Raw genomic sequence first — 57,671 nt, 5'->3', positions numbered from 1 at the left:
GGTAACCGCCATCCAGTTAGCCCACAGACATTCTCACTAGAGCTTGCATCATATGGAAACTTATTCATTGCCTCTACCCAGTTTCCTGCATATAAAGAACCATTTTTATGCCAGATCAAGCCAGTTTGGGTATCGAGCAAGCAATCTGTATCTTTGTACTGCACAAATCGATCTGTTGCCTCACTAGATATAGATAGACCACCTTCTGTCGCTGCATATGCGACATCTGACAGTATTGAGATATCGTTAACCTTAGAACTTGCCAGACCATTATCAGCATTGTGATATTTCCAATTATTTCCTAGATTATTCGATAATGCAACACCTGCATCCGTTGCCACGATAACCTGACCATTACTAGCAAATACACTAGTAATATTATTGCTTGGTAAGTTATTGCTAGTATCCTTTAGCACCCACTTAATATCATCTTTTTCATCTGCTTCTAACTTGCGATATTCAAATACGTAAAGCCCACTAGTGCTTGCCCCATATATGACACTCGTATCTGCACTAAAACTGTTGATTAAAGAATTTGGCTGCTTAAGCATTTTTCTACAGTTCAGTCCCTCATTGCAAGCCCATACATTCCCAGTTATTTCAGAGGAGGCAAACTCCAGACCATTTACCTTATCAGGATAGTACTCAATAATACCTGTATCCTTTAATCCTTGACGTGACCCTACCACTTTCCAGCTTTGCCCAGCATCATTAGACAATTTAGCTACACCAGAGCTTGTCACAACATAAAAATCAATGGCTGAAGTAACATGTATGCGTGAAATGCCCTCATTTCCAAGTTGAGAAAACATCTTCCAACTATCTCCCAAATTACTTGATACAAATAATCCCGCATTCGTTGCCACATAAATATTCTGCTGATAACTTGCTATATGATTTATCTTGGTAACACTACTTGATATATCAAAGAATGTTTTGTCAGACCAACTTACCCCTTTGTCTTGCGAGATAGAAATACCTGTTGGCGTTGTTACATAGAGTGCATTGAGCTCAGCATTAACATGACTTGTCTGCCCTTCTTTAATCGTATCCCATTTCGTAGCAGCAGATGATGGCACCCCCCCTGAGATCCCTAACGTGACACACATAAATGCAGTCAACTTCTTTATCTTATTCATTATTTACCTCATTTTTAGCTTCTGTTAATTGAATCATTGAAAGTTGCAACACCAAAATTCCGGTTTGATTTGGATTGTTTGCAGAGCAAATAATACCCAAAATTGCTCACTTTAAAACCCTGTGTGTGTTAATGGTTATTTACATATGATAGTAACCCCCTCACCCGCGCAGCTTATGCTGCACGACCTCTCCCACAAGGGGAGAGGTGAGAAATAGAGCGCCACAGTCATCACTAGTTGGGGACGCTACACTAGTGACGCGCTTAAATCCTGTTAGCAGCCACATGCTGTTGTCACTTGTGACGCTATTCTACAACCATATAGCCCAACTTATTTCTTTATTATTACATATTAAAGTCTATTGAAATTAAAACTCTGCCTTTGCCATGATCGTGACTGTGCTTATATAGTCTCCTGAGACATTTTTAGCTAATCCTGGTGCCAACATATTTAGCTCAAAAAAAGATGCATCAAGATGATTTAATCGTACCGTTTTGTGCGGGGATAGCCATTGACCTTGATTATCAACACAAACACCTAAAGAGTCACACTCATTCACTTCCAGAAGTAGTTTATTATAAGTATCTTTTTCTTTATTGTATAAGCCACACAACAACGCTTCATCATCTTGTATTTCTATATCACACTCAACCAAGATATTGACACCGATAATTGATTGGTTGGTTTTAAAATGTAACAACCGATTCCCAGATAAGCTCGCTGTATAGTCTCCCTCATTATTTAGCGAATTGGTTAACTCTATCTGTGGTTTACTTTCACCTGATAATGTTTGCAAAGTAGCAAAATATGGAATATTAAGCGTTAAACTATTCGGTGGAAAGTGAAAACTAAATTGCATACTCTTATCATCTGCTAACTTAGCGCTTAGTTCCTTGTTATGTTTACTTATAATATTTTTTACTGCCAATGATATCCTTGGTGATACAGTTGCGCTGACTAAGCGCCATTGCCCACCCTTTAGCTGCTTTACCCCCTCAGTGTTAATACCAAAATAGATTCCTTTTAATGCTTTTTTCCAGCCTTTATCACCACGTATCATCGCACTTTCAGATGCGCACCCTGCTTTAAATGCAATTTGTATTTTTCCTTGCTGACTCTGCTTCCATAGCACACAGCTGCGCTCTTCAATATCCACCATAATCGATGAATGATCTGTACTGGAAAATTCCATAATATAACCCAATAATAAAATATCCAGATCTTTAATCTGGGCACCATACCCAAAACGCGCGTTTAATTTTACTTTCTGTAATGCTTTGGTTTTTAGTGCTTGCCTTATCTCATCTTTGCCAAAAAAATCTGGTACTGACTTTAATAGTGGATAAGCACTAACGTATTCCTTTTTCCACACGACATAACGACCATTTTCTGTTAATGCTTGCTCACTTTTGCTTAGCATACTCAGACTTTGACCTGAGACATTGACAATTTCATCCATTGATTCAGAAAAATAAATAGTGGCAGGATGCTGCATATCAACAATCTCTGGTGTAACAACTCGCACAGCCAAATAGCTCTTTTCAATGTTAAACACCAAAAAGATAAAAACAATCATAAAATAAATATAGTTCACATGCTCTTCTTTATTTAACATCCTACTTCTCCAATCCACTGACCATTAACAATAGCATCACCATTGAGCTTATCTTTAATGGAGACTTCACAACTAAAGCCATCTCCAGATATGTTTAATACTGGATTTTCTTTATCTATACTTAGTAAAAAATAGCCATTCTCATCACTGTATGTCTTTAATCTGTCATCGCTTTGTAACTTTCCAAAAGCATATGGCTGATGATTTCTGATTAACTGCCCACTAACCTGCGTGACACGACGAATCTTTTTAACCACTGAATAGATATTCCCAGGATAAAGTGCAAATGATTCTTTAGCATTATCCCAGTCATAGTTTGAACCATTTATCGTAGCTTGCAATACATAGGTTTCGTAGCTTTGATATGGCGCAAGTGGAATAAAGTTCGCACCAGAGGATACATTATACGTTGTATCATTCACCATCAGTCGCATATTAACCTCTTCGGGACTATCTAAATAAAACAAAAGCCCAGCCTCGCCTGCCGACTCACTCAACGCCACACCAGCATTTTGTGCATATACCATACTACCATTTAAAGTAGCGGATAAACTTTGACCAGCACCCTCTAAATGATCACTCGCTGTTGCATTAATGCTTCCTGAGATAATTTGAGTACTAAAGTTTGCACCTAAATTTATCATTCCTAAATCAGGGCTTTCCATATAGCCGATATTTATTGAATCAAAGATAAACTCATTATTTGTATCGTTGTGTGTGTAGTTAATATTACTGGCAAACGTTTCGCTTTTAGGCGTATATTGAGAACCAAGTCCAATGATACCGACTTGATCTATTGTATATGATAAATTTAGACCAAATGAGTAATTGAATTCATCGATGACCATACTTCCAAAATGTTGAGTATTTTGCCAATCCAGATTGACATAGCCACTGATATTTAAACCATATCGATTAAATAATGACAAATTATAACCCATCGTATAATAGAAAACATCACTCATGAAATCATAATTGATTGAGCCTGAAAGATCACCAAAACGTCCAAACGCCACATTCGCTGAGATACCGATAGAACCCGATTCGTAGCCTACGGCAAAAGGAGACTCTTGTAGTTCACTTTGATATTGACTATATGAAATACCAATATTAGAACCATTGATGAAAGATGTATTTAAACTAGCCTGCAAACCATAGCCTAAGCTATTATCAACACCCAAACTTAAATTACCAACGAGTGACCAAGGGAGTTTAAACTGGTTATTTAGTTCAAGCACTGTCAAACTACCTGCTTGATAGGTTGCTATATTTGAAAGCATATAACGATTGATCACTTTACTCATGCTCCCTCCCAAATAAGGTCGGTCAAAATATGCCCCTCCTGTTGCCGAAGATGCAACACCTCCCCATACCGCATAGGCAAAGCCTAGTGCTGGATCTAGTCCCGATATAACGAATGGTTTTTCAATGAGCTTATTTACTGTTGAAATATGCGTACTTCCTTGATAGACCTCTATCTTCACATTATAAACACCAACAGGAAAATCTTGTGTACTTAAGTCATACATCCCTGCATTAAAGTTTTGCACACTAATGAGCTTATTATCTTTGTAAACACGCACCGTAGATTGCGCTGGAAAGAACAGTGTAATCGGATGCAGTGTGGCACTTTCATTTGAGGTTGATAATCGACTATTAGAGTATAAAGAGACAGCAATCACACTGCCTGAGTAGCCAAAGTTTATCCCAGATAAGGCACCCGCACCTAATAATCCACCACCATAACCAAGTGACAGTGAATTACTTTTAAGATCATGAGCTATTTGAATTTGATTCAAGATTGCATCAAAACCATTGCCATCATCATACGAGAAACCAAAAGAACTGGTGATATTGGTTTGCTCAAAACTCACTGTATTGCCCACGCCGAAATATAGTGATGAGTTATTATTGGTGTGGGATGAGAAGTCCTGTGCAACATCAAGGTTATAATTAAAAATCGATGAAAACCTATTAACACTCGATTTTATAAACCCATCATCAAAATAAGTACTCTCATTCACTCGACTTTTTATCAGTGCATCTGGGTTAATATCAATCGTTAAAGTTAATGCTTCAATATCTAGCACCGAACGAATTAACCAACTACTGCCATCTGGAAGCAAGATGACCTCATTAAGTGTGAGCCCCTCTTTCTCAAGCTTAGTTATAAGATAAGTTTTTAACGTGGGCTTTACCTTCCATTGATTAAGCAAACCTTCTAAATCTACTGTATATTTATCAGCAGTGATAAATTGAATAGTATATTCATCAATGCTTTCGCCTTGATAAATAAGATTGACAACCAATCCGCTAGTATAGAGCATGCTCTCAAACCCAGATGGAACAAACTCAATGAGTGATGCATTAGCCTTATTGCTTCCCTTTGCATAAACCGCCAATGATATGCTAAATCCAATAGCACATGTTATAAACTTTCTTTTTAATTTCAGAGAATCATTCACGTTTATTTACACTCACTCATATAGACAGCAATAAAAAATAGTAACAAACAACCCAAAAATAATTTATCACCCTGAATATATACCGCTCAAAAACCCAAGAAAAAACCGCATAAAATATTTTTCACTATCCGGCAGCTAAGCGAGATGGATTATCATGAATCAACAATAAGTTAAACTGTATCCCCCACTCATACAGCTTAAATGATATGACCTCTCTTACCAGAGGAGAGATCCTACTAATGCAACTTAACTTATTTATACATTATCACACTATACAAATACCACCTCTTCTAATCCAATCTAAGAAAAGGTTGCTTTTATTTGTACATTAATACCATTAAAATTATAAGCATTTGCACTCCCAAAAGTATTTATATACTCAATAACTGAATGAATATCTTTACTGCCCACAACAAATGCGAATGGAATATATGCCACCTGATCACTAGCTATGGTATCAGTAATCATCAACAAATCAGATTCTGTTGCTGGATTCCAGGCGAGCAATTCTTTTGCCTTACTAATAGCTGTAGCAGTAACATTATCTGTACCTAAGGTGACGGCCGATTTATCTTCAATGCTAACAGCTGAACCATCAAGCGGGTAAACCACAGTAGCATATAAATCTTTTCCATTAACCTCCATTTTATTAGAATCTGCCCCAAAAAAATTTATATCTAGTGCTGATATACTTTTCGTATTTTGCTCTTCATATACAGCAAGCCACCTTACTGCCTCTACATCAAAGTAATCTATTGACATAGAATCGGTATCTGATACAGGCTTGCTCAAACCAGTCCAAACACCTTTAAAGACGTCTTGTGCATCTGTAGATATATTGACGCTTGCATTAGCACCTAGTGACAACGTAATTGATGTAGGATTTACCTGTGGATTTTTCCCTAAACCATCATATAAAACAAAAGCCACATTTGAGGTAAATGTAACTGGAACAGATGCTGAAACAGTTGCTGTTATACTAGCAGTTGGATTTTCAACAGCATTTATCTGTCCTGTTAAAATGATTGCCATCATTGATGAATACAAGGATAGTTTAATTGATTTTTTCATATTTAGACCTTATTTAGTTTGGATTAAACGCTGTTATCAAAGATAAAATGTTTTCTTTATGGATGAGTTTCCTGTTTTTATAAAAAGAAAAACCTCCCCTTGATAACCCAAGAGACGGATGTCTCTAAGCTGGTTTGGATATACTCTGATATCCTGACTACCGCCCACAGCACACGGTATAACTGCATTATCTTCCGCATCTTGCGCTTCAGGTCGAAAATTACATTTTCCACTAATATCCAAAATAATGAGCGCATTACCTTGGTTTTGTAATGTAACTTTCTCACCCTCAATCACCTGTAAATCATAGGTGTAATCAGGATTCTTTGGCTCAACGACAATTGCCGTAGAGACCCCTAAGTTAAGGGTTGCCTCTGCTGCAACTTTTTCATCGACGTCAAAACCATATTTCTTCTCCGGCAAAACCGGTGTGAATTTTAGCCGATAGAACGATAGTTTATCTGCATTGTTTATCTCTCTATTTATAATGAAATTAACATCATCTTTACGCTTCGGACCTAAGATCATTTTTTGTGGTGAAACCAACAGCCCTGATAGTGCCATATCTTTAATTGTCATTTCTTCTTCAGTTGGCATGTTGTTTTTGTCTGCCTTATCATTACCTTGAGCAAACGGTTGATTAACCTTTTCTAGATTGATTAAATAATAACTGGTTTTACATGAGCTATTCGTAATACGCTTTACAAGCCCTAATTCATTTTTCTCATTCTTATAAACATAATCAAACATACCACTAACTGTCACACCACCATTGCAATCTTTAAATGGCACCGCATAGGCCATGCTACCCATGACTAATGACAACGTGCTTAATATATGTTTTGCGAAAAATCTCATACCACTTTACCTATCATTTGTTATGCATCAAGCACTCCCCGAAACGCTTGAGCACATAATACCCAGTTAACGCATCTTTTAAACCCCTTGCTCGTTAACAGCCGTTAACATAGCCTGCGCTTTGATTGCTAACTATTCTCGTCAAAATACCGATATAATCATGCTTCACGAATCAAATAAAAGTGGCTAAACTTGGGTAACAAGCCATGGATATAAATGGGGCAAAAAAAAGAAATGAATATTAATAAAGTACTGATCATCGATGATGACAAAGGGATCGCTGATGCAGTAGCGCATTTTTTCGAGCAAAAACTCCTCTTTAGCTCACATGCTAGTTGCGGGCAAGATGCTTTGGAGATGCTACAAAAAGAGCGCTTCTCGGCAGTTATACTAGACCTTAATTTACCTGATATTTATGGGATTGAGTTATGCAAAAGCATTCGCAAAGAATTACCAGATATCCCTATTTTGATCCTTTCAGCCAATACCGGTGAGGTTAATCGTATTATCGGTCTTGAAGCCGAGGCTAATGATTATATGGAAAAGCCATTTAATATTCATGAGCTATATGCGCGCGTTAATAATCTGATTAAATTCAGTATGAACAATACATCAAATCAAACAAAAGCCATAATCTTTAATTCATTAAGCTATCACTTACATGATAAAACACTGTCAAGTCTAAGTAACAAAATTAATCTCACACAAACCGAGCAGCGTCTACTTGAGCTCTTTCTAACACGCCCAGGGCAGGTGATATCCAAACATGAGATTGCCGATAAATTTGGCATGGCAGATCAATCTGACAGTCGCTCACTTGATGTTATTATCAGCCGTCTACGTACCAAGATTGATGACAAACAAGCCAATCTTTTACAAACCATTCGCGGTCATGGCTATGTTTTTGTCGGGCGTTTGCAGTATAGATAAATGCGTTGTGTCTTAATATGCCACTCGTAAATCAACTGACTCATCATAATGTATTTGTTATTTTTTGCACTTTTTAACAAGGTCACTGCAATTCAATACGACAAGCTTATTGACATACCATTCAAATCGGTTCAAAATACGCTGCGATTTTAAATTAGCAGTTGATCCTATTTCAGAAAAGCGTGTCCGTTTCTTGATTGTGGTGATCTGTCACTTGATACCTAAATATAGATAAATAATCGGAGAAGAACATTGGCTAATAGTAAACAAGCTAAAAAACGTGTAAGACAAGCAGAAAAAAACCGTCAACATAACATGTCTCGTCGCTCAATGATGAGAACTTTTATGAAGAAAACCATTAAAGCAATCGAAGCAAGCGATGTATCTTTAGCAAAAGATTGTTTTGCTAAACTTCAGCCAGTATTAGATCGTTACGCTACTAAAGGCTTAATCCACAAGAACAAAGCAGCGCGTCATAAGAGCCGCCTTGTTGCTAAGATCAAAGCATTGGAAGTTGCTGCTGCGTAATCGCGCACCAGCCAGTTGATCAAAAAGCTCCTTAATGGGGCTTTTTTTTTATACGAATAAGGATATATAAACATGTACTCACTTAAAACACTTGCTGAAGATCTTGGTGGTTATGTCCATGGTGATGAATCTATCGTCGTTGATCGCTTAGCGACACTCAAAGGTGCTAAATCAGGGCAGCTTTCATTCCTAGCCAATAGCAAATATATCAATGACCTTAAGGAGACTAAGGCTTCAGCCGTTTTATTAACCAAAGAGGCGCTTGAGCTTTGCCCTACAAACGCGGTGGTTCTTGATAACCCTTATCTTGCCTTTGCCAAGGTGGCAGCTTTGTTTGATTGCGCGCCTAAAGCACGTTCTGGCATTCACCCAAGTGCAACAATCGCAAGCTCTGCTAAAATTGCCGCCAATGCATCCATTGCTGCCAATGTTGTCATTGGTGAGCATGTCATCATAGCTGAAAATGCAATTATTGGTGCTAATTGCGTGATCCTAGATAACTCAAGCATTGGCACAAAGACTGAAATAAAACCTAATGTCACGATCTATCATGGTGTGCACATTGGTGATTATTGTATTATTCATGCCAACACCGTGATTGGTTCAGATGGCTTTGGTAATGCCAAAGATGAAAAAGGCAACTGGGTTAAAATTCCGCAAATCGGCGGGGTGACTATTGGCAATCATGTTGAGATAGGTGCCTCTACCTCTATTGATCGAGGTGCGATTGATGACACTATTATCGCCGATGGGGTTAAGATCGATAACCAAGTGCAAATCGCACACAATGTCATTATTGGTGAAAACACTGCAATTGCAGGTTCAACAGGCATTGCCGGATCGGTCACTATTGGCAAAAACTGCTTACTTGGCGGTCAAGTAGGCGTCAGTGGTCATTTGGAAATCTGCGACGGGGTTCTGTTGGCAGCTGCCTCAAATGTTAGCAAAAGCATTACCGAGCCTGGCTTTTATACTGCAGCATTTAATGCTCGCCCGCATATGGAGTGGAAACGCACCAGCGCGCGCATATTTAGGTTAGATAAACTGGAAACTCGTGTTAAAATGCTCGAGCAAAAATGCAAAGATTCTGAATAAACCAACGTAAGGCACATTACACATGCAGCTTAACATTCAACAAATTAAAGAAATTTTACCGCATCGTTACCCTTTTTTATTGATTGATAAAATCCTTGAAATTAACGTCGAGGAAGGCACGGCTATTGCTCAGAAAAATGTCACTGCCAATGAAGAGTTTTTCAACGGACATTTCCCAAATCAACCGATTATGCCAGGGGTTTTAATCGTTGAAGCCATGGCACAAGCTATTGGTGTTTTGGGCGTTAAGATGATGGGAAGTGAACAAGATCAATTAGATCATAAGAAGCTTTTTGTACTTGCAGGGATTGATCACGTGCGTATTAAGCGCCCTGTTGTCCCAGGTGATGTCTTAAAATTCCATGCTAAAATGGGCAAAATCAAGCGCGGTATGTGCAAAAGTGAAGCTCAGGCTTACGTTGATGGCGAGCTTGTTGCGAGCGCTGAGTTTTTTGCAGCTTATAGGGAAATGTAAACGTGATCGATGAAAGAGCAGTTATTCATGAAACAGCAGAAATTGCTGACAATGTCACGATAGGCCCCTATGCCATTATTGGTGAAAATACCAAAATTGGCGAAGGCTGTAATATTTCTGCTCATGCGGTTATTGGTAAAAATGCCATTATCGGCAAGAATAACCGTATATTCCAATTCGCCTCTGTCGGTGAAGAACCAATTGATCGCACCTTCCATGGTGAGTTTTCACAGCTTATTTTGGGTGATAACAATATCATTCGTGAATGCGTGACAATTCACGGAGGCACTGCCAAAGAAGATGGTATTACGCGTGTTGGCAATAACAATCTGATTATGAATTATGTGCATATTGGGCATGATTGCCGTGTTGGCAACAATGTCACTCTTGTTAATAACGCAGCCCTTGCCGGACATGTGCATGTCGATGATTTTGCCACCATTGGCATCAACTCAGGGATTCACCAGTTTTGTCGCATTGGTTCTTACGCTTTTATTGCGCATATGGCGCTAATTACGCAGGATGTCCCGCCTTATTTGATGGTGACGGCATCACCTACTACCTCGCCTTGCGGCATTAATGTCGAAGGCTTAAAAAGAGCAGGCTTTTCCTCGCAAGATATTCGCCAGATCCGAGAAGCTTATAAAATCATTTATCGTCAAGGTTTACGTTTAGTTGAAGCCATTGAAAAACTTAAAATCATGCAACAAGAAACACCAGCCATCGAGCGATTTATTACATTGCTAGAAAGCTCAAAACGCGGGATCATTCGCTAATGCGTATTATGCTTGTTGCTGGCGAGCTCTCTGGTGATCAACTGGGTGCAGGCGTTGTGCGTTTACTAAAACAGCATTACCCTCACGCCATTCTAGAAGGTATTGGCGGTCAGCAAATGATTGATGCCGGACTTAAAAGCCTTTATCCCATTGAAACACTATCCGTCATGGGACTTTTTGAGGTGTTAAAGCACCTTCCGGCTATCTTAAAGGTGCGCAAAGGCATCATCAAACATTGCCAAGATAATCCACCGGATATCTATATTGGTATTGACGCGCCTGACTTTAACCTACCGATTGAAGCTAAGCTTAAAGCGCGTGGCATCAAAACTGCGCACTATGTCAGCCCTTCTGTTTGGGCATGGCGCGAAGGCCGCATGAAAAAGATCAAACGTGCTACGGATGTCGTTTTTGCCATTTTGCCTTTTGAAGAGGCTTTCTATCAAAAACATAAGCACAAAGCGATCTTTGTCGGGCACCCTTTAGCCAATAAAGTGCCGATGAATGAGGATACAGTTGGCGCACGCAAACAGCTTGATATTAATACAAACCCCAATAGAAAAGTCATTGCACTTTTACCTGGAAGCCGCACACAAGAAGTCATTCGCATTTTACCGGTTTTCTTACACAGCATTGCTCAGTTAAAACGCCAAGGTTATGAGTTTGATACCTTGCTGCCTGTAGCGAAAGAAAGTTTATATGGTGAGATTAATAAACATCAAGAACTGCTTGATAAGCTCAATATTCAAAAATTCAATGGTAATGCACATATGGTGCTGCAAGCCTGTGACTTTGCCTTAGTTGCCTCAGGTACCGCGGCACTTGAAACGATGCTTTATAAAAAACCGATGGTTATTGGTTATCAGATGTCAACAATCACGGCTGCCATTGTTAAGCACATGCTAAAGACAAAATTTGTTGGCTTGCCAAACATTCTTGCTGATAAGGAAATAGTGCCAGAGCTCTTGCAGAAAAATTTCACAGCCAATCAAATTACTCATGAGTTAAAACGATTTTTTGACGATCAAGCGTATACTCAAGAGATTAAAGCAACTTTTCACCGCTTACATCAGCTATTAATGCGTGATGCTGATCGCAAAGTCAGCGATGAAATTATAAATTTATTAGATTCTTAGCGCTTTTGTCTTTTTAATTAGGCATGCATTGATTAGAATAAGCCACTATTGAAATACCATTATATAGATTATAAATATGACTCAAGTTCAATTGATTTTATTGCTTAGTATTATCATCGTGATTTTACTGTTGATTGATGCATTTCGCCGCAGCAAGCGCAAGAAATATAAGCGTGAGATGGCAGAACTACAAGCCATTCAAGAAAAAGAGAAAGCTGTCAAAAAAGCGCAAAAATCAGAAAAAACAGCACATAAACAACAAGTTGATATAAAGCAATCACATAAAGATCCAACATCACATGACAAAAATGCAGTAGACGTTGCGCAAAAAATTGAGCTTGGCGCTGATATCAAAGTTGATCCATTAGCCGATACACCAATTAGTGAGTTTGAAGCATCTCATGCCGATTACCCGCAACTCGAAAAAGGGATTGTCAACTATTTTATTAGCGCACCGCGTGGTTACGTATTCAATGGTGAAGATCTAGATACTTTGTTTAAACACAGCGGTTTAAGCTTTAATGCTGAGGATCAAAGCTTTGAGCTGTTAACCCAAGACAAAGATGTACTCTTTAGCATCAAAGCGGATGCGCCAGTCAAAGGATTTGATCCTGAGAACTTCACGCAAAAAGATTACACACGCCTATTATGCCGTTGTGATATTGCTGATCTTGTACAATCTTATGAGCCACAAGTGTGCTTTGATCACTTCACCAAAAGCATTGAGAAGATTAATACGCGCTTAGGTGGCACCCTACTTAACGAGCATAAACGCCGCTTCACCAGCCATGATCAAAGTGCTTATACACAACACGTTAAGCAGTTTGAAGTTAAAAAATAAACTATCATCATATATACCGCTCACAAACCATTTTACAGCATTTCTGTCATTGAATTTTGCGCCCTTTTGAGCGCTTGCATTTTGCCAATAGTCCTAGCTATTATCTGCAACTCAAGCACTCAAAAGCATCAAAAACTTCTTCAACACCGAACACCGCAAAATGATTTACGAGCGGTATAGCTTTAAGCACTTTTTGGCATCCACGAGTTTGCCAATACACTTTTGATTTCATCTTGTTGATCTTTGTTTAACAGATCTTCACCGACACCTGTTTCAACATTAAAGCTTGCCAATGTTTGGATAATCACATCGATTTGTTTATTACTCAGCACAAATTGCTCAACCCCAATCTCATCAATTTGATGCGCTTCAGATTCAAACCAATCTTGAACCACAATCTCTCGCGGCTTGTTGCTATCCGCCAAATTCTTAATCATCAGGTTGCTGACTTCACGATAAAAGCGTAAATCTGTCGTTTTAATGCCATTGAGTTTCATAAAGTCACTACTGTTATCGTTATCATAATTATCAATAATTGTTTTCTGTGTTTGTGCAAAATCAATTTCATAGCTATCTTGACCATTACCACCATGAAGATAGCTTAGATCACCATTTGCAACTAGCACATCATGATTATCGCTACCTGATTGCACATTTTCTCTTTTAAGCACCGTACCATCAGCAAACTCAAATCCACCCACCTTTGTACGGGTATAGCCACTTGTCGCATAAAAATTCTCTATGAGCACACGGTTAGTTGCATCATCCCCAACCTGAATATTCAAGGTGTTACCCTGTTTACTTAAGCTTAAATCCTCAAAGCTAATGCCTGCACCAAAACGCAATACATCATTAAATTGATCGTATAGATAACTACCATTTCGACGAATTGTATCAACGCCATCACCCACTTCATAGACATAAGTCGCTGTTGTGTAATCATGATTAATGAGTAAGTCATTACCTTTACCTCCCATTAAGGTATTATGCTGCCAGTTTCCCTGTGATAATAAAGTGTCATCACCGCTACCCCCATACAGCTGATCACCACCATTGCCCGTTAAAACATCGTTACCTTCCTCACCATAAAGATAGTCATTGCCTCCTGCACCCTTTAGGTTATCATCACCCTGACCACCACGAAGATTCTCTGCAAAGTCACTCCCAGATAACGTATTTGCTAACTCATCGCCAATAATATCCGGATTCAAGCGCGCATCTTCACGCTTAATCACCGTACCATCAGCGAATTCAAATCCACCAACCTTTGTACGGGTATAGCCACTCACTGCATAAAAATTCTCTATGAGCACACGATTAGTTGCATCATCCCCAACCTGAATATTCAAGGTGTTACCCTGTTTACTTAAGCTTAAATCCTCAAAGCTAATGCCTGCACCAAAACGCAATACGTCATTAAATAGATCGTATAGATAACTACCATTTCGACGAATTGTATCAATGCCATCACCCACCTCATAAACATAAGTTGCTGTTGTGTAATCATGATTAATGAGTAAGTCGTTACCTTTACCGCCCATCAAGGTATTATGCTGCCAGTTTCCCTGTGATAATAAAGTGTCATCACCGCTACCCCCATACAGCTGATCACCACCATTGCCCGTTAAAACATCGTTACCTTCCTCACCATAAAGATAGTCATTGCCTCCTGCACCCTTTAGGTTATCATCACCCTGACCACCACGAAGATTCTCTGCAAAGTCACTCCCAGATAACGTATTTGCTAACTCATCGCCAATAATATCCGGATTCAAGCGCGCATCTTCACGCTTAATCACCGTACCATCGGCAAATTCAAACCCACCCACCTTTGTACGGGTATAGCCACTTGTCGCATAAAAATTCTCTATGAGCACACGGTTAGTTGCATCATCCCCAACCTGAATACTCAAGGTGTTACCCTGTTTACTTAAGCTTAAATCCTCAAAGCTAATGCCTGCACCAAAACGCAATACGTCATTAAATCGATCGTACAGATAACTACCGTTTCGACGAATCGTATCAACGCCATCACCCACCTCATAAACATAAGTCGCTGTTGTGTAATCATGATTAATGAGTAAGTCATTACCTTTACCGCCCATTAAGGTATTATGCTGCCAGTTTCCCTGTGATAATAAAGTGTCATCACCGCTACCTCCATACAGTTGATCACCACCATTGCCATAAAGTTTATCATCGCCTAACCCACCGTATAAATAATCACTGCCGCCGCCACCTTCTAAAGTATCATTACCAGCTAAACCATAAATATTTTCATTACGGTGATTACCTATCAAATAATTATCAAGACTTTGCTCAGATTGAGATGCACTGACAAAATGATATGTTTTCTTCATAAACTTAAGTTCATCAAGTGCTGATAATTCAGCCAACATTTTGTTACTTGGTGCAGCTAACATGTCATTGGCAAGTTTTAACGCGTCAAAACCCAATTGTTGAAATTCCTGTTGTTGGCGATCAATAATCATTTCCAGTCTTGAGAAGCTCTTTTCAGGATTACTCTCTGCCATCTCTAGAAAATAATTTTCCAATCGTTGCCAATTATATTGAGCGACACCTGAGTCATCTTGTTCGATCGTTATATAAGGTAGCATTTGTGTTAACACTGCTTGATAGCGATTAGCCTGCTGATGTTCTTTGATATTCTCAACCATCAGTTGAAACGCTTCACTAATCACTGCACTCCTTTGCCCATTGACAAGCTGAAAAAAGCTTTGATCAACCATTGTCACCGTGCCACCTTTAGTCACATTTTGCCAGCCAAAGCTCACATCACCTGTTTTAATGCCAACACTATAATAACTCCCCTTATCAACGATACTATAATCTAATAATCGCCGCCCATTAACCCGCTCTAAATAAGCTGTTTGCTTGATTTTCTCGACAACACCGTCACTTAGATTCATTTGTATCTGAGTGCCATCTTGCAAGGTCAAACCATCAAGCATACTCTCTGCCGACACAAAATCACTGCCTGCTTTTGTCCATAAATCAATCTGTAAATTAAAGTCATAGCTACCGCCATTAACTAGAATGACCTTAGCATCTCTTAATGCTTGACTTACTTGCAAAGATTGGCGCATTGAATTAACCGCTCCATAACCTCTATAAGTTATAACCTCTTTGACCCCAACAGCTCCCTTAACATCAGCAGTTGTAATTTCAAACATACTATTCATATCAAGTTTATAAAAGTTATTTTCGGTAAAGTTTGCGGCAACGATTTGATAGCTTTGACCACTATTATTTTGATAACTTGATTCAAAGGATAAAGTAGCCCCCAGAACCTCTTTATTGATCGATTGTTTATTTAATGAAATATGATCAATTCCGGCTTCGGTTAATGTCTTAAGTTCACTTGCTGTTGAGAAACCATTTTGGTCAGCATCTTGCCATATTTTGACGCTGGTAAAGGCAGCGTCTTGCGCATCAAACACACCATCATGATTGTCATCCAAATCCGATAGCGCATCAAAGCCATCTGTGGCATTTTGTCCATTTTGTTTTATGGTATTTTCGCCAAATAACTCTAATCCATTATCAATTCTGCCATTGCCATTAATATCACGTACTAATAATGCATCATCTTTGCCAACCCAACCAGTAGCGTAGTAGACATTATCACCCGTATGATCAAACATTACTTCTTTATTGGTATCAATTGTCTCAATCCCATCGCCATCTAAGTCTAAAATTAATGGATCGTAACGCACAGCCGGTGCGTTTAATGCCGTATTAAATAGCTGATTAATCAAATCATCTAAAACAACGTTTCCTACTTGATTAATATCAACACCTTGAGCCAGTAAAGCCATTAATTGCCGTAATAACTCACCTTGTGCTGAATCATCATCAACATTCGTTCCCATGATGAGCATGTCATTGAAATTCGCATAATCACCAAAGACATCTTTAAATTCAGACAGACGATCGCGCGCCTCACTTAACAAGCCCTCATCAATGCCCGCATCTTCCATAGCTAACTTATATAGAGCCTCAAAATCTGCAGTATTAAGTGGGCTCTCAGCCATTTTCTCTATTAATTGCTGCACAACCATCTCAGCTTTAGCAATCAACGCAATATCGTCCCCATAATCCTTTAGCACGACATCAATATTCAGCTTATTTGCAATCAAATTGCCATTATCATCATAGCCTTGATATAAGTAATTATGGATTTTATGGATATCAAAGAAGCCCGCAAGACCGCCACCTGGCAACATAATCGTTTGCCCAATATTATCCGACACCGGATCGACATAATCCCCTTCACGCAGATAATTGAGTATTTTATCTTCGATAAGATCTTTATTCTCAGCATATTTATTATAAAGCGCTATTTTCTCCGGATCAGTTACAGCCACATGAACAATTTGATTATTAATCACACCGACCTCATAATACTGCCCATCAATCTTTAATGGATTTATAATGTTTTGGATGCCAAAGGCTTCAAATGTGATACTTTCGCCTAACTGCTCACCTAACATCGCACTTTGCGCTTGTGCAATACTGCCACCTAACGAATGACCCGTGGTGGAGATCGTCATGGGTTTTAAATTATCTCGAATTTTATCCACAAAAGTCACTCCAGCAAGCATATTATCAGCAATATTACCAATAAGCATTTGCACATCCGAGATAACATCACCTGCACTATCAGTCCCTTTATTGACTATTGCAATACTCGTTTTGTCATTAATCGGATTGATTGCAATACCATAATAATCCAGACCGCCCACACCGACCTCTCCATTATGCTCAATTGTCGTACTTGTCTCCCTTAACTGAAAATTATTTAAAACTTCGCTAAATTGTGCCGGCATAGTCGCAATTTGTTGTTTAATATCATCAGGGATGCCTTTTCTAAAATCACCTCGCTCGTCATAAATATAATCATGTAGTTTTGGACTTCTATCTTTATTGCTTCTATCAATAGATAAATCATCAAAAACATAATTGCCTTTATTGTCACCTTCTGTACTTATTGCATAGATAAGATTACTTAATATGGCAGCTTGCTGCTGTGTTATTGTCTTAGCCATGATTGTTCTCCTGTTGTTTGTTGTCTTTGTTGTATATATCTTTTATTTGTTGATACATGGGGGTATCGATTAGCCACTTTGAGTCTGAGAATTTAGCCCTTCTTGTTATAACCCATGAATCCTGCTCCCCATAAATTAAAGAATCATACTTGGCAGGTCTTCTGGGAATAAATTTAAAATATTGCGCCACATCTAAGGGGCTTTTAATGCTTTTGCCTATGTACGCATATTCTGGTATGTTTGGTTTGTCTCCACATGTTTTCTTCACGCCATTTGGCGTGCAATTTGATATAGATATAGTTGCCCAAGTATATTTATTTGTTTCCCAACCTTGTTGCCGAGCAAATATTTCATAACTTAGCGGGAAAGTGACAAATTGTGGTTTTTCTGGCAAATCCATCAATTGGACATCAATACCATACCCAAAGAAATCTTTTGATAAAAAATAATGATTAAGTTGATAGACTACTTCTAGCACTTTAAGGATATTTTGTGGTGTCTCCTTAATATTGATTTTAATCGTGCCACCAAAAATCATTGCCTGATGGCTTGTCTTAATCCACTCATTCAAGTGCAGCGCTTGACCATGCAAATTATCTAATGCCACAGCGGATAAATATCGTTGAGCTTCTGGTAACTCTAATGGTGATATTGAAACTCCTCCCGCGACCGCTTTATAATCCCTAGCCACACCTTTAAAGTAACTCTCTACCAATTTTGCAGATTCTATCGCTTGCCGAGTCTGCAAAAAATTACTGACAAAAGCCCCCTTACCCATTAAATCAGTAATCACAGTGAATTGCTCATCTGGCATCGAATCTGTCTCAACAATAAAGCTATAAGTTTTACTTTGAGCGTTATATTTGCCTTTGATTACTTTAAACTTTTCGTGATACCGCTGATTGAGTTCTTTGACTATGTTAGGCTTTAAGGCCTCAAGCTTAGAATCTGTTGACTCATGCATGGCTGCCCTATAAATAAAATAAGACGATAAACCGATGAGTAATACCACTATTGCCGATATCGCCAAATACCTTTTACTGCACTCCTTCATCATACCCCCCAAACTGTGCCGGCATAGTCGCAATTTGTTGTTTAATATCATCAGGGATGCCTTTTCTAAAATCACCGTGCTCATCATAAATATAATCGTTTAGCGTTAAATCTTTTTTGTCACTATTAGCAACTACCGAATTATCAAAAATATAATTGCCTTTATTGTCACCTTCGGTACTTATTGCATAGATAAGATTGCTTAATATGGCAGCTTGCTGCTGTGTTATTGTCTTAGCCATGATTGTTCTCCTATTGTTTGTTGTATATATCTTTTATTTGTTGATACATGGGGGTATCGATTAGCCACTTTGAGTCTGAGAGCTTAGCTCTTCTTGTTATAACCCATGAATCCTGCTCCCCATAAACTAAAGAATCATACTTGGCAGGTTTTCTGGGAATAAATTTAAAATATTGTGCCACATCCAAGGGGCTTTTAATGTTTTTGCCTATATTGGCATATTTGGGGATATTTGGTTGCCCGTAACACTCTCTTTTGACGCCATTTATTGTACATTCATATATGTCTATAATTGCCCAAGTGTATTTATTGGTTTCCCAACCCTGTTGACGAACAAATATTTCATAACTGAGTGGAAACGTAACGAATTGTGGTTTTGCTGGTAAATCCATAAGCTGAATGCCTATTGCATAACTAAAAAAATCTGCTGACAACAAGTGGTGATTAAGCAAATAAACAGCCTCTAATACTTTAAGAATATTTTCGGGTGTTTCTTTAATATTGATTTTAATGGTACCACCAAACTTCATTGTCTGATGACTTGTTTGCATCCATTTATCCAAAGGCAACGCTTGGCTATGCAAATTATCCAATGCTACTTTTGATAAATATTTCTGGTGTTTTGGTAGTTCTAAAGGAGATATAGAAGCTCCACTAAAACTTGCTTTATAATCCCTAGCCACACCTTTAAAGTAACTCTCTACCAATTTTGCAGATTCTATCGCTTGCCGAGTCTGCAAAAAATTACTGACAAAAGCCCCCTTACCCATTAAATCAGTAATCACAGTGAATTGCTCATCTGGCATCGAATCTGTCTCAACAATAAAGCTATAAGTTTTACTTTGAGCGTTATATTTGCCCTTGATTACTTTAAACTTTTCGTGATACCGCTGATTGAGTTCTTTGACTATGTTAGGCTTTAAGGCCTCAAGCTTAGAATCTGTTGACTCATGCATGGCTGCCCTATAAATAAAATAAGACGATAAACCGATGAGTAATACCACTATTGCCGATATCGCCAAATACCTTTTACTGCACTCCTTCATCATACCCCCCAAACTGACCGGTTTTTTCATTTTGGATATATACCAGATAGGACAAAAAGGCGGCTTGTTGCGAATTGGTTTGCTTATTCATAAGTCTTCTCCCGTAGTTGTAAGTTTAACGACTTGTTGATAAAGCGGGGTATTAACTAAAAATTGTGCTTGTTCCGAATCATAGCGCCTTGAAATTGCCCAAGAATCAACGATACCTCTTGTCAGCTTAGCCTTAACAGGATGTATTGGAATAAGTTTAATTAACTTGGCAATGTCTAACGGCGTATGAATATTCTTGCCGACATTGGCATATTGCGAAATATTAGGTTGATTATCATAACAATACTTCATCACACCATTAATGGTACATTGTGATATTCTGAGTACTGCCCACGTGTACTTTGCAGCTTCAGCGCTTTGCGCACCTCCAAATATTTGCAAACTCATTGGTGCTTTTAACTTCGATGCATTAGGAATATCCAACAAATATACCTCAATATGGTAACTAAAAAATTTAAAGGTGAGTAAATAATGATTAAGCGCATACATTCGATGGATCAATCGCCATAAATTCTCCGGTGTCTTTTTCATGTCAACTCTAGCGCTAACACCAAAATTCATCGCATCATGACTGCTACTAATCCACTGATCAATATGCATATTATTGCCATATAGATTATCCAAGGCTTTATTAGCGAGATAGGCTTGCTCTTCAGATAGTTCAAGCGTTGATAGTGCGCCACCGCTAGCTCGCACACGATATATATCTGACAACCCATCAAAAAATGGTTGCACCAAAGCAGCAGCTTCTCTTGCGCTACGTGTTTGTAAATAATTGCCGATAGACGAACCCTTACCTAAAAAGTCCGTAATCACGACAAGTCGTGTATCTGGCATCGATTGTGGAATGACTGTATAGCTATAGCCATTACTTTCTGGGTTATACGCCTCTTTAGTTACTTGAAATCTTTCTCCATATTGCGTTTCTAAGCTTTGCGCCAATTTTTGCATACGCCCACTTGAATCTGATATTGTGGGAATATGACTTTCTCTAACAAAGTAGATAACGCATGCGATGATGATCACTAAAATTGTAATAATTGCTTTTAAATAATCTTTAATAAAAGATCTAATATGCGTTTTAAGCAATGATTTTCTAGGCTCCAAACTAATCTGTTGCCAAAGTGCTTGATTTGCTGCTTGAATTCGGTCAATCTGTTTTAATTCATCCTTATAAGTGAAGTAGCTAGTGATCAACATCAAGATAATTAATATTCCTGCTACTGCAATCGCTACAGGAATGGCAATAGCTAGGGCATAAATAATTAAGTGACCCGCCTGCAAACTCCAAAAAAAGGCAATCGCCAAAGGCAACCACCATAAAACGATAACACCCCAAACACGTCCTGAGATAATATTTCGTCTACGCTCTATCAGCTTACTTATTTCATTAGTAGATAGCGTTTGCTCTAGAGAAACACTTTCATCCTGTTTACTTTTATCAATTCTTCCAACTTTTGTCTTATCATGCATTTCATACCTCGCCTATATCTATCTCACCAAGGCAAAACAATAGAAATAAGTTACATCAAGCCATCAAAATCTAGACTTTAGTGCAAAATTAATCCCTTAATAAAAAGTTAAATGCGGGGAAAATAAAATAGAGTTGCCTCGCTCCAAGCGTAGACAACTATTTTAAAAATTCAAATCTCATCCTTGATTTTTTTGTAGTTTTCCACCACGCAACAATGGATAAATAATCATTAATGCCAATATGATAATAAAGTAAAACCAATAGTTACTTGGGAAGTGCATTTGGCTGTTGATTATTAAAAACATTGTATAGATTACCATAACCATTAAACCAGACAGACCATAGCTTAGTCCTTGGGTTTTACCTTGTAGTGTAATATCTGTATGCCTCTGGGCAAGGGTGACTGAAATCGCCCAACATGAAAGACATATACCAATAATAAAGTAAAAGATTAGTGCCAACCATACACTATGCACTATTGCCAGCATGAAGTATAAACAGACTGATACTAAAAGTGCGCCAACAATGGTTTTGACCTCACTATAACGATCAGCAAACCATGGCAGGATAATGCAACCAATAATAAAGCCGATAGAAAACCCGGTTTCAATCAATGCAAATTGCCATGAACTTGCCTGTAAAATATTCTTGGCATAAGGTGCGATAAAAATCGGCACGGTCATAAACAAGCAAGTAAAACCAACTTCAGCGACATAAAACCAAAAGACAAACCGCTTTTGGCGCAAAAAACGATAAACCATGCGCCAGTCTTCAATAAATCCACTCTCTCTGCGCTCAACATGGCGCCTAGGTCTAACACCAAAGCTTGCTATCAACGCGACCGCTGTGCCAAATAATAAGAAGTATAGGATTTGATGCATATTAAAAAACACGACCAACAAGCCACCCAGTGACATACCAATAACCATGCCAATTTCAAATATGCCATCCATCGTGCTATTGGCATATAACAGATAACTATCATCACTAAAGATCTCGCGCACCATAATGAGCATTGCTGGCATATAAAACGCTAAGATCAAGCCCCAAAAGCTGGTAAAGAAATATACCTCAGCCAATGTATCAAGGTAGCCAAACATTAAAAAAGCAGCAATCACAATAACACGCGCACTATTGGTCGCAATGATGATTTTTTGTCGCGGGAAACGATCGGCAACATAGCCTGTCACAGGAGATAAAACGGCACCTGAGACCCACCAGCTAAACATAAAGATAATAATCGCATTCACACTATTGTAGATCTCAAGCAAATGCCAACTAAATGAGACATAAGCCACACCAACGGCAATGGCAGAAAAAAAGCTCATAATACACGCACAGGTAAATGAGCTATTTTTAAACAATCCCGCACGTGCCTTTAAATAGGACTTCACACACCCTCTTTATAACATCATCAGCTCTAAAGAGCATTGTGGCAAAGATCGGATTTTACAGCAAGCAAAAGTACTTTAATCAGGCAATCTGCCCTTTTTTATAATGCCAACGACAGACGGAAATATAACGCTCATTGCCGCCAATTTGCAGCTGCTCGCCATCTTTAATAACATTCATATCTTGATCCAGACGCAAAACATGTGTCGCCTTTTTACCACAGTGACATATGGTTTTAATTTCAATCAGCTGATCTGCCCAAGTCAGTAAATACTTGCTCCCCTCAAAGGGCTCTGCCTGAAAGTCATTACGTAAACCATAAGCAAGTACTGGGATATCTAACTCATCAACAATATCGGTTAATTGCAAGACCTGCACTTTTGTTAAGAACTGTGCCTCATCGACCAAAATACAATGTAATTTTTTGGTTTTAAGCACTTCTTGCGTTTCCACACAGAGATCCGTTGATTGATCATATAACAACGCATCGGCTTGGAGACCTATGCGCGATGAGATTTTGCCGATACCAAAGCGATCATCAAAGCTCGGGGCGAATAATAAGGTATTCATCCCGCGTTCACGATAATTATAATCAGATTGTAAAAGCGTTGTACTCTTGCCGGCATTCATGGTGGAGTAATAAAAATGAAGCTTTGCCATATCTTAGATAGTCATTCTTTGTATATTAGTTGCATAACTTACTGTATTGCGCGTCCACTTGGAATAAAAAGTTGTTGAAAATAGTTCGCGTTCGCTCAAAAATCCGTTAGGCTGTGCCTCAATGTTACGAAAAAATCGCTACTTGATTTAATGAAATTTGATTTTAAGTTTTTAGCTATTTTAGCTGTCTTACCACTTGCCGGTTGTATTACCGCACCACCGAACAACCCTAATAACGCTTGCTCAATCGCACAGCAATACCCTGATTGGTATTACGACTCTTTAGACTCCTATAAAAAATGGGGGGTGCCTATCAGTGTCCAATGGGCATTTATTCGTAAAGAATCAAGCTTTATTGCCGATGCGCAAACACCGATGCAGTATGTATTAGGGTTTATCCCAACCGGACGCCAATCAACGGCTTATGGTTATGCTCAAGCGCTTGATGGCACATGGGAGGAATATCAAAAAGAAACCGGAAACTCATGGGCAAGTCGCACGAACTTCGCTGACTCTGTTGACTTTATCGGTTGGTATGCCAATCGTGCGCAACGCATTGCTGGGATTTCCAAGGACAACGCTTATCAGCTATATTTAGCCTATAACCAAGGTGTTTATGGCTATATGAAAAAAAGCTATCGTAATAATCAATTTTTAATGAAATACGCACGTGAAACTCAAGATATGGCGTATCGCTATGCGTATCAACTTAGACGTTGCAATATTCCATCGCAAAGTTGGTGGTAACAACTTAGACTATTTTGATATGATTTAAGATGATCCAAGAGCTTCATTTTTAATATTCGACTGACAGTTTCTAATAAACTCTGGGTCATTATATAAATAATTATTTAAACATGTGCCTATTTTATTATGATGACCTTTATCATATCCAAATGCTCTAACACAATAGTCTTTCTGCACTGAAGTTAGCACCCGAGTGTAATCTATACCCATGTATTTTTGCTGACTATTAATAATTGCATCAACATACATCACTCGCATATTTCTCTCATTAATTGCGTTTTTAAACAGTGGCAACTCAGTTGCACAATAACTTACGACCAAAATCAATATGGAATATAATATTACCTGTATAATTTTCTTGACTACAGCATAAAGCAATATCCATATTTTCCTTTTTATTAAACTAGCTTTAAGATACTTTTTATAGAGTGCATATGCATATACATAAAAGCTAGACATAGATAACAGCACTGTAATTGTTCCTAATAACAAAAACACCCATGGTGCATTAGTAACCACTCCAACATCATGAATATGATTATCAAACAAGTAATTAACTTTGACGCCTATTGATTGGTAATAAACAACCCAAATATATGTACCTGTTACCATTAGTATAAAAATTACTGTATGAAAAATGGTTATGCGAAAAACATACATCAAAACATAAGGCAAATTTGAAAAATATCGAAGATAGTAAGCAATTAGTCTCTTCATACTAGATTTTTCTGAGAAGGAGTCAAATTGAAGGCTATATTTACACCAAGTTATCATAGTATAAATAACTATTAGTAAACAAGTAAGCAAACTTGTAAAAATCAGCAAATCATATACCAACCAAAACATATTGAAGGCTTTTACGTATGGCAAACTCCCAAACTTAGGAAATATCAGATTAAGAGTATACAATGCCGCAGGGAAAAAAACACATCCCCAAAAAACAATAAAAACTATCGACTTTATCGCATCCTGCTTTACTGTTACATCAACGCCTCTCCCATACTTGAAACCTATACACGCTGTGTAAAACGTCCGTAAAGCCTTCCTAATATTTTCTTCCATACTTCCACCCAATATTATCTAAAGCCTATGTAATAGTAATATCATCAACATTCTGAAAGCCACGTGGTAAGATTTTGCCACGTGAGGCGCGTTTACCTTGATACTCATTAAGATCGCTAAAGCTTAAACGCATATGGCGTTTACCTGAGTAGATTACTAAGCTTTGTCCATTAGTAATGGCGCTAACAAATTTAAGCTCCTCACCTGTGGCTAGCGAGCTTGGCATATTCAAAAGGCGATTGCCCTTACCTTTTGCCAAACTTGGCAGCTCACCTCTATCAACAGCGAGCAGGCGCCCTTGATTAGAAATGGCAACAATCAAGCTATGCTCATCATCATGCGCGTTGGCCGGTGGCACCATCTTGTCACTGCCTAATGTAATGACCTGTTTTCCTGAGCGGTTCTTACTAATTAGATCATCGACATTTGCTAAAAAGGCATTGCCGGCACTTGAGGCTAAAACAAACTGATCTTCTGAAGTCACAAATGTTAGTGCAACAATATGCTCGTTTTGCTCAAGCTTCAAATGTCCTGTAATCGGTTCACCTTGACCTCTTGCTGAAGGCAAATCAGCACTTAATAAACTATAAGCCTTACCGAAACTTGAGAAGAACAAACAATGCTGATTACTCTTACCCATACTTGAGGCAAAATAACTGTCCCCCGTTTTGTAGCTTAACCCTTCAACATTAACATCATGCCCCTTGGCAACACGCACCCAGCCTTGCTTTGATAAGACAACGGTAACACTTTCAACCGGTTGTAAATCCGCTTCTTTTAACGCTTTAGCTTCAGGGCGTACCACAAGGGCTGATTTTCTTTGATCACCATGTTTTTGTTGTGCGGCTTTGAGCTCTTTTTTGATGAGGTTTTTTAACTTGGTTGGATTCTCCAAATAACCCATAATCTCATCACGTTCTTTTTCAAGCTCATGCTTTTCCTTTTTGATTGCCATTTCTTCTAGCTTGGCTAAATTGCGTAAACGCAGATTAAGCACGGCTTCAGCTTGTGTATCGGTGAGATCAAAACGCTTTTTTAATTCCTGTTTAGGATCATCTTCATAACGAATAATAGCAATGACTTCGTCAATATTTAAAAACGCAATCAAAAAGCCATCTAAAATATGCAAACGCTCTAAGATTTTATCCAAACGAAATTCCAGGCGCTTAGTCGTGACCTCCGTTCTAAATTGCAGCCACTCTACAAGTACTTCCATCAGTGATTTTACTTGTGGCTTACCATTTAGACCAATCATGTTTAAATTAACACGATAGCTTTTTTCAAGATCGGTTGTCGCAAATAAATGACTCATCAAAAGATTGGTATCGACACGATTTGAGCGTGGTACTAATACGATTCTCACCGGATCACTGTGATCAGACTCATCACGTATGTCACTAAGCCATGAGATTTTTTTACTGTTCATTTGAGCAGCAATCTGCTCAATTACCTTGGCACTTGAGACCTGATGTGGTACGCGAGTAATAACGATATTACCGTCTTCCGTATGAAATACCGCACGCAGACGAATGCTGCCAGTCCCTGTCTCGTAAATCTTTTTACGTTCTTCAAAAGGAGTAATAACCTCAGCCCCGCCTGGATAATCAGGTCCAGGAATATGCGTCATTAAACCATCTAAATCATGATCTTTACCTGTTAAAAGATATAAACAACCTTCAACGACTTCCGTAAGATTATGTGATGGGATATCCGTTGACATCCCTACAGCAATCCCCATGCTGCCATTTAATAGTACATTCGGCACTTGCGCTGGCAACATCTTTGGCTCTTGTAGTGTGCCGTCAAAATTTGGCTGCCAATCAACTGTGCCAAGCTTTAACTCATTTAATAACACTTCAGCATATTTGGATAATCGCGACTCGGTATAGCGCATTGCCGCAAATGATTTAGGATCATCTGGCGAGCCCCAGTTACCTTGCCCATCAATTAGAGGATAGCGATACGAGAAATCCTGCGCCATCAGCACCATTGCTTCATAACAGGCACTATCACCATGTGGATGATACTTACCCAACACATCACCGACAGTACGCGCTGACTTCTTATGCTTACTTAATGCCGATAAGCCGATCTCGCTCATCGCATAAATAATTCGCCGCTGCACGGGCTTTAAACCATCACCGATATGCGGCAATGCGCGATCGAGAATTACATACATCGAGTAATTCAAATATGCCTGACGACTAAAGGCGCTAATCGTCTGCTTTTCATTATCTTCAAAAGAAAGGCTTAATTGATCCATACGTTAAAAAATTAAGACGTTAAACTCGTCACATCATAGCAAATGATCACCTAAGCGTCATCAAGCATTTTGGTTTCGTAAATAACTTATTAACAACTCACGGGTTTTAAGTGCTCTGCCTTGCAGACAGGCATTTAAATTAATACGTATGAGTTTTTGCAGTACTTGCAGCGTATCATTATCCCAACTGGACACTGGCTGTTGCAATTGTTTGATATATTTGCCACTAATACCACTTTCAGCGGTTGTTTGATAAAAGGCGGACAACGGCGCCATTGCATAGTAATGATCTTCATTCATCATTTTATGCTGTTCATCATAATCCACCTGAAAACCATAACCTAAGCTTTCTAATAATTGAAGCTCAAAATACCGTAACAATTTCGTAATATCATCGCTAACCAATTCCTGTACTACCAATAGATAACTATCAAAGAGTGCTGCATCGTGATGATCATGTGGCAAGAGCCAATACAAGACTTCATTCAAATACATACGTGCCAATTGTGATAAATAACTTCCCATGCTAAAGCTTTTCTCACACTCGGCAAAGCAAATATTTGCTAAGCTTTCCGCTGCAGGCATGATCTTTATATCAACATTCAACAAACTAAATGGCTGATAAATGCCATGACTCTTTTTGTTCGTCCGCGCAATTGCATTCAACTTACCATGGTCTTTTAACCATAATGTTAATAACAGTGATGATTCTTTGTACTTACGACTGTGTAACACAACCGCCCTATCTATTGTGCTCATCATAACTGCTCAATCAACTGCAAAATCACTAAGGCATCTTGACGTTTGTGCGTTGGTAAATCAAACATCTGTTGCAGCTTAGCAATATCGATATCAGCAAAAGTAGCAAGTGCTGCCTTATCTTTATCTTGCAATTGCATTACTAACCATTTTGTCATTGCCAATAAATACGGGCTACCAATCGCTTGAAAATAGTAATTAGTTTGATCACTATAAATGAAAACTTGCTGCCCCAACTCCCCTGCATGCGCAATAGTTTGAACACATGAAGGATTATATTGGCAATCTTTCAATGTAATTGCTTGAAGCAGATCTAAAATTTTCTCACTCATCATGGTACTATTGACCTTGCCATAGTGGCGATAAAGCACGCAATTTAGTGACCACATCAACGATTGCCGCAATGGCAATATCGATATCTTCTGTAGTCGTATAACGACCAAATGAAAAACGTAAACTGGCATGCGCCTGTTGTTGCGTTAAACCAATGGCACTTAATACAAATGATGGCTCAACACTGGCTGAATTACATGCCGAACCCATCGACACTGCCAGTTGATAAAGCATTGCCACTAATGACTCGCCATCAACGCCTTTAAAGGTAATATTAACAATTCCGGCATAACTATTATCTAGCGGGGTATTAATGATTAACTCAGGCAATATATTTATCCCCTGTAAAAATTGATCGCGCAATTCATATACATGCTTATTTAATTCATTTTGCTTTGAAGACATTAACTCACAGGCGCTACCTAACCCTACGATTTGATGTGTTGCCAACGTACCTGAACGAAATCCTTGCTCATGCCCTCCGCCATGAATCGATGGTGTGAGTTTTACTTTAGGCTTTCTTCTGACATATAACGCACCAATGCCTTTTGGTCCATAGATCTTATGTGCTGATATTGACAAAAGATCAATGTGCATTGCTTTTACATCAATGTTGATTTTGCCAACACCTTGCGCGGCATCAACATGAAATAAGATCTTACGCTCACGGCATAAGCTGCCAATTTCTGCCAAAGGATACATCGTGCCTAATTCGTTATTAACTGCCATGATTGAAACTAAAATCGTCTCTTTGGTTAATGCATTTTTGATTTGCGCTAATGAGATTTGACCTTTAGCATCAGGCTTAAGATAAGTTACCTGATAACCTTTTGTTTCAAGGTATGCACAAGTATCAATCACCGCTTTGTGCTCAATCATTGAAGTAACAATATGCTTACTACGAGATCCATATGCATCTGCCACACCTTTTATCGCCAAATTATCCGACTCTGTCGCACCTGAGGTAAAAACAATTTCACGCGCTTCAGCATTAATAAGATGAGCAACTTGTAATCGGGCATTATCGACGGCTTCTTTTGCCTGCCAACCATAATCATGGGTATTTGATGCTGGATTACCAAAGGCATTGTCAATACTTAGATATTTGAGCATCTGTGCCACCACCTCATCAGCAACCGGTGTTGTTGAGGCATAATCAAGATATATTTGTTTCATAACCAGAATATATTTATAAACATTAGCGTCATTACTGGCACATAGTTTATACCCATCACAAACCATTTTACAGAATTTCTTGCTTTGCACTTCCCACACCATTACCAAGTTGAATTTTGGTAATAGCGAATGCGTTAAGAAACAATGAAAAGTTTCATTGTTTTAGCAAATGAGCGCCCAAAGACTCTGTTAAGGGCAGCTATTACCTGCAACCCAACTTGTCAAAACCCTCGCGAATTGCTTTGCAACTAAACACCGCAAAATGATTTACGATGGGTATATACCGATCACAGACCAGAGCAATGCCAAAAGAAAAATTTTATTTGCAATCCACCTCGTGCATTTTTAATTATTTTCGATATGCTAATGTTTAACCGAAGTTACGCACTTTAGAAAAACTATGATTTTATAAACACCCCGTCAGCCTGCGGCTGCCACCCCTCTTGCAGAGGGGAATTGGGCGACGGTGATTTTAATTCCCCTCTGCAAGAGGGGTGCTGAGCTTGCGAGGCGGGGTGTTGAAATAGAAAAAGTTCGTAACTCCAATGTTTAACAAAACTTGGATGTCGTTATAAGACGCACTAAGAAGGATTTTAAACCCACAACAAGGAGAACAACTCTATGAAAGCTACAAAATCATTAATCATCGCTTCAGCTTTAGCATTTGGCATGTCAACACACGCCTTTGCTGATAGTAACTTTCAAAGCAATGATATGAATAACGGTTATGCCAATGGTCAAAATGGACAAAGCAGCCAAGTGACTGATGCAAACAGTACAAATAATGATAAATCGAGTGACATGAAATGTGGTGCTGGCAGCTGCGGCAGTGACCACGCTACGGATAAATCACAAGATGGTAAATGTGGCGCAAGTTCATGTGGTGCTTCATCTGATAAAAGCAGTGATATGAAATGCGGCGCTGGCAGCTGTGGCAGTGACGATGATAGCGGCGACAATGATAATGGCGACCAATAAACAATAACAAGGACAAACGCATGCTAGATCACCAAGCCATAGGACTTGGACTGCGTCAGGAGTTTTTTGACGCGCTATTGCAAAACCCTCATGGGGTTGATTTTATTGAAGTAGCCCCTGAGAACTGGATTGGCATAGGTGGTCGTCGCGCGCACTTACTTAAAAAATATCGTGAACAATTCCCCATCGTACTGCATGGATTAAGCTTATCGATTGGTGGGACAGAACCTTTAAATATTGATTTTATCAAACGCATTAAAGCCTTTATGCGTGAGCATCAGATTACGATATACAGTGAACACTTAAGCTATTGCTCAGATCAGCAAGGCTACTTATATGACTTGTTACCCTTACCTTTTAGTGAAGAGATGGTTAAGCACGTCACTACACGTATCGAGCAAGTCCAAGATATTCTAGAATGCCCATTGATTCTAGAAAACGCTTCCTATTATGCAGCCCCAGGGCAAATACTCAGTGAAATTGATTTTATTCAAGCAGTTGTTTCTGAATCCGGTTGCCGACTACTGTTAGATGTGAATAATGTTTATGTCAACAGCGTGAATCACAGTTATGACCCACAGCAATTTATCAAGCAACTACCCAGTGACGAAATCCACTATATTCACGTTGCCGGTCATTGGCAGAAATCCCCACAACTCATTATCGACACCCATGGTGAAGATGTGATCGATCCGGTGTGGCAGCTTCTTTGTTACTGCTACCAAACACATGGCTTCTTTCCAACCTTGCTTGAACGGGATTTTAACCTACCACCTTTGGCAAGTTTAAAAACAGAGCTTGAAACCATTGCCCAAATTCAGCAACAGGTTTATTCAAAGGAGTCCGTATGAGCTATAAGATACTGACAGATTTTACCTGTAACTTACGCCAGCAAAATGCAGCTAAAGATATTCCTAATATCAATCATGAACAAATGGAGATTTATCAAAATCTTATTTACAACAACATCAATAACACTTTAAAGCGTGCATTTCCTGTCAGTGTTAGCATTTTATCAAAGGAGCAATGGCGCATATTAACCCTAGGATTTCTTGCCCACTACGAAAGTAAAAGCCCTTATTTTTATGACCTACCTAAGCAGTTTGTTGAATATATCAACACCCTAGAGGAATTACCTTGGTCTTTTTTGCATGAGCTTATGCATTACGAGTGGGTTGAACTAGATATTGAGCTATCCGTTGAGAGTGAACGTAACCCAGACTCTCATGCTCAGTACATGACGAATAACAGCACCCGCGTACTTGTCTATCGCTATCCAGTACACCGGATATCTAAAGACTTCACTCCCGAAAAACCACCACTGAATCCAACTTTTCTTGTAGTTTATCGCAACAGCAGCTTTAAAGTATTGTTTATGGAAGTAAATCTGTTAAGTGCGCATTTATTAGAGCTATTGATGATAGACCCCCAAAGTATTGATCAAGCAATTACGACTGCCGCGCGCAATTTATCGCTACCTGTAAGTGAGGACTTATTGCAAAATGGCAGAGCACTCTGTCAGTCATATATTGACAAGAATATTCTTATCCCAATTTAACTCATCACTCCCAGCAGGCAATTGGAGTGCGTGTAATTGCGCCACCATTGGCGACTAGCGTTAAATTAGGACAATCACCACTATCTGCTGTTTGTGATCCAGTTGGTGTTGCAATAACTGTATAACCACTGCTTGTAACACCTGTTAAGCTCATATCATAAAAACCTCTTGTTGAGGTCGTTCCTGACCACACATTAGTAAGCGTTGCTGTGTAAGTGCCTGAGCTTAACGCCCATGCTTCTTCATTCATTGCAATTAGATTGATTGAGCTTACTGCATCGGCTCGATGCGCCTTTAGCACGTAATTGCTATACATCGGAATGGCGATTGCCGCTAACACGGCAATCACTGCCACGACGATTAATAATTCTATCAATGAGAAACCTTGTGTTTTAGCATTCCTGTTTATTTTTTTAAGAGACATTTTTATACTCGCTATCCATGTTTATGCACCTAGTATAGAAGACTTTCACACAGCAGCCGACAAAAAACTCAAATTTTAAGAATATTTAAATCTAGCGCTTGACAGCCTTTTAAAACCTCCCTAGAATGCAGCTTCAGTTTCGGGGCTATAGCTCAGCTGGGAGAGCGCTTGCATGGCATGCAAGAGGTCAGCGGTTCGATCCCGCTTAGCTCCACCAGTAAACTGATATGACACAAGTTTGTGTCCCCATCGTCTAGAGGCCTAGGACACCGCCCTTTCACGGCGGTAACAGGGGTTCGAATCCCCTTGGGGACGCCATCATTAAAACCGCGTTAAGCGGTTTTTTTGTTTCTAAAGTTAAACATTTTCACGCTTAAAACATCTTCAGCAATGCTATATACCCATTATCAATCGCTTTGCGGTGTTTAATGGTTTGTGATGGGTATATATATGCTATACTTTGCAGCATTATGAACAACACGAGCAGCATATGGGTAAAGAACTCGTTCCTAAAAAAAACACCTTACCAATACCAGCACTTTCTGATACGGATGGCTTAGATAGCTACATCCGCTTTGCCAGCAGTATCCCGATGCTTTCCGAAGAAGAAGAAAAAGAACTAGCGCATCGCTTACGCCAACAAAATGATATTGATGCGGCACAAAAGCTGATTCTTTCACACTTGCGCTTTGTCGTTAAAGTCGCACGTGGATTTTCGGGTTATGGTTTACCAATTACTGATTTGATTCAGGAAGGTAATATCGGCTTAATGAAAGCAGTACGACGCTTTGATCCTGATGTCGGTGTGCGTCTTGTTTCCTTTGCTGTGCATTGGGTTAAAGCCGAAATGCATGACTATATTTTGAAAAACTGGCGTATTGTTAAAATCGCGACGACCAAGGCGCAACGCAAACTGTTTTTTAATTTGAGAAGTAGCAAAGAACGCTTGGGTTGGTTTAGTGATGAAGAAATCCAAAGTGTCGCTAAAGAGCTAGGTGTTAAGCCTGAAACCGTCCTTGAAATGGAGAAACGCATGAATGCCTATGATATGGCATTTGATGCACCGGTTGAAGAATCAGATGATGAGTCAAGTTTTCATCCGGCTTTATATCTTGAAGATCAATCAAGAAACCCCGAGCAGACAGCTGTTGAAGATGACTATGAGGAAAAAGTTCAAGGTAAATTACAAGAAGCCATTGACAAGCTTGATGCACGCAGTAAAGACATCATCTTATCCCGCTGGTTTGCTGAAGATAAACTCACCCTTCATGATTTAGCAGCAAAGCATGATGTATCCGCCGAGCGCATTCGCCAAATTGAAGAACTGGCTATGGATAAGCTCAAACGCGCTGTTACGCGCATCTGAATCACTTCGCTATTGTCAGCTCCGCCATGCCATCGGCTTTAGTTAGGCTAAGACTTATGATTAACGCACCTAACCAAAGTACCAGCATCGCATAAAAGCTGTAGTGATATACCTCAGCACTTGGACTAAAAAGTGATAAATTAAACACACTTAACATACTGCTTAAAACAATCGCTGTTAATGCCACACCCATCGATGCCGCAAATTGACGAATTGTGAGATCAATTGACGTTGCATTAGCTGCTTGATCCGCATTGAGATCCATATAGGTTAATGCGCCAATGGCTGAACCGATCAAAATCGTACTCGAGCCATACAAAAACTCAACAATCACAATATAAATAACCGAGCTATGCTGCTCAATCTGCGCAATACCCACAAGCCAGATCATTGCCAAAATCAGATTTACCTGCAAAACAGCTTTAAAGCCAAAGCGCGAAATAATACGATTGGCAAACCCTCTAAAGGTCAAATAACCCACTGCAATCGGTAAAGTCAGAAGTCCCGAGGTTGCCGCATCAAAACCAAAACCTTCTTGATACATCAAAGGCAGCAATAGTGAAACACCTGCTGTTAATGCAAATGATATGGCGTTCATTGACACAGCTGTTTTGAATGTTTTGACTTTAAAAACAATCAAATCAAGTACTGGATTAACCTTCTTCAAACAATGCACCACCAGTATCAGCAATAACACGATGCCGATCACAATACTTGTATAAACAACACCCTTACTGACAATATCATAATGCCCAATCATCTCGACCCCGAAGGTGACAATTACCAAAGCAAAACCAGCAATCAAAAACCCAACAATATCAAAGCGCTTTAGCGTCTTAGCAACATGCTGCTGAATATAAATAAATCCCGCGATCAACGCCAAACAACCAATTGGCAGATTAATAAAGAAGATCCAGTGCCAACTTAGACTATCGCATATTATCCCACCGACAAAAGGACCCAATACATAACCGAGCATCGCAGGCGTGAAGATAACCCCTTGCACCTTGATCAGCTCTTTGCGTGAGAATAATCGCAAGATAATAATCCGTGCCACAGGCGTCATAAAGGCGCCACCGACACCTTGTAAAAAGCGACAAAGCGTTAACATTACCACCGAGTTTGATACCCCGCAAGCAAGTGATGACAAAGTGAAAACTATGACCGCAAATAAAAATACTCTCTTTGTGCCAAAGCGATCCGTACACCAACCACTAATCGGAATAAAGATGGCAAGACTGATATAATAACTTGCTACCGCAAATTTAAGCAAAATCGGGCTTATACCAAAATCCCTGGCAATGCTAGGAATAGCGGTATTAATAATAGTGAGATCTAGAAATTCCATAAAAATCACCACCGCAACAATAAGTGGTACTATCCGACGAATCGCCACCATCGATGAATCTGACACTTCACTACCCTCTCCAACATAAAACCCGCGTTAAGTCTATGCGAATACTATGCCTGTATCAAATGAAATTCATACCCATCACAAACCATTTTATAGAATTTCTTGCGTTGCATTTCACGCGCTTTTACACAGTTGAATTTTAGCAATAGTCCTAGCTATTACCTGCAATCCAACTTTGCAAAACCCCTGCAAACTGCTTTGCAACTAAACACCGCAAAATGATTTACAATGGGTATCATCACCCCAAGCTTTAAATTTTTCTGCGTTTATAAAGCAAAAGCCCGCTACATCCCAAAAATAGATGATATAAATATCTGTAAGCAAATAAGCACAAGCAACACTAGCATTGGTGAGAAATCCATGCCACTTTGTGTTGGCGGGATAACTCTGCGTGCTTTTCTAAGCAATGGTTCGGTCAACTGATGCAATGCCATTAAAGCTGGATTATATGAGCCTTGCGCGAACCAGCTAGCAATCGAGCGAATAAAGATCAAGATAATATACATCCAGATCACCGTTAGAATAAGCTTTATCACTGCAACAAACCAAATAATGCCCCATGGGATATAAAAGCTTTTTGAGCTTAGCATTTGTATTAAAATAATTTGCAACAATAGCACAACGTACGACAAAACAAGGGCTGCAAAATCCAAACCAAAAAAGCCAGGAATAATGCGACGCAATGGTTTTAACAAGGGGTTAGTGACACGCATAATCAACTGACAAAACGGGTTATAAAAATCAGCCTTTACCCATTGTAAAAAAAACCTAAGCAGTACCGCATAAGCAAATAAGCTAAAGATAATCTCTATTAAGAAAAGTCCAACATTATTAACGGCATTAATCATACTTTATCCTTTTGTTCATCATGTGTTAACGCATTACCAAACTGGCTTGCCAATTCTTGTGAGCGTGAGAGATTATCTTTGATCGCTTTTGCAATACTCTCTTTAAAACCTGTTTCTGAAAAGGCTTTTAATGCTGCAGCAGTCACTCCTCCTTTTGAGGTGACATTTTGACGCAAGTGTGACAAAGTTTGGGTGCTCTCTAGTGCCATTTTGCTTGCACCAAAGGCGGTTTGCGTCACGAGCAATGCCGCTTGTTTTTCACTTAATCCTAGTGATACTGCCACATCAATCATGTGCTCCATCATCAAGAAAAAATACGCAGGTCCTGAGCCTGAAATCGCGGTTGTGACATCGATTAAACTCTCATGATCAACCCATGTAATAACACCAACCTTACGCATAATTTGCTCAGCCATTTCTTTTTGCTGACGCGAGACATATTCATTAGCAAAGAGCGCGCTCGCTCCGCAACCAATAAGACTTGGCGTATTTGGCATAGCGCGCACAATCGCATAGTCACCGACAAGCCAATGCGCAATTTGTGCCAAGGTAATACCCGCTGCAATCGAGATAAACAACGGTTTATTCTGCTTATGTAATGCCGTTTTAACCGTAAACATCAACTCCTTTAATGACTGTGGTTTAACGCATAGCATAATAATATCGGCATTTTTCACTGCATCCTCAACACGTTGTGTTGTCTTAACACGAAACAACTGATTAAGCATATCCAATTTTTCTTGGTTGCGATCAACCACCGTAATTGATTGACCAGAAACACCATCACTAACCAACCCCGCGATAATACTTCTTGCCATATTACCGCCACCTAAAAAGCAAATTTGAGCATTAACCATTATTAAATCCTTTTTCTTATTTCTTTTACATCTTTTTAAACTTTATTAATTATTGGCATCTACACTTTTTCTACTTCAACACCCCGCCTCGCAAGCTCGGCACCCCTCTTGCAAATAGGGGAATATAAAATCATCCTTGCCTAATTCCCCTCTTTACAAGAGGGGTGGCAGCCGTAGGCTGACGGGGTGTTTTAAAATCATAGTTTTTTCTAAAATGCTAACTCCAACTAATTATTCTTTATACATTTCTTTTTTGTCTACGCAATTGCGCATTCACAACCCTCATATAAATATGATCATAAATATAATTAAAAACAAGCGCATAGCACAAATAAAAAAACACAAAACCTAAGTTCACCGTGAATGCCGCAATAAAAGGTAAATGTAACAACATAATCACAAAAGGCACACTAACCAGACATAACGATAACTCAAATAAACAAGCATGCACGACCCTTAACCAAAATTTCCGTTTAAAGCGCATACCACCACATTTGTTTTCAATCACGTCAAATAGCCAGTTATAAATAAAGTTCCAGAGCATTGCCGCAATAGCAAGAATAACAGCCAAAGCGCCCAGTGCGACTGCGTTTTTCTTAAGCACAAAATACGATAATGGAATCACAATCAACAAGGCGATGAATTCAAACGATAACATATGGACAATACGTCCTTTGATGCTCATTTTTTGCTGACTCATGCTATCTGTCATCGTATTTAAAAATTTTCATGTCGTGCATTGTTTCAAATTGATTCCTTAAACTCAAGGTTTTGTAACCACTTCACTGATCTTTTCGCGTAACAGCTACACCAAAATTGCTAATCACAATCGAGCCAATAGCGGCAATAATCCCGCCAATGACAGAAAGAATACTTGGAATTTCGGATAAGAAAATAGCCGCTAAAATCAACGTGAATATTGGCATGAGATACAAAGCGCTCGATAAACAACAATGCTGAAGGTCAAATATCAGCCTATCTGTTGCGCTGAAAATGTAAAATATCGCTATTTCCGTTCAGGCACTAGATAATATTTTTGCTTTCCATTTTATAAAAACCCCTTTATCCTATAGCCTGATTTTTTAACGCGACTAACAGATGGGGGATTTATGCCCAATGGAGAGAACAACTAATAATAAGAAACCACTCATTAGCATTCGTAATTTAGTCAAACGCTTTGATGATGGTCATACCGCCGTTGATGGCATTTCTTTAGATATTTATCCAAAAGAGTTTTTCGCCCTGCTTGGCAGCTCAGGAAGTGGTAAGAGTACTTTACTTAGACTTTTAGCAGGGTTTGAACAGCCAACTGATGGCAAGATACTCATTGATGGCGTGGATATGACCAATATCCCACCATATAATCGCCCGATTAATATGATGTTTCAATCTTATGCACTGTTTCCACATATGACGATTGAGCAAAATATCATGTTCGGTTTAAAACAAGATAAACTGCCAAAAGATGAGATTATTAAGCGCACGGCATCAGCACTTAAGATTATTAAGATGGAGCATTTAGCCAAACGTAAACCACATCAATTATCTGGCGGTCAACGTCAACGCGCCGCATTAGCACGTTGCTTGGCAAAGCGACCTAAGCTTATTTTGCTAGATGAGCCATTATCAGCCCTTGATAAGAACTTACGTGATCAAATGAAGTTTGAACTAGTAGACATCCAAGAGCAGACCGGTAGTACCTTTATCATGGTCACGCATGATCAAGAAGAAGCAATGACGATGGCGTCACGTATTGGTATTATGTCCGAGGGCTGGCTTGAGCAAGTAAGTCCTCCACAAGAGGTTTATGAGTTCCCTAAAACGCGCTTTGTTGCTAATTTTATTGGTAAAAGTGCGATTTTTGAGGGTGCCATTAGTGAGATCAATGATGACTCAAGTGTCATTGATTCCGATGAAACTAAGTGCTCATTTAAACTCGATCGCCGCATTGATGGTGTTGAAGCTCAACAAATCTGGGTTGGACTTAGACCTGAGAAAATATCTATCTCGAAAACGCCACCTGAAGATTATAACCCAAGTCAACCAGTCAATACGATCGTTGGTAAAGTTAAAGATATCGCCTATATGGGTGGTTTATCAACTTATCACGTTGAAAGTGCAAGCGGCAAACGTATCACAGCAACAGACTTTAACGTTGAGCGTAATGCCGATCACCCAACATGGGAAGATACGGTTTATCTGACATGGGAGCCTGAAAACATTATGGTGCTGTACTCATGAAATGGCTTCATAACCTTGATCCTCATTTTGTGCATAAGTGGCAAAATCGCTTTGTTATTTTGGTGCCCATGTTATGGTTTATGGTGTTTTTGCTCATACCTTTTTTGTTTGTTTTAACGATAAGCTTCACATTACCTGACAATGGCACCCCACCTTTCACTGCCATTTTGCAATACACTGACCATACCTTACATATTATTTTACATCTAAGTAACTATATGCAAACGCTAAGCTCTAATTTGGTGTTTATTGCCCTGTTTGACTCAGTTAGTGTCGCCTTTTTTACGACAATTCTGTGTATTCTCATCGGCTATCCAATGGCGTTAGCACTATCGCGCATCAAACGCAAAAATGTTCAGCTGATTTTTCTGATCATGATTATCATCCCTTACTGGACATCATTTTTATTGCGAACTTACGCATGGGTGACACTTCTTGGCAATCATCAACTCAATGTCTTTTTGATGAAATTAGGCTTACCAAGCATGGCACTACTATACAATAACTTCTCAATGTATTTAGGGATGGTTTATTGCTATCTACCCTTCTTGGTATTGCCCCTGTATGCCACATTAATTAAATTGGATCCTATTTTAAATGATGCTGCAGCTGATTTAGGCGCTACACCAGTCAAGACATTTTTTAAAGTGACTTTGCCACTGTCAATGCCTGGGCTTATCGCTGGAAGCCTACTGGTATTTATCCCTGCGGTTGGCGAGGTGGTAGTGCCGCAAATCATGGGTGGATTAAATAGTGTTATGATCGGTAGTGTTATCTGGGAGCAATTCTTTACTGCCAATAACTGGGGAATGTCGGCAGCGATGTCTGTTATCTTATTGATTATTTTGGTGATCCCTGTGATTTGGATGCAAAAAATCCAACAACGTCAGGCAAAAGCTTCTGGGAGTCTATAATGCGTATTTCCTCTTTTTTTTCATACAGTAAAGTAATGCTCATTCTAGGCTTGATATTTCTATACATCCCCTTAGTGATTCTTATCCTTTTTTCATTTAGTAATTCACAAATCATTAACTTATGGGGTGGGTTTACCTTAGATTGGTATAAAGAACTCTTTCAAGATGGGGATATTATTAGTGCTGCTTTAATCAGCTTACAAGTTGCCCTTATTGCCTCATTGTGTGCGACAGTACTTGGCACCATGGTGGCCTATATCATGACGCGCTTTAACTACTTCAGAAGTAAAAACTTCCTTTATGGCATGGTCATCACACCTCTGGTGCTTCCAGATATTGTGCTTGGGGTCTCACTGTTGTTGATGTTTACCTCTTTACAGAACCTCATCGGTTGGCCACATGGGCGCGGTATGATGACAATTATCATCGCACACATTACCTTTTGTACTGCCTATGTGACGATTGTCATGCAAGCGCGTATTGCCAGTGCTGATCGCTCTATTGAGGAAGCAGCAATGGACTTAGGTGCCAAGCCTGCTAAAATTTTCTTTCAGATTACCCTGCCACAGATCATTCCCTCATTGATTGCCTCATTTTTATTAGCATTTACGTTATCGATTGATGATTTGGTTATTACTGAATTTGTCGCCGGCAGCAGCGACCCTACCTTGCCAATGTATATTTATTCAACGGTTAAAAATGGACCAACACCTGAAATTAACGCATTAGCCACATTAATGATTGCCATCATTTCAACCTGCGTTGTTGTGGGGGCATACATTGCCTTTAAGATGGAAAGTAAGCGTAAAAAACAAAAGCAAAAATAAATCAACGTGATCATAAAAAACACACTTGACATCTGGCAACAGATCGCGACAATGGCAACATCTTAAAATATAAATACTAAATTTAAATAATTTCTATGCAGAAAAAATACTTGCTTTGCTTAAGCACATTGACCTCATTATTGCCTTTGTGTTTATCGGCAAATACAAGTATTAGCTTTGAACCAGTTGCTTATCAAGCCTTACCCGACTGGGATTGTGGCGATCAAATGCAAGCCTATCAAGCGCTACAGATTTCATGCAAAGCCATAGTCAAAAATAATAATTACAACAAAGCATGGCAAAGTAGCTGCCAGAATATATTAGCTGTATCAGCGCATACCGATCGACGTGCGCGTGAGATGATTGAGCAAAACTTCTCGCCATTTCAGGTACGTTATAATGATGAATCACAAGGTCTTTTTACTGGTTACTATGCACCAGCTATCGCAGGCAGTTTATATCGTACCGCTGAATTTCCTGTTCCTATTTATAAAACCCCTGCTGATTTAATCCAGAAAAAAACAGCTTCAGGCACACAATACGGACGTATGGTTAATGGTAAATTCACGCCCTATTACACGCGTGAAGAAATTGCCAAAAATAACTTTTTCACACGCAAAGACGTCATTGCTTGGGTGAGCTCGCGCGTTGAGCGCACCTTTTTGCAAATTCAAGGATCCGGTCGAATTGAACTGACTAATGGTGATAGCATTCTTGTTGGTTATGATAGCCAAAATGGTCAGCCTTATCGCCCGATTGGTCGCTATTTACTTGAAAACAAGCTTATGCCTCGTGAGGATATTACGATGCAATCGATCAAGAAGTGGTTATATGATCACCCCAAAGATGCTGATAAAATATTAAACTATGATCCTTCGTTTGTTTTCTTCCGCGTGCTTAGTCATGGTAATCCCATTGGTGCCCAAGGTGTACCATTAACCCCAGGTTATTCCATTGCTGTTGATAGTAAGTTCTACCAATACGGTACACCTGTTTGGCTCAGCACAACCTATCAGGGTAGTCACAATAAAACACATAAACTCGATCGTCTAATGATTGCTCAGGACACCGGAGGAGCTATTCGTGGTGCGATTCGTGGCGATGTATTTTGGGGTAGTGGCAACGAGGCTGAGTATTACGCCGGACACATGAAGAATTTGGGCAAAATGTTTGTGCTTCTGCCAAGAGCAGACGCCCTTCACCTTGCCAAAAAATAATTCCTTTTAAAGTATCAAAAAACGCCAATCAAGATTTGCCTTATTTTAAGCAATTGCCGATAATGTAGCACATTGCACTTTAAATATTTCAATATTACTAAACATGTCTATTCTCGATAAAAAGCGCTATTTACAAGATGTTCTTCAATTTGCAAGCCGCGTGCTGCATAAGAAAAATATCGATGCTTTTGAAATCAATTGCAGCTATGACCAAGGACATGTTATTGCCGTTCGCGATCAACAGACCGAAACTTTAGAATACAATGTTACTCAGCAGTTGAGTGTTACCATTTATCATCAAGGTAAAACAGGTTACGCTGAAACCTCAGATCTCAGTGAAAAGAGTATTCTATCGATTATCGATAATGCCAAAACCATCGCCAACTTTACCGAGAGAGATCCTTTTGCCGGAGTTATTGACAAGCGCTTTCTATGTTCACCATCTGAAATGCCAGAGCTTTATCAACCGATTGCAAACTTTAGTATTGATAAACTCATTGATCATGCCAAGCATTGCGAGGCAATAGCACTTGAGAATAATGATATTGATCATTCTGAAGGCGTTGATATTGATAGTTTTGAGATTTTGCATGGCTTTGCTAATAGTCATGGCTTTTTGCATGTGTATCCTGAGACACGTCACAGCATCGGCATGGGACTTATTGCCAAAGATAATCACGGTATGCAACGTGATAATGCTTACTATAGCGCGCATGATTTTACTACGCTGCCAAGTATTGAGCACATTGCTAAGCTTGCACTTAAGCGTACGCTAGATCGCAGAAACCCACGACGCATTCAAAGTCAACAATTGCCAATTCTACTGTCGCCAGCTATTGCCCGCTCATTTTGGGGTGCCTTATTATCCGCCATCAAAGGACAACGCCAATACCATAAAGATACTTTCCTTTTGGATAAAATTGATCAATCCATCATTGCTCATGATATCAGCCTTATTGAAAATCCTAATATTCCACAAGCGCTTGGCAATCAACCTTATGATAATGAGGGTGTGAACTTGGGTGCAAACCCGATTATTACCCATGGTATTTTGAATCGCTATTTATTAAGCAGTTATAGTGCGCGCCAGCTAAAGCGTGAAACCACAGGCAATGCCGGCGGCATTAGCAACTTAACAGTTCATAGCAGCAACACGCAATCATATGACAACCTGATTAAATCAATCGATAAGGGCGTGATTATCCATGAAACCATGGGGCAAGGTTTTCATATTACCACGGGTGATTACTCACAGGGTGCGATGGGTTATTATGTTGAAAAAGGTGAAATCTGCTATCCGATTGACAACTTTACCATTGCCGGCAATTTGGGTGACATGCTGCAAAGCATTATTGCTATGGGTGATGATATTGAACCTTTTTCACGCATCCAAAGTGGTTCACTGCTCATAAAACAATGTAGCATCAGTGGTGAGTAAATGATTCAAGCACTTATTATTCTATCAGCATTAATTCTTGGTTATTTTATAGACCTGAAATTCTTATCTAACAAGCTGATGAATAAACTACTCTCAGCGATGATTAGCCTGATTATTACGGTCATGGGTTATAATTTTGGCGAGCTTATCTATAAACTTCAAGGTGAGCTTGTTTCAATGCTTGGCATTACCTTAAGCTTTATTGCCGCCTTATTTGCTATCAATGTATTAGCAGTCAATGGTTATTTGCGCTTAAAGCCAAAACGCGCAATCAAAGCGCATCACGACATGGTCAAAGCACAAAGCCCGCTAAAACCAATTCTAACCAGTTGCAAATATCTCCTTTACCTTGTTATTGGTACGTTACTTGGACTATTTATCAACAAACCCCTTTTGCATATCGAACTTATTATTGATGCCATTTTAATCCTGACTTTATTTATTATTGGGATCCAAATGCGCCGCGAAGGTCATTCTCTCACTCAAATTCTCAAGAATAAAACAGGCATTATGATTGCAATTATCTTAATGATCAGCTCTCTTGCCGTTGGCGCTGTTTTAGGACTTTTCTTTGATATTCCATTATCACATGCATTAATGCTCACAAGCGGCTTTGGTTGGTATAGTTTAGCCAGTATTTTAAATGCTCAGCTGATTGATGCCCACTTTGGGACAATGACATTTTTTATCGATTTCTCACGCGAAATTATCGCGATTATTGTGATTCCAGTATTGGCAAAACGTATTCCTACTGAACTGGTGAGTTATAGCGGTGCCACGGCGATGGATTTTAGTCTACCAGTCATTAAAGATCATATCGGTATTCAAGCCGTACCTGTTGCTATTAGTAGTGGGTTTGTATTAACTCTGGCAACGCCAATTCTTATTCCACTATTTAACCTTATTCCCTTTTAAATTTCTAAGGATTGTTATGCAAGATGAATTATTAATCCAAAAAGCGCAAACACTAGGTTTGAATAATATTAAACGCCATATTTTTTTATGCTGTGATCAAAGCGTTGATAAATGCTGCAACAAAGACGACTCTCTCATTGCATGGGACTATCTTAAAAGACGCCTATCTGAGCTTAAACTCTCACAATCTGGTGAAATCTACCGTACCAAAGCCAATTGCCTACGCGTATGTATACAAGGTCCTATTGCTGTTGTTTATCCTGAAGGAGTATGGTATCACTCATGCACCCCCGAAGTTCTTGAAGAGATTATTCAGTCGCATTTAATTGGTGGCAAGATCGTGACAAAATATCAAATTAAAAATTGGACTTAAAAGTCATTACCAATTGAGTTAATATTATGTGACATTTGATACTTACTTCACCCTTGAGCACTACAACATATCAATAATTACATAGATTAAAATCAACCTGAATAACCACAGCGATACGACTTCAGGGCATTTTTTAACAATGCGAATACCAATCGGTGTGCCGATAACTGAACCAACTAACAATCCACAAAAGGCAGGTAAATATAAATACCCCAAGCTATACGCAGGAATCCCCGCGGCATGATAACTGGATACTAGCATGGTAATAGTCGCGACGAGACCTGTTGGGAAAGCGGTTGCTGCCGCCATTGCTGCACAATTTTTCATTGGATAATGGTAGTGTTTCATATATGGATTAACAATACTTGAACCACCAATACCAACAATACTTGATAATAATCCCGTGGTACTGCCAAGAAAAATGCATGAACCTTTAGATGGCATCACAATATCCTCACTCGCGTGTGTTTTCTTCAAACGAAATGTCTTAATAAGGCTTACTAATAGCACGACGGCAAACAAAATCTCAATCGCTCTTGCAGGCATAAATTCACTAATAATAGTACCTAAAATCGCACCAACAAAGATCATAGGCAGCGCATTTTTTAGAATTGTCAGCACTAAATGCCCATGTCTATAATGTTTGTAAGCATTATAAAATGCATTGATCATAATAAATGCCAACGATGTTGAAACCGCTAAATGAATAGCTATCACATTTGACATCCCTTGATATTTACAAACCACTAACATCAATGGAATGATGATAGCGCCACCACCTGCGCCTACCCATGCAGACAAAATACCCGTGACAATACCCGCCACCAAATAAATCATTAATACAATCATCAAATCACCTTTTCGCAAAAATTTATTATGTCATCATTCTAACAAGCGCTACACTATAGATAAAATGAATTAAATAAATGGAAACCATTCAAAGATGGAATCAATGAAGAATATCCGCGCCTTTTTAGCCGTTGCTGAAACCCAATCATTTACTGCCGCGGCTGATAAATTATTTTTGACACAACCGACGATTACCAAACGTATCTCACAACTTGAATCACAGTTAAATAATCAACTATTTCATCGCACAGGATCTCTGGTTCAGCTCACTAGCGCAGGCAAAGCTCTTATCCCTGATGCTAATCACTTAATCCAAGCGTGGAGTAGTCTTGAGCACAAAATGCAACTTTTCCAAGACGATGTTATCGGTGATTTAAGTATTAGTTGCAATTATCATCTGGGACTCAATTTTTTGCCCAAAATACTTAAAGAATTTACATCTAAATACCCCAAAGTAAATATCAAACTCGACTCAACCTACTCATTACCGATCATTGAGAAGGTGAGCGCACTCGAAGCAGAGATTGGTTTAATTACCATAAAAGAGAACATGCCTGAAAATATTGACTGCCATATTCTACAAAAAAATCGTGTTATCGCTGTTATTGCTAAAAATCATCCATTTTGGCAGCAAAATGGTGATATTGTGCAGCGCTTAAATGAAATTCCTGTGTTATCTCCAGCACCTGAGAATAGGCATCACACGGTTTTGCATACACTATTGGATAAACATAACATCCGCTCGTCTGAGCTTAGTAACATCAATATGCTTGAAATCATTAAAAGACTTGTTGAATCAGGCTTTGGTTGGTCAATCATTACTGAGGACATGATGTCAGATAAACTCAGAGAATTACCACTTATCGATACACCGATCTATATTAATAGTGCCTGTATCTATCACAAAAAGGTCGAGCTATCGCGTGCAGCTAAGGCTTTTCTTGAAATATGTCAAAAGGTTTCTTAGATCAAGCTCTCAACTTAGTTATGGCGACTTCTTTTTTCTAACAACGCGTCTAACACCACCGGATGTACATAGTCAGCCACTCGATGGGGATCAATTTTGGAGACTTGACGAATCATTGTTGATGATAAACACGTATATTTTTCATCTGGCGTTAAAAAGATTGTTTCAAACTTTTTATTTAAATGACGATTGATATTTGCCATCTGAAACTCATAGTCAAAATCAGAAACCGCGCGCAATCCGCGAATAACGGCATTTGCACCCACTTCATCAATAAAGTCAGCAATCAATCCTTGTAAGCGCACAACACGCACATTAGGCATGTCAGACAAAACTTCAGAGGTGATGTTAAAGCGCTCCTTCTCAGTAAAGAGTGTTGACTTGCCATTACCTGTTGAAATAGCAACAATCACTTCATCAAATAAAGATTTCGCGCGTTTAATTAAATCAATATGCCCTAAACTAATAGGATCAAATGTCCCAGGATACACTACTTTTATCATGGCTTAAATCCTTTACTAACCTAAAAAAGTCCAAGCTCAAGCTTTGCTTCTTCCGTCATCATTTCAGAATTCCATGGCGGATCAAACACCAATACCACATCGGTCTTTTCGACATTGGCAAATTGCTTAAGCTTATCTTCAACATCCTGTACCAATACAGGCCCCATACCGCATCCTGGGGCAGTTAAAGTCATCTGCACACCGATGTGATAATTGCCAGTGTCCAACCGCGTGGTTGAAATATCATAAATCAGACCCAAATCAACGATGTTCACAGGGATCTCAGGATCATAAACCGTGCGTAGTTGATCCCATAAAAGATCAAGATTCACCTCATCTTTAGCTTGAATATTGGCTTTATCACTTGGCAAAAGCACTACCTCTCGATTAATCGCATCGGCATCTTTGCCATCAAGATAGACAAGGTTACCCATCACATTTAGCGTGAAGCTTGCACCCATTGCTTGCGTTACCAGCACTTCCTGACCTGGTAACAAAGTCATTTTCTCACCATAGGGAACTGTGGTTACTTCAACTTCACGGCGTAAAATAGCAACATCAGACATTTTCATTATTATTTTAATCCTTCTTGTTGCACAGTAAAGCTCTCACCACAACCACAACGCGCTGATTCATTGGGATTATTATAAACAAGCTGTGATAAACCTAATTCTCTTTTGACATGATCTATTTCAAGACCATTGACATATTGTAATGCCTTAGGATCCACGAAAAACAAAACACCTTCCTCATCGATCTTAATAAAGCCTTCAGGAATTTCCTTAACTGGCTCAACAACATAAGCCAAGCCTGAACAACCTGTTGTTGTAATACCAATCTTGATGGCAAGCGATTGGGTTTTTGCCAAATGGTTTTTAAAATGCGCTAAAGCAGCTTGAGTGAACGTCACTGGCTGCTCTCTTTTGGGGTCAAATTTTTCTATCATCGTAATCTATCTTTAACTTCACTTGTAAATAGCACCGCCATGGTATCATTTACTTATGCTTTTTTCTAAAGGTTTTAATGTGTTTGCAGTTTATAACCAGCCACTCCCATGACTTCCAATAATGCAAGATAGACAACATCCAACTACTCCAAAGGCAGTTGCATCAAAGATCCAGCGATCTAAATGTATAATACTCCCTAGCCTCTTCTTTGAGGCGTTGCCAACACCCTTCTTTCTTACACCATTCTGTGACGTTGGATATACCTGCCCTCTGGCAACATAATAATATCGTCGTGAACCAGTTTTGCTGTGATTTTCAAAGCCACTTTAATTTCATGGGGTATTATAATGATGGTAATTAATATTATCTAAACTATATTAATCTGCCTTGCGACGCAAGAAAGTAGGAATATCTAAATATTCATTATCTGATTCAGCCGCTACTTTTTGCTCTTTTTCAACTTCTTGCGCTTCAACTGAAGGAGCTTGACGTCTTAGCATATTATTTGAGTTAAAGGCGTTATTCTCTGGCGCTTTAAATGATACATTTTGGCGACCATAAGGGCTTGCTGGCTTTTGACCTGCCGCCCCACTAACAAACGTTGCATTACTACCTGCCGTTTCAAGCCCAGTTACAACGATAGTTACACGCAATTCATCAGACATATCCTGATCAATTACCGTACCAACAACAACTGTTGCTTGATCTGACGTAAAGGCTTTAATCACATCGCCAACTTCTTCAAATTCACCGATAGACATATCCATGCCTGCCGTGATATTAACAAGCACACCTTTAGCACCGGCTAAATTCACATCTTCTAATAATGGACTTGCCACAGCGGCTTCCGCTGCCTCGCGTGCACGATTTTCACCAGATGCTGTTGCTGTGCCCATCATTGCCACACCCATGGCTGACATTACCGTTCTCACATCCGCAAAGTCGACGTTGATCAAACCTGGGCGTGTGATTAATTCAGCAATACCTTGTACCGCGCCTTGCAATACACCATTAGCTGCTTTAAATGCATCTAATAAACTAATATTCTTACCCAACACACTCAATAGTTTTGCATTAGGAATTGTAATCAATGAATCAACACTTTGTGATAATTCACTAATACCATACTCAGCTAACTGCATTCTGCGGCGCCCTTCAAATGGAAATGGCTTAGTAACAACTGCCACGGTTAGAATACCCATTTCTTTAGCAACTTCAGCGATCACAGGAGCGGCCCCCGTACCGGTACCGCCACCCATGCCAGCAGTAATAAATACCATATCAGCACCTTCTAGTGCTTGCTGAATACGCGCACGATCTTCTTGTGCTGCGCGTTTACCGACTTCAGGGTTAGCACCAGCCCCTAGGCCTTTTGTCAATTCATTACCGATTTGAATCGCATGACGAGCACTTGAGTTCTTAAGCGCTTGTGAGTCAGTGTTGGCACAAATAAACTCAACGCCTTCGATATTTTGTGTCAACATATGCTCAACGGCATTGCCGCCACCGCCGCCAACACCAATTACTTTAATAACGGCATTGTCTGTCAACGATTCTGAAATTTCAAACATGTAATGTACTCCTTTTATAAAACTATATTTTAACTCTTAACTCTTAACTCTTAACTCTTAACTCTTAACTCTTAACTCTTAACTCTTAACAAATTTACTATCTTGCTTATGCTTTTTAGAATATTAAAAATGCTTACCAAACCAACCTTTCATTTTACCCCACATACCAGCGCTATCGGCATCTTCTTCATATACCACTTGACCTTCTTCTATCTGCATATGACTGTATTTAATCAAGCCTACACCTGTTGAGTGCACAGGGTTATGCAGTACATCTTGAACACCGGTGATATTTGTAGGACCACCAATGCGCACGGGCACTTTAAAGATTTCTTCTGCTAATGGTGCGATACCTCGCATCTTAGCCGCGCCACCAGTTAATACGATACCGGCTGAGATTGCTTCTAATAAGTTATTCTTATCTAGCGCCTCATACACGATACCAAATAACTCTTCCGTTCTTGCCTCGATAACACCGGCAAGCGTTTGCAAAGGCACACGTCGCGCTAAACGATCCGCAAGTCCTGGAATCTCGATCGCATCATCCGATTTCACCAAATTGCTCATTGAGCAGCCATATTGAATCTTGATCCGCTCAGCAGTATCTGTTGCCACACGCAAAGCATGTGCTATATCACTGGTGATCTGGCTACCTGCAATTGGAATAACTGAAGTGTATTTGATGGCACCTTCGATAAATACAGCCACATCAGTTGTGCCTGCACCAATATCAATTAAACAAACGCCCAATTCTTTTTCATCATCGGTTAAAACGGCGTAACTTGAAGCAAGCTGCTCAAGGACGATGTCTTGCACCTTAATACCACAACGGTTAACGCATTTCTTGATATTCTGCACAGCACTTGAAGAGGCGGTCACCATATGAACCTTGGCTTCTAAACGCACACCAGACATACCCAATGGCTCTTTGATGCCATTGTGATTATCAATCATGAAATCTTGGTACAAAATATGTAGAATCTCTTGATCTGCCGGCATCGGTACGGCTTTTGCTGACTCGATAACACGATCTAAATCACGTTGTGATACTTCAGCGCTCTCAATAGCAACAACTCCATGTGAGTCAAAGCTCCGAATATGACTGCCAGCAATACCAATATAAGCTTCTTTAATACTAAAGCCGCAGACATCTTCCGCCTCTTGCACGGCTTTTTGAATGGCTTTGACCGTCGCATCAATATTGACAATCACGCCCTTTTTAAGACCTTTTGAAGGCTGCGTCCCAATACCAATGATATTGATCTGTTCATCTTCATTTAACTCTGCCACCAAAGCCACAACTTTTGACGTTCCGATATCAATGGCACATAATATCTTCTTTTCCACGATTTCAGACATATTCTAGATACTCATTCCAGTTTTAGTGTTTTAACTTACGTCGTATTCTTTTGTTACTCACCCTGACCCTCAATGATATTTACGTATCATTTCTGACCAACAACAAGGGCAAATCAACCTAAGCTAAGGGTTTCAAACAAATTGCTGTATACTCTAACATAAATTCGGCAAAACTGAATCTTGCTTACACGGTAAACTTACGATTTTTTGCGAATTTTAACCTTTTTGGGCATCATTCTCTGCTGCTTTAAAGCCAACAGCAAAACCACTATGATAACGCATATCAACAGTGGCTAATTTCTGTCCCTTAGGGATTTCTATACTTTTATAGTTTTGTAATAACTGTAATAGCTTTTGCTCAATCCGACTTGAACCTAGCCATACCTTAACATCGGTATTTAATGTAATCTGCCACTGATTGCCTTGAAAACTAATATCACGAACGCTAAAGCCATTATCTACAGCCACTTTCTGCAAACGCCCATAACCATTTTCTATCGTATCAATATTGTTTTTATCACCATAAAAAATAGGTAGATTCATCGATCCTGAGAAATACTTCGGCGCAATGACTTCTTTATCCTCAAGTAATATTTCATTGCGCGAGTTCCAGTAGGCTTTCGGTTTATATTCTGTTAACTCAACGATCAACTGATCTGACCATTGTTTTTGCACTTTGATTTCTTTGATGCCTGGGTATTGTTTAATTGCCTGTGTTACATCACCAACATTAAGCTCCCACCATGTGTCTTCTTGAAATGGTTTGATTAAATCGACAATTTGTGGTTTTGAGATATAGTCAAGCTCGCCTTTTGTTACAATTGCCACTTTCTGCAAATGCGCACTACTTTCCTTAAATACATAACGCACACCCAATAAAAGTCCCACCACAATTAAGACAAAGCACGTTGACTTAAGATATAGCTTTAATTTCATAACGAACTTTCGAGTATTTTAAGCACGAGGCTTTCAAAATCCCAACCGTGTGCCTTAGCTGCTTGCGGCACCAAACTTAAATTGGTCATCCCCGGCACTGTATTGACTTCAATCAGATACAGTTTATTGTCTTTTGACAACATAAAATCAACACGCCCCCAGCCACTGCATCCTACCGATGAAAATGCTTGAAGTGCGATACTTTTAAGACTTTGCTCCATATCCAACGTTACCCCACTTGGGCAGTGATAGGAGGTTGCAGCTTCCTTGGTATATTTAGCTTCATAGGTATAGAACTCAAGCTTTGGCTCGATCCAAATCGATGGCAATGCAGTCTGATCGACAATCGAAACAGTAAGCTCTTTGCCTTCAATCCACTCTTCTGCCATCACTTCACCATATTGCGAGGCATCCTCATAGGCTTTTGCTAAAGCATCGATTGACAACACCTTATGAATCCCAACACTTGAGCCCTGTGTGGTCGGTTTAACTGCTAATGGAAATCTTAAACCTGACACATTCAATGATGCATTGATTATTTTTGACTTAGGCGTTAATAAACCTTCTGCTTGCCATAGCTTTTTGGTGCGCATTTTATCCATTGCTAAAGCACAACCTAAAGTATCTGAGCCCGTATAAGGGATCTCAAGTTGATGCAACAAAGCCTGGACATGCCCATCCTCACCATCACCACCATGAAGCATAATCAAACAACGATCTAAAGAAGCATTGACAATTTGATGCACTAACTCTTTGCCTGATGCATCGATTGCAACAACATCAATACCAAGTGTCTTTAATGCCGCGATTACCGCAGCACCTGAACGTAATGAGACTTCGCGCTCAGCAGAGCTTCCACCGTATAACACCCCAACTTTGCCAAATGTATGCTTTAAATGTGACAAGCAAAACTCCTAAAACAGCAAATCATATAAATGGCAAATATGTTAGTCAGATTCGCCTAGTTTATCCAGCGCAATCTGGCAGCAAATGTCCTTACCTGCATCTATCAACTAGTATATACTGTGCCAAATTTTTAATACTCCACTATACACATGATTGAAATAGCCATTCCAACACCTCATACGACACCCGATGAGCTGCCATTAAACAAGCTTGAAAAACGCCTTTTGCGCAAAGTCGGACATGCGATTGAAGACTTTAATATGATTGAAGCCAATGACAAGGTCATGGTCTGTTTATCCGGTGGTAAGGACTCTTACACCTTACTTCAGCTGTTATTGATCCTACAAAAGAAAGCGCCTATTGACTTTGATATTATCGCGGTGAACCTTGATCAAAAACAACCGGGCTTCCCAGAAGAGATATTGCCTGAATATCTGAGTAAGCTTGGCATTGAATATCATATTATCGAGCGCGATACTTATAGCGTGGTTAAGCGCGTGATCCCCGAGGGCAAGACAACTTGCGGCTTATGCTCACGCATGCGCCGTGGGATTTTGTATGATTTCGCGCATGAGCATAAAGTCACTAAAATTGCCTTAGGACATCACAAAGATGATATTATTGAGACCTTCTTTTTAAACCTTTTTTATAATGGTCAAATCAAGGCGATGCCGGCTAAACTTAAAAGTGATGACGAGCGCAATATCGTCATTCGCCCATTAGCCTATGTAGCAGAAAATGAGATCATAGCTTACGCACAACACATGAATTTCCCAATCATTCCTTGTAATCTATGTGGCTCACAAGAGAATCTACAACGCAAAAAAATCAAAGAAATGCTCAGTGATATGGAAATACAAACACCCGGACGCAAAGAAGTAATTTTCTCTTCACTGCAAAAGGTTGCCCCATCTCAACTACTAGATCACACACTATTTGATTTTAAATCTCTATACCGCTCGTAAATCATTTTGCGGCGTTAGATGTCGAAGAAGTTTCTGATCCTTTTGAGCGCTTGAATTGAAGATAATAGCTAGTACTATTGGCAAAATTCAAGCGCTCAAAAGGGCGCAAAATTCAATGACATGAATACTGCAAGATGGTTTGTGGGCGGTATATGACCCACTTGTGGTGCGTGAAGCCAAGTAAAAACCTTACACACCACATCCCCCTGCGCTTTCACTTGGGCATAGTAACACCTAATATTGATGCGTGAATAGCCATTTAATGTAACAATTTGTTTACATTTGTTAACGCCATCGACCTGAAAACCAGCTAGATTTAAGACATAGCTCATAGCTCATAGCTCATAGCTCATAACACGATTACAAGGATGCATGATGCCGCAAGAACACCTCAGCTTACTCTGATAAATAACTAATAATCCCTCTGGCTGCTGAGCGACCTTCAAATATTGCCGTCACCACCAAGTCTGAGCCACGGGTGATGTCACCTCCGGCAAAAATCTTGTCGTTATGTGTTTGAAAAGCAAAGCGCTTTTGTTTTTTTGCTTCAATTGCTTCAGTGGCTCCATTTACCGCATTTGCTTCACTTACGTTCTTTGTCTTACTTTCTCCATGATCATTTATCGCAATATTCGTTTGAATTCTGCCATATTCATCCGTTTGAATATTATAACGATCCAACCAATTGATTTCATGCGGTTGAAAGCCAAAGGCAATCACTACAGCATCGGCAGGAATAATGACTTCATCACGCTCATCAATTTCCAAAATATTTCTTTGAGTAAGAGCATCAACGACAATTTTGGTTCTAGCAAAGCGTACCGCCTCAACCTGCTCACTGCCAATAATCTCTAACGGTTGATAATGCCACAAGAACTTCACACCCTCCTCTTTAGCTTTATAGACTTCGCGTTTGGATCCTGGCATAGATGCTTCATTACGGCGATAAGCGCAATAAACACTGGAGGCTTGTTGGCGCACTGCAGTACGTGCGCAATCCATCGCTGTATCACCTCCACCTAATACCAATACTCGCTTGAAATAAAAATCATGATGTGCCGCCTTATCAATCAACCCCATCTGTTTATGATTGTTATTAATCAGATAATCTAGCGCTTGATAGACACCTTTTAAATGCTCACCAGGAATATTCGCGCGCATATTTTTATAGCATCCTACAGCAATAAAAACCGCATCATATTGCTGATAAAGCACATCAAAACTAATGTCCTTACCTACTTCCGTATTGAGTTTAAACTCAACCCCCATATACTCTAAAATTTTTCGCCGTTTAACGACAACGTCTTTCTCAAGTTTAAACGATGGAATGCCAAAGCTAAGTAACCCGCCAATCTCAGGATGCTTATCATAAACAACAGCAGTAATGCCATGTTGCGTTAGAATATCCGCACAGGCAAGACCCGCGGGACCTGCGCCAATAATTGCCACCTTTTTGCCGGTTTTAGCAATATCTGCAATCTCAGGCTTCCACCCCATTGCCAAAGCCGTATCGGTAATATATTTTTCAATGGCACCAATGCTCACCGCACCAAAATCCTCATCCAAAGTACAACTGCCTTCACATAGGCGATCCTGTGGACAGACGCGTCCACAAATCTCAGGCAAGCTATTGGTTTGATGAGATAAAGTCGCTGCTTCCAAAATACGTCCTTCCTCAACGAGGCTTAACCACTGCGGAATATAGTTCTGCACTGGGCACTTAAATTGACAGTATGGGGTGCCACAATCTAAACAGCGACTGGCCTGAAGCTTTGCCTCATTGGCTGAGTAATTGCCCTGAATCTCATTGAAATCTTCAACTCTTTCTGGCGCCCAACGCTCTTTTGGTGCTTTACGACTTAACTCTAGAAATTCAAAATTTTGCTGCGCCATATACCCTCCTACTAACATCTGCTGCTAAATGCTCTTGTCCTTCTTGTTCTCTTTGACTTATTTGATTTATTTGATACTGCGCCACGAGCACATCACGATTTTCAAATGTCGCTTCTGTTGCAACCATCCAGAAATAACGCAAATAACCCTGAAAATCCGTCAAGATCTCTTTAGCAAGATCGCTACGTGTTTTATCAAAATACGCTTGAATTAAGCTATACAAAAGCTCCTGATAATCCTGCATACGCTCTGACTGGATGCGATAAAGTTTAATAAATTCATTGTTATAACGACTAGGGAAAGTATTATCGCGATCAAAGACAAAGGAAACACCCCCAGTCATCCCCGCACCAAAGTTAATACCCGTCTCACCTAACACAATGATGACCCCACCTGTCATATACTCACAGCAATGATCTCCAGCGCCTTCAACAACAGCAATCGCGCCTGAGTTTCGTACGGCAAAACGCTCTCCTGCCTGCCCATAGGCGAATAGTTTTCCGCCAGTTGCGCCATACAAACAAGTATTACCAATAATCGGACTCAATGCTGGCTCAAAAATCGCTTCAACTGGAGGGATAATGACAATCTCACCGCCTGCCATTGATTTGCCAACATAGTCATTTGCCTCGCCAATAAGATGCATACGCAAGCCATGAATAGCAAATGCACCAAAACTTTGCCCTGCAGTGCCCTTAAAATAAAAATTCAGCGGATTCTCTAAGCCGGCATTGCCATAAATCTTAGCGATAAAGCCACTGAGCATTGCACCAATAGCGCGATCAGTATTTCTAATCTCAAAGTGATAATTGCCACTCTTCTGCGCCAAAATATCCGCCTTTGTTGTCGCTAAGATTGCATGCGCTAAAGGGGCACTATCAAACGGCTGATTTCTATCCCCTTGATAATAGTTTGCATACTCAGTCACTTCTTGATAAAGAATTGGTTGCAAGTCCAAACCATATTGTGATCGCGCAGCATCAACGATTTCTAACAAATCAACACGTCCAATAAGATATGTAATAGGACTTACGCATTGATGGATGGCATGAATTTTGGTAGTAGCGATTCCATCGATGGTGCGAACTCAGTCACAAACTTAGCAATGACACTTTTAAATAACTCTCTGGATAACTCATAGCAGTTTTTC

General features: G+C 39.5%; 54 protein-coding genes and 2 tRNA genes (1 of these 56 running past the window's edge). 23 read left to right on the top strand and 33 right to left on the bottom strand.

Going from position 1 to position 57,671, the window contains the following annotated elements; translation table 11 throughout:
* From DNJ75_RS06475 to DNJ75_RS06455, 5 genes are all read right to left on the bottom strand, one after another.
* Positions 1-1,139: the beginning of a PKD domain-containing protein gene (locus DNJ75_RS06475; RefSeq protein ID WP_117002431.1), read on the bottom strand. The gene continues 2,725 nt to the left of window position 1, outside the view; the window shows 1,139 of its 3,864 coding nt (coding positions 1-1,139); it begins with the start codon at positions 1,137-1,139; its stop codon lies off the left edge, out of view.
* A gap of 367 nt (positions 1,140-1,506) precedes the next feature.
* Entirely contained in the window at positions 1,507-2,754 is a 1,248-nt protein-coding gene (locus DNJ75_RS06470) for a hypothetical protein (protein ID WP_117002429.1), read from the bottom strand.
* On the bottom strand, positions 2,748-5,156 hold the full coding sequence (locus DNJ75_RS06465; protein ID WP_117002427.1) for a TcfC E-set like domain-containing protein: 2,409 nt from the start codon (positions 5,154-5,156) through the stop codon (positions 2,748-2,750). The genes DNJ75_RS06470 and DNJ75_RS06465 overlap by 7 nt, the downstream gene beginning before the upstream one ends.
* A 363-nt stretch (positions 5,157-5,519) precedes the next feature.
* Entirely contained in the window at positions 5,520-6,290 is a 771-nt protein-coding gene (locus DNJ75_RS06460) for a hypothetical protein (protein ID WP_117002424.1), read from the bottom strand.
* A gap of 36 nt (positions 6,291-6,326) precedes the next feature.
* Positions 6,327-7,148, bottom strand: a complete 822-nt coding sequence (locus DNJ75_RS06455; protein ID WP_117002422.1) for a fimbrial biogenesis chaperone — start codon at positions 7,146-7,148, stop codon at positions 6,327-6,329.
* A 216-nt stretch (positions 7,149-7,364) separates the two neighbouring features.
* Here DNJ75_RS06455 and DNJ75_RS06450 point away from each other — a divergent pair, with 216 nt between their 5' ends.
* The 7 genes from DNJ75_RS06450 (at position 7,365) to DNJ75_RS06420 (ending at position 12,929) form a co-directional block, all read left to right on the top strand.
* Positions 7,365-8,078 carry a response regulator transcription factor gene (locus DNJ75_RS06450; RefSeq protein ID WP_117002420.1) on the top strand — a complete coding sequence of 238 codons (714 nt, stop codon included), beginning with the start codon at positions 7,365-7,367 and terminating at the stop codon, positions 8,076-8,078.
* 252 nt (positions 8,079-8,330) lie between these two features.
* Positions 8,331-8,606 (top strand): 30S ribosomal protein S20, encoded by a 276-nt coding sequence (gene rpsT, locus DNJ75_RS06445; protein WP_117002418.1) that lies wholly within the window; start codon positions 8,331-8,333, stop codon positions 8,604-8,606.
* Between the two features lie 72 nt (positions 8,607-8,678).
* A complete protein-coding gene (gene lpxD / locus DNJ75_RS06440) occupies positions 8,679-9,701 on the top strand; it encodes a UDP-3-O-(3-hydroxymyristoyl)glucosamine N-acyltransferase (protein WP_170137200.1) in 1,023 nt (340 codons plus the stop codon).
* A gap of 22 nt (positions 9,702-9,723) precedes the next feature.
* Positions 9,724-10,176, top strand: coding sequence for a 3-hydroxyacyl-ACP dehydratase FabZ (fabZ, locus tag DNJ75_RS06435; protein ID WP_117002413.1), 453 nt, complete (start codon positions 9,724-9,726; stop codon positions 10,174-10,176).
* A gap of 2 nt (positions 10,177-10,178) precedes the next feature.
* The gene (lpxA, locus tag DNJ75_RS06430) at positions 10,179-10,952 is read left to right on the top strand and encodes an acyl-ACP--UDP-N-acetylglucosamine O-acyltransferase (protein WP_117002411.1); all 774 of its coding nucleotides are present in this window, start codon (positions 10,179-10,181) and stop codon (positions 10,950-10,952) included.
* Positions 10,952-12,088 carry a lipid-A-disaccharide synthase gene (lpxB, locus tag DNJ75_RS06425; RefSeq protein WP_117002409.1) on the top strand — a complete coding sequence of 379 codons (1,137 nt, stop codon included), beginning with the start codon at positions 10,952-10,954 and terminating at the stop codon, positions 12,086-12,088. Before lpxA ends, lpxB begins: the two co-directional genes overlap by 1 nt.
* A gap of 76 nt (positions 12,089-12,164) precedes the next feature.
* Entirely contained in the window at positions 12,165-12,929 is a 765-nt protein-coding gene (locus DNJ75_RS06420) for a cell division protein ZipA C-terminal FtsZ-binding domain-containing protein (RefSeq protein ID WP_117002407.1), read from the top strand.
* Positions 12,930-13,111: 182 nt separating this feature from the next.
* Here the strand turns inward: DNJ75_RS06420 and DNJ75_RS06415 are convergent, their stop codons facing one another.
* The 7 genes from DNJ75_RS06415 to DNJ75_RS06385 form a co-directional block, all read right to left on the bottom strand.
* Positions 13,112-17,998: a hypothetical protein gene (locus DNJ75_RS06415; RefSeq protein ID WP_117002404.1), complete on the bottom strand. Its 4,887-nt coding sequence runs from the start codon at positions 17,996-17,998 to the stop codon at positions 13,112-13,114.
* Complete coding sequence (locus DNJ75_RS06410; RefSeq protein WP_206609095.1) at positions 17,991-18,962, bottom strand: hypothetical protein; 972 nt, start codon at positions 18,960-18,962, stop codon at positions 17,991-17,993. The genes DNJ75_RS06415 and DNJ75_RS06410 overlap by 8 nt, the downstream gene beginning before the upstream one ends.
* Before the next feature lie 73 nt (positions 18,963-19,035).
* Positions 19,036-19,293, bottom strand: a complete 258-nt coding sequence (locus DNJ75_RS06405) for a hypothetical protein (protein WP_117002399.1) — start codon at positions 19,291-19,293, stop codon at positions 19,036-19,038.
* 10 nt (positions 19,294-19,303) lie between these two features.
* Complete coding sequence (locus tag DNJ75_RS06400; protein WP_150469033.1) at positions 19,304-20,098, bottom strand: hypothetical protein; 795 nt, start codon at positions 20,096-20,098, stop codon at positions 19,304-19,306.
* Between the two features lie 327 nt (positions 20,099-20,425).
* Positions 20,426-21,862 (bottom strand): hypothetical protein, encoded by a 1,437-nt coding sequence (locus DNJ75_RS06395; protein WP_117002393.1) that lies wholly within the window; start codon positions 21,860-21,862, stop codon positions 20,426-20,428.
* A 177-nt stretch (positions 21,863-22,039) separates the two neighbouring features.
* The gene (locus DNJ75_RS06390; protein ID WP_117002391.1) at positions 22,040-23,257 is read right to left on the bottom strand and encodes an MFS transporter; all 1,218 of its coding nucleotides are present in this window, start codon (positions 23,255-23,257) and stop codon (positions 22,040-22,042) included.
* A gap of 79 nt (positions 23,258-23,336) precedes the next feature.
* Positions 23,337-23,915 carry a thymidine kinase gene (locus DNJ75_RS06385; protein WP_117002388.1) on the bottom strand — a complete coding sequence of 193 codons (579 nt, stop codon included), beginning with the start codon at positions 23,913-23,915 and terminating at the stop codon, positions 23,337-23,339.
* Between the two features lie 150 nt (positions 23,916-24,065).
* Between DNJ75_RS06385 and DNJ75_RS06380 the strand changes: the two genes are divergently transcribed.
* Positions 24,066-24,662, top strand: coding sequence for a transglycosylase SLT domain-containing protein (locus tag DNJ75_RS06380; protein ID WP_117002387.1), 597 nt, complete (start codon positions 24,066-24,068; stop codon positions 24,660-24,662).
* Positions 24,663-24,686: 24 nt separating this feature from the next.
* On the opposite strand, the gene DNJ75_RS06375 is transcribed toward DNJ75_RS06380, so the two are convergent.
* The 5 genes from DNJ75_RS06375 to DNJ75_RS06355 are packed head-to-tail and all read right to left on the bottom strand — an operon-like array spanning position 24,687 to position 30,255.
* Entirely contained in the window at positions 24,687-25,724 is a 1,038-nt protein-coding gene (locus DNJ75_RS06375; protein WP_117002385.1) for a hypothetical protein, read from the bottom strand.
* Positions 25,725-25,749: 25 nt separating this feature from the next.
* Entirely contained in the window at positions 25,750-27,987 is a 2,238-nt protein-coding gene (gene parC / locus DNJ75_RS06370; RefSeq protein ID WP_117002382.1) for a DNA topoisomerase IV subunit A, read from the bottom strand.
* A 60-nt stretch (positions 27,988-28,047) separates the two neighbouring features.
* Positions 28,048-28,749: a DNA repair protein RecO gene (recO, locus tag DNJ75_RS06365; protein ID WP_117002378.1), complete on the bottom strand. Its 702-nt coding sequence runs from the start codon at positions 28,747-28,749 to the stop codon at positions 28,048-28,050.
* Entirely contained in the window at positions 28,746-29,081 is a 336-nt protein-coding gene (locus DNJ75_RS06360) for a hypothetical protein (RefSeq protein WP_150469032.1), read from the bottom strand. Before DNJ75_RS06360 ends, recO begins: the two co-directional genes overlap by 4 nt.
* A 4-nt stretch (positions 29,082-29,085) precedes the next feature.
* Complete coding sequence (locus DNJ75_RS06355; RefSeq protein ID WP_117002461.1) at positions 29,086-30,255, bottom strand: IscS subfamily cysteine desulfurase; 1,170 nt, start codon at positions 30,253-30,255, stop codon at positions 29,086-29,088.
* Between the two features lie 621 nt (positions 30,256-30,876).
* Between DNJ75_RS06355 and DNJ75_RS06350 the strand changes: the two genes are divergently transcribed.
* The 3 genes from DNJ75_RS06350 to DNJ75_RS06340 are packed head-to-tail and all read left to right on the top strand — an operon-like array spanning position 30,877 to position 32,791.
* On the top strand, positions 30,877-31,233 hold the full coding sequence (locus DNJ75_RS06350; protein WP_117002373.1) for an HvfA family oxazolone/thioamide-modified RiPP metallophore: 357 nt from the start codon (positions 30,877-30,879) through the stop codon (positions 31,231-31,233).
* 20 nt (positions 31,234-31,253) lie between these two features.
* Complete coding sequence (locus tag DNJ75_RS06345; protein ID WP_117002371.1) at positions 31,254-32,084, top strand: HvfB family MNIO-type RiPP peptide maturase; 831 nt, start codon at positions 31,254-31,256, stop codon at positions 32,082-32,084.
* A complete protein-coding gene (locus tag DNJ75_RS06340) occupies positions 32,081-32,791 on the top strand; it encodes an HvfC family RiPP maturation protein (RefSeq protein WP_117002368.1) in 711 nt (236 codons plus the stop codon). The genes DNJ75_RS06345 and DNJ75_RS06340 overlap by 4 nt, the downstream gene beginning before the upstream one ends.
* 4 nt (positions 32,792-32,795) lie before the next feature.
* Here the strand turns inward: DNJ75_RS06340 and DNJ75_RS15720 are convergent, their stop codons facing one another.
* On the bottom strand, positions 32,796-33,215 hold the full coding sequence (locus DNJ75_RS15720; protein WP_117002459.1) for a type IV pilin protein: 420 nt from the start codon (positions 33,213-33,215) through the stop codon (positions 32,796-32,798).
* 141 nt (positions 33,216-33,356) lie between these two features.
* On the opposite strand from DNJ75_RS15720, the gene DNJ75_RS06330 reads away from it, so the two are divergent.
* From DNJ75_RS06330 to rpoH, 3 genes are all read left to right on the top strand, one after another.
* Positions 33,357-33,432 (top strand) — tRNA-Ala (locus DNJ75_RS06330).
* Positions 33,433-33,457: 25 nt separating this feature from the next.
* Positions 33,458-33,533, top strand: a tRNA-Glu gene (locus tag DNJ75_RS06325).
* Positions 33,534-33,705: 172 nt separating this feature from the next.
* Positions 33,706-34,581 carry an RNA polymerase sigma factor RpoH gene (rpoH, locus tag DNJ75_RS06320; RefSeq protein ID WP_117002365.1) on the top strand — a complete coding sequence of 292 codons (876 nt, stop codon included), beginning with the start codon at positions 33,706-33,708 and terminating at the stop codon, positions 34,579-34,581.
* 1 nt (position 34,582) lies between these two features.
* Here the strand turns inward: rpoH and DNJ75_RS06315 are convergent, their stop codons facing one another.
* The 5 genes from DNJ75_RS06315 to DNJ75_RS15330 form a co-directional block, all read right to left on the bottom strand.
* Positions 34,583-35,995, bottom strand: a complete 1,413-nt coding sequence (locus DNJ75_RS06315; protein ID WP_150469031.1) for a DHA2 family efflux MFS transporter permease subunit — start codon at positions 35,993-35,995, stop codon at positions 34,583-34,585.
* Positions 35,996-36,279: 284 nt separating this feature from the next.
* Complete coding sequence (locus DNJ75_RS06310; RefSeq protein ID WP_117002359.1) at positions 36,280-36,843, bottom strand: YggT family protein; 564 nt, start codon at positions 36,841-36,843, stop codon at positions 36,280-36,282.
* Positions 36,840-37,700, bottom strand: coding sequence for a pyrroline-5-carboxylate reductase (gene proC, locus DNJ75_RS06305; protein WP_117002356.1), 861 nt, complete (start codon positions 37,698-37,700; stop codon positions 36,840-36,842). Before proC ends, DNJ75_RS06310 begins: the two co-directional genes overlap by 4 nt.
* Before the next feature lie 238 nt (positions 37,701-37,938).
* Positions 37,939-38,400: a PACE efflux transporter gene (locus tag DNJ75_RS06300; RefSeq protein ID WP_157968236.1), complete on the bottom strand. Its 462-nt coding sequence runs from the start codon at positions 38,398-38,400 to the stop codon at positions 37,939-37,941.
* Between the two features lie 82 nt (positions 38,401-38,482).
* Positions 38,483-38,626, bottom strand: a complete 144-nt coding sequence (locus DNJ75_RS15330) for a hypothetical protein (protein ID WP_157968235.1) — start codon at positions 38,624-38,626, stop codon at positions 38,483-38,485.
* A 190-nt stretch (positions 38,627-38,816) separates the two neighbouring features.
* On the opposite strand from DNJ75_RS15330, the gene DNJ75_RS06295 reads away from it, so the two are divergent.
* From DNJ75_RS06295 to DNJ75_RS06265, 7 genes are all read left to right on the top strand, one after another.
* A complete protein-coding gene (locus DNJ75_RS06295) occupies positions 38,817-39,941 on the top strand; it encodes an ABC transporter ATP-binding protein (RefSeq protein WP_117002350.1) in 1,125 nt (374 codons plus the stop codon).
* Entirely contained in the window at positions 39,938-40,855 is a 918-nt protein-coding gene (locus DNJ75_RS06290; RefSeq protein ID WP_117002348.1) for an ABC transporter permease, read from the top strand. Before DNJ75_RS06295 ends, DNJ75_RS06290 begins: the two co-directional genes overlap by 4 nt.
* Positions 40,855-41,682, top strand: coding sequence for an ABC transporter permease (locus tag DNJ75_RS06285; RefSeq protein WP_117002345.1), 828 nt, complete (start codon positions 40,855-40,857; stop codon positions 41,680-41,682). The genes DNJ75_RS06290 and DNJ75_RS06285 overlap by 1 nt, the downstream gene beginning before the upstream one ends.
* 95 nt (positions 41,683-41,777) lie before the next feature.
* Positions 41,778-42,899, top strand: a complete 1,122-nt coding sequence (gene mltA / locus DNJ75_RS06280) for a murein transglycosylase A (RefSeq protein WP_117002343.1) — start codon at positions 41,778-41,780, stop codon at positions 42,897-42,899.
* 103 nt (positions 42,900-43,002) lie between these two features.
* Entirely contained in the window at positions 43,003-44,337 is a 1,335-nt protein-coding gene (locus DNJ75_RS06275; RefSeq protein ID WP_117002342.1) for a TldD/PmbA family protein, read from the top strand.
* The gene (locus DNJ75_RS06270) at positions 44,338-45,252 is read left to right on the top strand and encodes a lysine exporter LysO family protein (protein WP_117002341.1); all 915 of its coding nucleotides are present in this window, start codon (positions 44,338-44,340) and stop codon (positions 45,250-45,252) included.
* A gap of 16 nt (positions 45,253-45,268) precedes the next feature.
* Positions 45,269-45,625, top strand: coding sequence for a (2Fe-2S) ferredoxin domain-containing protein (locus DNJ75_RS06265; RefSeq protein WP_117002340.1), 357 nt, complete (start codon positions 45,269-45,271; stop codon positions 45,623-45,625).
* A 60-nt stretch (positions 45,626-45,685) separates the two neighbouring features.
* Here the strand turns inward: DNJ75_RS06265 and DNJ75_RS06260 are convergent, their stop codons facing one another.
* The gene (locus DNJ75_RS06260; RefSeq protein ID WP_224742322.1) at positions 45,686-46,474 is read right to left on the bottom strand and encodes a sulfite exporter TauE/SafE family protein; all 789 of its coding nucleotides are present in this window, start codon (positions 46,472-46,474) and stop codon (positions 45,686-45,688) included.
* A 103-nt stretch (positions 46,475-46,577) separates the two neighbouring features.
* Here DNJ75_RS06260 and DNJ75_RS06255 point away from each other — a divergent pair, with 103 nt between their 5' ends.
* On the top strand, positions 46,578-47,441 hold the full coding sequence (locus tag DNJ75_RS06255; RefSeq protein WP_170137199.1) for a LysR family transcriptional regulator: 864 nt from the start codon (positions 46,578-46,580) through the stop codon (positions 47,439-47,441).
* Positions 47,442-47,455: 14 nt separating this feature from the next.
* Here the strand turns inward: DNJ75_RS06255 and coaD are convergent, their stop codons facing one another.
* The 7 genes from coaD to DNJ75_RS06220 all read right to left on the bottom strand — a co-directional run bounded on the left by coaD (position 47,456) and on the right by DNJ75_RS06220 (position 53,662).
* Complete coding sequence (gene coaD / locus DNJ75_RS06250) at positions 47,456-47,944, bottom strand: pantetheine-phosphate adenylyltransferase (RefSeq protein ID WP_117002338.1); 489 nt, start codon at positions 47,942-47,944, stop codon at positions 47,456-47,458.
* 20 nt (positions 47,945-47,964) lie between these two features.
* The gene (gene sufT, locus DNJ75_RS06245; RefSeq protein ID WP_117002337.1) at positions 47,965-48,516 is read right to left on the bottom strand and encodes a putative Fe-S cluster assembly protein SufT; all 552 of its coding nucleotides are present in this window, start codon (positions 48,514-48,516) and stop codon (positions 47,965-47,967) included.
* A gap of 2 nt (positions 48,517-48,518) precedes the next feature.
* Positions 48,519-48,890, bottom strand: a complete 372-nt coding sequence (locus DNJ75_RS06240; RefSeq protein ID WP_117002336.1) for a HesB/IscA family protein — start codon at positions 48,888-48,890, stop codon at positions 48,519-48,521.
* Positions 48,891-49,268: 378 nt separating this feature from the next.
* Positions 49,269-50,462 carry a cell division protein FtsZ gene (gene ftsZ, locus DNJ75_RS06235; RefSeq protein ID WP_117002335.1) on the bottom strand — a complete coding sequence of 398 codons (1,194 nt, stop codon included), beginning with the start codon at positions 50,460-50,462 and terminating at the stop codon, positions 49,269-49,271.
* A 123-nt stretch (positions 50,463-50,585) separates the two neighbouring features.
* Positions 50,586-51,821, bottom strand: coding sequence for a cell division protein FtsA (gene ftsA, locus DNJ75_RS06230; RefSeq protein ID WP_117002334.1), 1,236 nt, complete (start codon positions 51,819-51,821; stop codon positions 50,586-50,588).
* 216 nt (positions 51,822-52,037) lie between these two features.
* A complete protein-coding gene (locus DNJ75_RS06225; protein WP_117002333.1) occupies positions 52,038-52,757 on the bottom strand; it encodes a cell division protein FtsQ/DivIB in 720 nt (239 codons plus the stop codon).
* Complete coding sequence (locus tag DNJ75_RS06220; RefSeq protein ID WP_117002332.1) at positions 52,754-53,662, bottom strand: D-alanine--D-alanine ligase; 909 nt, start codon at positions 53,660-53,662, stop codon at positions 52,754-52,756. The genes DNJ75_RS06225 and DNJ75_RS06220 overlap by 4 nt, the downstream gene beginning before the upstream one ends.
* Before the next feature lie 150 nt (positions 53,663-53,812).
* On the opposite strand from DNJ75_RS06220, the gene ttcA reads away from it, so the two are divergent.
* Positions 53,813-54,628, top strand: coding sequence for a tRNA 2-thiocytidine(32) synthetase TtcA (gene ttcA, locus DNJ75_RS06215; protein WP_117002331.1), 816 nt, complete (start codon positions 53,813-53,815; stop codon positions 54,626-54,628).
* 396 nt (positions 54,629-55,024) lie between these two features.
* Here the strand turns inward: ttcA and DNJ75_RS06205 are convergent, their stop codons facing one another.
* Together DNJ75_RS06205 and DNJ75_RS06200 are read right to left on the bottom strand one after the other, a co-directional pair.
* Positions 55,025-56,521 (bottom strand): FAD-dependent oxidoreductase, encoded by a 1,497-nt coding sequence (locus DNJ75_RS06205; RefSeq protein ID WP_117002329.1) that lies wholly within the window; start codon positions 56,519-56,521, stop codon positions 55,025-55,027.
* Positions 56,502-57,518, bottom strand: a complete 1,017-nt coding sequence (locus DNJ75_RS06200) for a GltB/FmdC/FwdC-like GXGXG domain-containing protein (protein WP_229667680.1) — start codon at positions 57,516-57,518, stop codon at positions 56,502-56,504. Before DNJ75_RS06200 ends, DNJ75_RS06205 begins: the two co-directional genes overlap by 20 nt.
* Positions 57,519-57,671 lie beyond the last annotated feature (153 nt).

This window comes from Cysteiniphilum litorale (assembly GCF_003428165.1).
Classification (GTDB): Bacteria; Pseudomonadota; Gammaproteobacteria; order Francisellales; family Francisellaceae; genus Caedibacter; species Caedibacter litoralis.
Note: the sequence above shows the minus strand (reverse complement) of the source record. Positions and strands in the feature narration are given on the sequence as shown.

Excerpts from the sequence above, each read along its gene's own strand:
- DNJ75_RS06470 (WP_117002429.1), bottom strand. The coding sequence starts at position 2,754 with ATGTTAAATAAAGAAGAGCATGTGAACTATATTTATTTTATGATTGTT.
- DNJ75_RS06460 (WP_117002424.1), bottom strand. The coding sequence starts at position 6,290 with ATGAAAAAATCAATTAAACTATCCTTGTATTCATCAATGATGGCAATC.
- DNJ75_RS06455 (WP_117002422.1), bottom strand. The coding sequence starts at position 7,148 with ATGAGATTTTTCGCAAAACATATATTAAGCACGTTGTCATTAGTCATG.
- DNJ75_RS06450 (WP_117002420.1), top strand. The coding sequence starts at position 7,365 with ATGGGGCAAAAAAAAGAAATGAATATTAATAAAGTACTGATCATCGAT.
- lpxD (WP_170137200.1), top strand. The coding sequence starts at position 8,679 with ATGTACTCACTTAAAACACTTGCTGAAGATCTTGGTGGTTATGTCCAT.
- fabZ (WP_117002413.1), top strand. The coding sequence starts at position 9,724 with ATGCAGCTTAACATTCAACAAATTAAAGAAATTTTACCGCATCGTTAC.
- lpxB (WP_117002409.1), top strand. The coding sequence starts at position 10,952 with ATGCGTATTATGCTTGTTGCTGGCGAGCTCTCTGGTGATCAACTGGGT.
- DNJ75_RS06420 (WP_117002407.1), top strand. The coding sequence starts at position 12,165 with ATGACTCAAGTTCAATTGATTTTATTGCTTAGTATTATCATCGTGATT.
- DNJ75_RS06415 (WP_117002404.1), bottom strand. The coding sequence starts at position 17,998 with ATGGCTAAGACAATAACACAGCAGCAAGCTGCCATATTAAGTAATCTT.
- DNJ75_RS06410 (WP_206609095.1), bottom strand. The coding sequence starts at position 18,962 with ATGCATGAGTCAACAGATTCTAAGCTTGAGGCCTTAAAGCCTAACATA.
- DNJ75_RS06405 (WP_117002399.1), bottom strand. The coding sequence starts at position 19,293 with ATGGCTAAGACAATAACACAGCAGCAAGCTGCCATATTAAGCAATCTT.
- DNJ75_RS06400 (WP_150469033.1), bottom strand. The coding sequence starts at position 20,098 with ATGCCAGATGAGCAATTCACTGTGATTACTGATTTAATGGGTAAGGGG.
- DNJ75_RS06395 (WP_117002393.1), bottom strand. The coding sequence starts at position 21,862 with ATGCATGATAAGACAAAAGTTGGAAGAATTGATAAAAGTAAACAGGAT.
- DNJ75_RS06385 (WP_117002388.1), bottom strand. The coding sequence starts at position 23,915 with ATGGCAAAGCTTCATTTTTATTACTCCACCATGAATGCCGGCAAGAGT.
- DNJ75_RS06380 (WP_117002387.1), top strand. The coding sequence starts at position 24,066 with ATGAAATTTGATTTTAAGTTTTTAGCTATTTTAGCTGTCTTACCACTT.
- DNJ75_RS06375 (WP_117002385.1), bottom strand. The coding sequence starts at position 25,724 with ATGGAAGAAAATATTAGGAAGGCTTTACGGACGTTTTACACAGCGTGT.
- parC (WP_117002382.1), bottom strand. The coding sequence starts at position 27,987 with ATGGATCAATTAAGCCTTTCTTTTGAAGATAATGAAAAGCAGACGATT.
- recO (WP_117002378.1), bottom strand. The coding sequence starts at position 28,749 with ATGATGAGCACAATAGATAGGGCGGTTGTGTTACACAGTCGTAAGTAC.
- DNJ75_RS06360 (WP_150469032.1), bottom strand. The coding sequence starts at position 29,081 with ATGATGAGTGAGAAAATTTTAGATCTGCTTCAAGCAATTACATTGAAA.
- DNJ75_RS06355 (WP_117002461.1), bottom strand. The coding sequence starts at position 30,255 with ATGAAACAAATATATCTTGATTATGCCTCAACAACACCGGTTGCTGAT.
- DNJ75_RS06350 (WP_117002373.1), top strand. The coding sequence starts at position 30,877 with ATGAAAGCTACAAAATCATTAATCATCGCTTCAGCTTTAGCATTTGGC.
- DNJ75_RS06345 (WP_117002371.1), top strand. The coding sequence starts at position 31,254 with ATGCTAGATCACCAAGCCATAGGACTTGGACTGCGTCAGGAGTTTTTT.
- DNJ75_RS06340 (WP_117002368.1), top strand. The coding sequence starts at position 32,081 with ATGAGCTATAAGATACTGACAGATTTTACCTGTAACTTACGCCAGCAA.
- DNJ75_RS15720 (WP_117002459.1), bottom strand. The coding sequence starts at position 33,215 with ATGTCTCTTAAAAAAATAAACAGGAATGCTAAAACACAAGGTTTCTCA.
- rpoH (WP_117002365.1), top strand. The coding sequence starts at position 33,706 with ATGGGTAAAGAACTCGTTCCTAAAAAAAACACCTTACCAATACCAGCA.
- DNJ75_RS06310 (WP_117002359.1), bottom strand. The coding sequence starts at position 36,843 with ATGATTAATGCCGTTAATAATGTTGGACTTTTCTTAATAGAGATTATC.
- proC (WP_117002356.1), bottom strand. The coding sequence starts at position 37,700 with ATGGTTAATGCTCAAATTTGCTTTTTAGGTGGCGGTAATATGGCAAGA.
- DNJ75_RS06300 (WP_157968236.1), bottom strand. The coding sequence starts at position 38,400 with ATGAGTCAGCAAAAAATGAGCATCAAAGGACGTATTGTCCATATGTTA.
- DNJ75_RS15330 (WP_157968235.1), bottom strand. The coding sequence starts at position 38,626 with ATGCCAATATTCACGTTGATTTTAGCGGCTATTTTCTTATCCGAAATT.
- DNJ75_RS06295 (WP_117002350.1), top strand. The coding sequence starts at position 38,817 with ATGGAGAGAACAACTAATAATAAGAAACCACTCATTAGCATTCGTAAT.
- DNJ75_RS06290 (WP_117002348.1), top strand. The coding sequence starts at position 39,938 with ATGAAATGGCTTCATAACCTTGATCCTCATTTTGTGCATAAGTGGCAA.
- DNJ75_RS06285 (WP_117002345.1), top strand. The coding sequence starts at position 40,855 with ATGCGTATTTCCTCTTTTTTTTCATACAGTAAAGTAATGCTCATTCTA.
- mltA (WP_117002343.1), top strand. The coding sequence starts at position 41,778 with ATGCAGAAAAAATACTTGCTTTGCTTAAGCACATTGACCTCATTATTG.
- DNJ75_RS06275 (WP_117002342.1), top strand. The coding sequence starts at position 43,003 with ATGTCTATTCTCGATAAAAAGCGCTATTTACAAGATGTTCTTCAATTT.
- DNJ75_RS06270 (WP_117002341.1), top strand. The coding sequence starts at position 44,338 with ATGATTCAAGCACTTATTATTCTATCAGCATTAATTCTTGGTTATTTT.
- DNJ75_RS06265 (WP_117002340.1), top strand. The coding sequence starts at position 45,269 with ATGCAAGATGAATTATTAATCCAAAAAGCGCAAACACTAGGTTTGAAT.
- DNJ75_RS06260 (WP_224742322.1), bottom strand. The coding sequence starts at position 46,474 with ATGATTGTATTAATGATTTATTTGGTGGCGGGTATTGTCACGGGTATT.
- DNJ75_RS06255 (WP_170137199.1), top strand. The coding sequence starts at position 46,578 with ATGAAGAATATCCGCGCCTTTTTAGCCGTTGCTGAAACCCAATCATTT.
- coaD (WP_117002338.1), bottom strand. The coding sequence starts at position 47,944 with ATGATAAAAGTAGTGTATCCTGGGACATTTGATCCTATTAGTTTAGGG.
- sufT (WP_117002337.1), bottom strand. The coding sequence starts at position 48,516 with ATGAAAATGTCTGATGTTGCTATTTTACGCCGTGAAGTTGAAGTAACC.
- DNJ75_RS06240 (WP_117002336.1), bottom strand. The coding sequence starts at position 48,890 with ATGATAGAAAAATTTGACCCCAAAAGAGAGCAGCCAGTGACGTTCACT.
- ftsZ (WP_117002335.1), bottom strand. The coding sequence starts at position 50,462 with ATGTTTGAAATTTCAGAATCGTTGACAGACAATGCCGTTATTAAAGTA.
- ftsA (WP_117002334.1), bottom strand. The coding sequence starts at position 51,821 with ATGTCTGAAATCGTGGAAAAGAAGATATTATGTGCCATTGATATCGGA.
- DNJ75_RS06225 (WP_117002333.1), bottom strand. The coding sequence starts at position 52,757 with ATGAAATTAAAGCTATATCTTAAGTCAACGTGCTTTGTCTTAATTGTG.
- ttcA (WP_117002331.1), top strand. The coding sequence starts at position 53,813 with ATGATTGAAATAGCCATTCCAACACCTCATACGACACCCGATGAGCTG.
- DNJ75_RS06205 (WP_117002329.1), bottom strand. The coding sequence starts at position 56,521 with ATGGCGCAGCAAAATTTTGAATTTCTAGAGTTAAGTCGTAAAGCACCA.